This is a genomic window from Paenibacillus sp. AK121 (genome assembly GCF_019042715.1).
GTDB classification, from domain to species: domain Bacteria; phylum Bacillota; class Bacilli; order Paenibacillales; family Paenibacillaceae; genus Paenibacillus; species Paenibacillus polymyxa_C.
The window spans coordinates 1-57,671 of record NZ_JAHPJM010000007.1 but is presented as its reverse complement, the minus strand read 5'-3'; the positions used below and the strand labels follow the sequence as shown (position 1 = coordinate 57,671).

The 57,671-nt window shown below is 41.6% G+C and carries 51 protein-coding genes and 2 pseudogenes (1 of these 53 running past the window's edge); 9 read left to right on the top strand and 44 right to left on the bottom strand.

The genetic code is table 11. The features are described from left to right. Positions 1-592 carry the 5' portion of an SIS domain-containing protein gene (locus KSP24_RS14380; protein ID WP_064963848.1) on the bottom strand. 383 nt of this gene lie to the left of the window's left edge, so only the first 592 of its 975 coding nucleotides appear in the window; its start codon is at positions 590-592; its stop codon lies off the left edge, out of view. Between the two features lie 284 nt (positions 593-876). On the opposite strand from KSP24_RS14380, the gene KSP24_RS14375 reads away from it, so the two are divergent. Next, positions 877-1,587 carry a GntR family transcriptional regulator gene (locus tag KSP24_RS14375; protein ID WP_064963849.1) on the top strand — a complete coding sequence of 237 codons (711 nt, stop codon included), beginning with the start codon at positions 877-879 and terminating at the stop codon, positions 1,585-1,587. Positions 1,588-1,674: 87 nt separating this feature from the next. Here the strand turns inward: KSP24_RS14375 and KSP24_RS14370 are convergent, their stop codons facing one another. The 7 genes from KSP24_RS14370 to KSP24_RS14340 form a co-directional block, all read right to left on the bottom strand. Then, the gene (locus tag KSP24_RS14370) at positions 1,675-2,244 is read right to left on the bottom strand and encodes a manganese catalase family protein (RefSeq protein WP_013370315.1); all 570 of its coding nucleotides are present in this window, start codon (positions 2,242-2,244) and stop codon (positions 1,675-1,677) included. Positions 2,245-2,277: 33 nt separating this feature from the next. Beyond that, positions 2,278-2,745, bottom strand: a complete 468-nt coding sequence (locus KSP24_RS25485) for a spore coat protein CotJB (protein ID WP_014599603.1) — start codon at positions 2,743-2,745, stop codon at positions 2,278-2,280. Position 2,746: 1 nt separating this feature from the next. Further along, the gene (locus KSP24_RS14360; RefSeq protein ID WP_013370312.1) at positions 2,747-2,971 is read right to left on the bottom strand and encodes a spore coat associated protein CotJA; all 225 of its coding nucleotides are present in this window, start codon (positions 2,969-2,971) and stop codon (positions 2,747-2,749) included. A gap of 202 nt (positions 2,972-3,173) precedes the next feature. Beyond that, entirely contained in the window at positions 3,174-4,532 is a 1,359-nt protein-coding gene (locus tag KSP24_RS14355) for a hemolysin family protein (protein ID WP_216975522.1), read from the bottom strand. 107 nt (positions 4,533-4,639) lie between these two features. Next, complete coding sequence (yfkAB, locus tag KSP24_RS14350; RefSeq protein ID WP_013370310.1) at positions 4,640-5,770, bottom strand: radical SAM/CxCxxxxC motif protein YfkAB; 1,131 nt, start codon at positions 5,768-5,770, stop codon at positions 4,640-4,642. Positions 5,771-5,867: 97 nt separating this feature from the next. Then, complete coding sequence (locus KSP24_RS14345) at positions 5,868-7,028, bottom strand: HD-GYP domain-containing protein (protein ID WP_025676023.1); 1,161 nt, start codon at positions 7,026-7,028, stop codon at positions 5,868-5,870. Beyond that, positions 6,982-8,436: a bifunctional metallophosphatase/5'-nucleotidase gene (locus tag KSP24_RS14340; protein WP_025676022.1), complete on the bottom strand. Its 1,455-nt coding sequence runs from the start codon at positions 8,434-8,436 to the stop codon at positions 6,982-6,984. The genes KSP24_RS14345 and KSP24_RS14340 overlap by 47 nt, the downstream gene beginning before the upstream one ends. Positions 8,437-8,706: 270 nt before the next feature. On the opposite strand from KSP24_RS14340, the gene KSP24_RS14335 reads away from it, so the two are divergent. Then, positions 8,707-9,771: an HD-GYP domain-containing protein gene (locus KSP24_RS14335; RefSeq protein WP_013370307.1), complete on the top strand. Its 1,065-nt coding sequence runs from the start codon at positions 8,707-8,709 to the stop codon at positions 9,769-9,771. Between the two features lie 169 nt (positions 9,772-9,940). On the opposite strand, the gene KSP24_RS14330 is transcribed toward KSP24_RS14335, so the two are convergent. Further along, positions 9,941-10,795 (bottom strand): manganese catalase family protein, encoded by an 855-nt coding sequence (locus KSP24_RS14330; RefSeq protein WP_216975520.1) that lies wholly within the window; start codon positions 10,793-10,795, stop codon positions 9,941-9,943. A 225-nt stretch (positions 10,796-11,020) separates the two neighbouring features. Between KSP24_RS14330 and KSP24_RS14325 the strand changes: the two genes are divergently transcribed. After that, positions 11,021-11,860, top strand: coding sequence for a manganese catalase (locus tag KSP24_RS14325; protein ID WP_013370305.1), 840 nt, complete (start codon positions 11,021-11,023; stop codon positions 11,858-11,860). Positions 11,861-12,087: 227 nt separating this feature from the next. Here KSP24_RS14325 and KSP24_RS14320 read toward each other — a convergent pair whose 3' ends face one another. From KSP24_RS14320 to KSP24_RS14290, 7 genes are all read right to left on the bottom strand, one after another. Next, complete coding sequence (locus KSP24_RS14320) at positions 12,088-12,450, bottom strand: YmaF family protein (RefSeq protein WP_025676020.1); 363 nt, start codon at positions 12,448-12,450, stop codon at positions 12,088-12,090. A 280-nt stretch (positions 12,451-12,730) separates the two neighbouring features. After that, a complete protein-coding gene (gene sufB, locus KSP24_RS14315; protein WP_016819590.1) occupies positions 12,731-14,128 on the bottom strand; it encodes a Fe-S cluster assembly protein SufB in 1,398 nt (465 codons plus the stop codon). A 30-nt stretch (positions 14,129-14,158) separates the two neighbouring features. Continuing rightward, positions 14,159-14,581 carry a Fe-S cluster assembly sulfur transfer protein SufU gene (sufU, locus tag KSP24_RS14310; protein WP_013370293.1) on the bottom strand — a complete coding sequence of 141 codons (423 nt, stop codon included), beginning with the start codon at positions 14,579-14,581 and terminating at the stop codon, positions 14,159-14,161. Then, the gene (locus KSP24_RS14305) at positions 14,571-15,794 is read right to left on the bottom strand and encodes a cysteine desulfurase (RefSeq protein WP_013370292.1); all 1,224 of its coding nucleotides are present in this window, start codon (positions 15,792-15,794) and stop codon (positions 14,571-14,573) included. The genes sufU and KSP24_RS14305 overlap by 11 nt, the downstream gene beginning before the upstream one ends. Then, positions 15,791-17,095, bottom strand: a complete 1,305-nt coding sequence (gene sufD, locus KSP24_RS14300; protein WP_216975518.1) for a Fe-S cluster assembly protein SufD — start codon at positions 17,093-17,095, stop codon at positions 15,791-15,793. The genes KSP24_RS14305 and sufD overlap by 4 nt, the downstream gene beginning before the upstream one ends. Positions 17,096-17,118: 23 nt before the next feature. After that, complete coding sequence (gene sufC / locus KSP24_RS14295) at positions 17,119-17,901, bottom strand: Fe-S cluster assembly ATPase SufC (RefSeq protein WP_017425928.1); 783 nt, start codon at positions 17,899-17,901, stop codon at positions 17,119-17,121. A 386-nt stretch (positions 17,902-18,287) separates the two neighbouring features. After that, the gene (locus KSP24_RS14290) at positions 18,288-18,758 is read right to left on the bottom strand and encodes a Dps family protein (RefSeq protein ID WP_129550308.1); all 471 of its coding nucleotides are present in this window, start codon (positions 18,756-18,758) and stop codon (positions 18,288-18,290) included. 309 nt (positions 18,759-19,067) lie between these two features. Here KSP24_RS14290 and mtnK point away from each other — a divergent pair, with 309 nt between their 5' ends. Both mtnK and mtnA read left to right on the top strand, forming a co-directional pair. Next, positions 19,068-20,300, top strand: a complete 1,233-nt coding sequence (mtnK, locus tag KSP24_RS14285; RefSeq protein ID WP_216975516.1) for an S-methyl-5-thioribose kinase — start codon at positions 19,068-19,070, stop codon at positions 20,298-20,300. After that, a complete protein-coding gene (mtnA, locus tag KSP24_RS14280; protein WP_216975514.1) occupies positions 20,297-21,406 on the top strand; it encodes an S-methyl-5-thioribose-1-phosphate isomerase in 1,110 nt (369 codons plus the stop codon). The genes mtnK and mtnA overlap by 4 nt, the downstream gene beginning before the upstream one ends. A 147-nt stretch (positions 21,407-21,553) precedes the next feature. On the opposite strand, the gene KSP24_RS14275 is transcribed toward mtnA, so the two are convergent. Together KSP24_RS14275 and KSP24_RS14270 are read right to left on the bottom strand one after the other, a co-directional pair. Further along, positions 21,554-21,856, bottom strand: coding sequence for a YunC family protein (locus KSP24_RS14275; protein ID WP_123797037.1), 303 nt, complete (start codon positions 21,854-21,856; stop codon positions 21,554-21,556). A gap of 195 nt (positions 21,857-22,051) precedes the next feature. Next, positions 22,052-22,600, bottom strand: a pseudogene (locus KSP24_RS14270) (RNA 2'-phosphotransferase). A 756-nt stretch (positions 22,601-23,356) separates the two neighbouring features. Here KSP24_RS14270 and KSP24_RS14265 point away from each other — a divergent pair. Continuing rightward, positions 23,357-24,829, top strand: a complete 1,473-nt coding sequence (locus tag KSP24_RS14265) for an amidase family protein (protein WP_216975513.1) — start codon at positions 23,357-23,359, stop codon at positions 24,827-24,829. Between the two features lie 869 nt (positions 24,830-25,698). Here the strand turns inward: KSP24_RS14265 and KSP24_RS14260 are convergent. The 13 genes and pseudogenes from KSP24_RS14260 to KSP24_RS14200 all read right to left on the bottom strand — a co-directional run bounded on the left by KSP24_RS14260 (position 25,699) and on the right by KSP24_RS14200 (position 38,083). Further along, on the bottom strand, positions 25,699-26,013 hold the full coding sequence (locus tag KSP24_RS14260; RefSeq protein ID WP_216975511.1) for a hypothetical protein: 315 nt from the start codon (positions 26,011-26,013) through the stop codon (positions 25,699-25,701). 498 nt (positions 26,014-26,511) lie between these two features. Next, positions 26,512-26,631: pseudogene (locus KSP24_RS25655) on the bottom strand (YunC family protein); the annotation flags it as partial. Between the two features lie 330 nt (positions 26,632-26,961). Then, the gene (locus KSP24_RS14250) at positions 26,962-27,741 is read right to left on the bottom strand and encodes an RNA ligase family protein (protein ID WP_058829303.1); all 780 of its coding nucleotides are present in this window, start codon (positions 27,739-27,741) and stop codon (positions 26,962-26,964) included. A 50-nt stretch (positions 27,742-27,791) separates the two neighbouring features. After that, positions 27,792-28,325: a 3'-5' exonuclease gene (locus KSP24_RS14245; RefSeq protein ID WP_058829302.1), complete on the bottom strand. Its 534-nt coding sequence runs from the start codon at positions 28,323-28,325 to the stop codon at positions 27,792-27,794. 66 nt (positions 28,326-28,391) lie between these two features. After that, positions 28,392-28,703, bottom strand: a complete 312-nt coding sequence (locus KSP24_RS14240) for a hypothetical protein (protein WP_013370248.1) — start codon at positions 28,701-28,703, stop codon at positions 28,392-28,394. 82 nt (positions 28,704-28,785) lie between these two features. After that, positions 28,786-30,837 carry a YfaP family protein gene (locus tag KSP24_RS14235; RefSeq protein ID WP_216975507.1) on the bottom strand — a complete coding sequence of 684 codons (2,052 nt, stop codon included), beginning with the start codon at positions 30,835-30,837 and terminating at the stop codon, positions 28,786-28,788. Between the two features lie 1,953 nt (positions 30,838-32,790). Then, positions 32,791-33,072, bottom strand: a complete 282-nt coding sequence (locus KSP24_RS14230) for a hypothetical protein (protein WP_254207825.1) — start codon at positions 33,070-33,072, stop codon at positions 32,791-32,793. 26 nt (positions 33,073-33,098) lie between these two features. Then, entirely contained in the window at positions 33,099-34,358 is a 1,260-nt protein-coding gene (locus tag KSP24_RS14225) for a WXG100 family type VII secretion target (protein ID WP_216975504.1), read from the bottom strand. A gap of 379 nt (positions 34,359-34,737) precedes the next feature. Continuing rightward, on the bottom strand, positions 34,738-35,376 hold the full coding sequence (locus tag KSP24_RS14220) for a restriction endonuclease (protein WP_216975502.1): 639 nt from the start codon (positions 35,374-35,376) through the stop codon (positions 34,738-34,740). Between the two features lie 158 nt (positions 35,377-35,534). After that, entirely contained in the window at positions 35,535-36,080 is a 546-nt protein-coding gene (locus tag KSP24_RS14215; RefSeq protein ID WP_216975500.1) for a hypothetical protein, read from the bottom strand. A gap of 506 nt (positions 36,081-36,586) precedes the next feature. Beyond that, a complete protein-coding gene (locus tag KSP24_RS14210; RefSeq protein WP_216975499.1) occupies positions 36,587-36,916 on the bottom strand; it encodes a hypothetical protein in 330 nt (109 codons plus the stop codon). A gap of 302 nt (positions 36,917-37,218) precedes the next feature. Continuing rightward, on the bottom strand, positions 37,219-37,392 hold the full coding sequence (locus KSP24_RS14205; protein WP_254207819.1) for a DUF1871 family protein: 174 nt from the start codon (positions 37,390-37,392) through the stop codon (positions 37,219-37,221). A 217-nt stretch (positions 37,393-37,609) separates the two neighbouring features. Next, entirely contained in the window at positions 37,610-38,083 is a 474-nt protein-coding gene (locus KSP24_RS14200; protein ID WP_216975496.1) for a copper amine oxidase N-terminal domain-containing protein, read from the bottom strand. A gap of 217 nt (positions 38,084-38,300) precedes the next feature. Between KSP24_RS14200 and KSP24_RS14195 the strand changes: the two genes are divergently transcribed. After that, positions 38,301-40,577, top strand: a complete 2,277-nt coding sequence (locus KSP24_RS14195; RefSeq protein WP_216975494.1) for a preprotein translocase subunit SecA — start codon at positions 38,301-38,303, stop codon at positions 40,575-40,577. 289 nt (positions 40,578-40,866) lie between these two features. Here KSP24_RS14195 and KSP24_RS14190 read toward each other — a convergent pair whose 3' ends face one another. Next, entirely contained in the window at positions 40,867-41,028 is a 162-nt protein-coding gene (locus KSP24_RS14190; protein ID WP_167346980.1) for a hypothetical protein, read from the bottom strand. A gap of 344 nt (positions 41,029-41,372) precedes the next feature. Here KSP24_RS14190 and KSP24_RS14185 point away from each other — a divergent pair, with 344 nt between their 5' ends. Further along, positions 41,373-42,491: a hypothetical protein gene (locus KSP24_RS14185; protein ID WP_330706029.1), complete on the top strand. Its 1,119-nt coding sequence runs from the start codon at positions 41,373-41,375 to the stop codon at positions 42,489-42,491. 745 nt (positions 42,492-43,236) lie between these two features. Here the strand turns inward: KSP24_RS14185 and KSP24_RS14180 are convergent. The 10 genes from KSP24_RS14180 to KSP24_RS14135 all read right to left on the bottom strand — a co-directional run bounded on the left by KSP24_RS14180 (position 43,237) and on the right by KSP24_RS14135 (position 53,962). Further along, complete coding sequence (locus KSP24_RS14180) at positions 43,237-43,641, bottom strand: hypothetical protein (protein ID WP_216975490.1); 405 nt, start codon at positions 43,639-43,641, stop codon at positions 43,237-43,239. A gap of 162 nt (positions 43,642-43,803) precedes the next feature. Next, entirely contained in the window at positions 43,804-45,177 is a 1,374-nt protein-coding gene (locus KSP24_RS14175) for a helix-turn-helix domain-containing protein (RefSeq protein WP_216975489.1), read from the bottom strand. A 427-nt stretch (positions 45,178-45,604) separates the two neighbouring features. After that, the gene (locus KSP24_RS14170) at positions 45,605-46,936 is read right to left on the bottom strand and encodes a helix-turn-helix domain-containing protein (protein ID WP_216975675.1); all 1,332 of its coding nucleotides are present in this window, start codon (positions 46,934-46,936) and stop codon (positions 45,605-45,607) included. A gap of 223 nt (positions 46,937-47,159) precedes the next feature. Further along, entirely contained in the window at positions 47,160-47,615 is a 456-nt protein-coding gene (locus KSP24_RS14165; protein WP_216975487.1) for a GNAT family N-acetyltransferase, read from the bottom strand. Between the two features lie 95 nt (positions 47,616-47,710). Further along, positions 47,711-48,385, bottom strand: a complete 675-nt coding sequence (locus KSP24_RS14160) for a VOC family protein (RefSeq protein WP_216975486.1) — start codon at positions 48,383-48,385, stop codon at positions 47,711-47,713. Positions 48,386-48,473: 88 nt separating this feature from the next. After that, a complete protein-coding gene (locus KSP24_RS14155) occupies positions 48,474-48,998 on the bottom strand; it encodes a hypothetical protein (RefSeq protein ID WP_216975484.1) in 525 nt (174 codons plus the stop codon). A gap of 234 nt (positions 48,999-49,232) precedes the next feature. Continuing rightward, the gene (locus KSP24_RS14150; RefSeq protein ID WP_137078176.1) at positions 49,233-50,408 is read right to left on the bottom strand and encodes an MFS transporter; all 1,176 of its coding nucleotides are present in this window, start codon (positions 50,406-50,408) and stop codon (positions 49,233-49,235) included. A gap of 74 nt (positions 50,409-50,482) precedes the next feature. Further along, positions 50,483-50,794: an ArsR/SmtB family transcription factor gene (locus tag KSP24_RS14145; protein WP_014599587.1), complete on the bottom strand. Its 312-nt coding sequence runs from the start codon at positions 50,792-50,794 to the stop codon at positions 50,483-50,485. 127 nt (positions 50,795-50,921) lie between these two features. Further along, positions 50,922-52,970, bottom strand: a complete 2,049-nt coding sequence (locus KSP24_RS14140; protein WP_216975482.1) for an iron ABC transporter permease — start codon at positions 52,968-52,970, stop codon at positions 50,922-50,924. Further along, the gene (locus KSP24_RS14135) at positions 52,967-53,962 is read right to left on the bottom strand and encodes an ABC transporter substrate-binding protein (protein WP_216975479.1); all 996 of its coding nucleotides are present in this window, start codon (positions 53,960-53,962) and stop codon (positions 52,967-52,969) included. Before KSP24_RS14135 ends, KSP24_RS14140 begins: the two co-directional genes overlap by 4 nt. 171 nt (positions 53,963-54,133) lie before the next feature. On the opposite strand from KSP24_RS14135, the gene infC reads away from it, so the two are divergent. Further along, positions 54,134-54,649: a translation initiation factor IF-3 gene (infC, locus tag KSP24_RS14130; protein ID WP_216975477.1), complete on the top strand. Its 516-nt coding sequence runs from the start codon at positions 54,134-54,136 to the stop codon at positions 54,647-54,649. Between the two features lie 265 nt (positions 54,650-54,914). Here infC and KSP24_RS14125 read toward each other — a convergent pair whose 3' ends face one another. Together KSP24_RS14125 and KSP24_RS14120 are read right to left on the bottom strand one after the other, a co-directional pair. After that, positions 54,915-56,612: a DUF4179 domain-containing protein gene (locus KSP24_RS14125; RefSeq protein WP_216975475.1), complete on the bottom strand. Its 1,698-nt coding sequence runs from the start codon at positions 56,610-56,612 to the stop codon at positions 54,915-54,917. Beyond that, positions 56,569-57,150 (bottom strand): RNA polymerase sigma factor, encoded by a 582-nt coding sequence (locus tag KSP24_RS14120; protein WP_367949340.1) that lies wholly within the window; start codon positions 57,148-57,150, stop codon positions 56,569-56,571. The genes KSP24_RS14125 and KSP24_RS14120 overlap by 44 nt, the downstream gene beginning before the upstream one ends. Positions 57,151-57,671 lie beyond the last annotated feature (521 nt).

The following is a 57,671-nucleotide window of genomic DNA, read 5'->3' as shown; positions in this document are numbered from 1 at the left end:
CTCCGCTTGCCATGGTGTAGATTACGGAATCATCTTTATGATTTTTCGCAAAAGCCAGAGCACGCTTTTCCACGTGTTTGCATGCATTTTTAACAATTCGATCTATTTTTCCTACTCCGTCCAGGAATTTTTCATAATGCTCATATCCCTCAGTCTGATTTAATACCTCTACCGCCGTCATTAGTGCTTTCATGGTTTTCTCGCGGGCAATATCTTTGCCATCCCCAAATGTGTACTTCACCACATAGTCTGCTTGTTCTGTAATAGGAGAATCTTCAACCCATGTTAATGCAATAACTGGAACTCCTGCTGTTTTACCTAATTCTGCGGCCTTCACAGTCTCTGGTGTATTACCTTTATGTGATGCCACTACCAGTACTGAATTTTCTCCAAATGCTCTAGGTGTGTTATGCACAAACTCATTACTGGTATAAAGACCTACCTTAACTTCCTTTGCTTCTTTTTCAAGAAATGTTTTTGCAGGATAAAAAGCACCATAAGAACCACCGCAAGCTACATAATATACCTGCTTTATACCGCCAGCCTCTTGTTTATTTGCTACAATTTCTTCAATAATTTTTTTGATTTCCATTATCATTTCCTCCTTGTATGATACATTTTCTTGTTTTCCATTCCACACCGGTGTATGTATTGGAATATTATAAAGAAACAATAACACAAAACAATACATGAGGCAATAACACTTTGCTACTTTTTCTAGAGTACTGTTTCAATTCTCCCGATTTTTAAAGGAAAGACCCCTTATTGTAAGGGCTTACAAGCTATTCATAAATTGTATATACTGTTATAATATAAGCATGCCGATATAAAACAATATAATACATTTATAAAAACTTGATTTGGAGGTTGAACCGCATGATTGATCATTCAGAATCTTCACCGTTATATAGACAGCTGCAAGAAAGAATTTTAGATTCCATCCACAACGGTACTCTAAAACCAGGAGACAAACTCCCTACAGAATTAGAATTAAGTGAAACCAATAATGTGAGTCGTGTAACTGTCCGTGCGGCACTTGATTCACTTACCTCTGAAGGTTACTTGGTACGGATTCCGGGAAAAGGAACATTTATTACAAAAGATAAAATCAAAAAAAATGTCGTAGAGACCATTGGATTTAGCGATACTTGTAAATTACAAAATAAAGTGCCTGGTGCAAAAGTAATAAAATGCGTGATTGAAGATGCTACAGCATCAGATCAGGAACATTTAGGTTTAATGCCAGGGGATAAAGTAATCAATATAGAAAGAATCAGGTATGCTGACAATGTGCCGGTATCTGTAGAGTATTCACGTTTCCCTTCTTCTTTTTCTTTTTTGTTACAAGAGGATTTAAATAATATATCTCTTTATGATATTTTAAAAAATAAACACAAGATTACATTTGGAATATCAAGAAAATATATAGTTATGGAATTTGCCTCTTTTGATGTAGCCACCTATTTAAATATTGAGGAAGGCTATCCTCTGCTGTGTATTAAAAGTACTGTTTGTAATCCAGACGGCCAAAAAATCCATCGTTCCAAGCAGTTGATATTAGGGGATAGGTTCGAGTTGATTGTTTAAGATTATGAACAGATGCTTTTATGTAGATTTAATCCTAAAAAAGAAAGGCCACCTGCATTTGCAGATGGCCCTCCCTACTAAATTCCCTTAAAATACTTTCTTCCGGTCTCTTTCCCCTTTCAAAATTTCTACTGACTCACGGAAACGCAGCGAATGAATCACCTCACGTTCACGCAGAAACTTTAAACTATCCTGCAAATCCACATCATCTGTCAAATCAATCAGCCACTGGTATGTAGCTCGCGCCTTTTCCTCTGCCGCAATATCCTCATATAAATCCGCAATGGGATCGCCTTTGGCTTGAATATAGGTCGCGGTAAAAGGAACCCCCGCCGCATTTTCATAAAATAACGCACGATCATGTGCCGCATAATGTTCGCCCAGACCAGCCGCTTTTAATTGCTCCACACTCGCATCCTTCGTCAGCTTGTAAATCATCGTTGCAATCATCTCGAGGTGGGCAAATTCTTCCGTCCCGATGTCATTCAGTACACCAATCACTTTATCCGGAATGGTATACCGCTGATTCAGGTAACGCAAAGCTGCTGCGAGCTCTCCATCCGCTCCCCCGTACTGCTCCATAAGCAACTTGGCCATGTGAGGGTCGCATTTGCTGACACGTACAGGATATTGCAGCTTTTTCTCATATACCCACATTCATGTTCCTCCTTTATTAAAGGTTGTACCTGCTTATACCTGCCACGGCCAAGGCGCTTGACTCCACTCCCAAGGATACTTGGAATAAGCGCGACCAAAATTTTGCAAAGGCCCATATAGGAGCTGGTACTCGTTGGCAATCGCCGTTCTTTCCTGTGTTAGCTTGTTGAACTGTTCGATGGCCTGCAAATCATCCGGGTGTGTATCCAAATACAAATTCAGCTCTACCAAGACAAAATCCACCGCTTGGAGCTTCTCCAATAGCGCATAAAACTGGGCATCAACTGGCTTGGTTTGAGATGTATAGCCCTGAGCCGGGGGGATAGCTTGACTATAACCCTGGGCTTGGTTTTGGTACTGGTTCTGAGATGGATATGGACTCTGAGATGGATACGAATTTGAAAAAGGGTTTTGAGACTGATTCGGCGGTTGTTGACCACTCTCATACTGAACTTGCTGCTGAAATTGATTTGGGGACTGACCCTGATTTGGATTCTCCATATTATTCGCCTCCCCCCTGGTTTCTCCTAGGCTCATAAGGACTGAAAAGCAATGGCCATAGCGTTCCTTTCGTCAGCGCCTCTTCTGGACTGAATTGCGGCAGACCAGGGGGCTGAAATTGTATAAACAAGTTTGGCGGAAGCACATAAGTCTTGCATAGAATGGGCGGACACGGATCGAACGGGCCGACAAACGGGGCATACTGACCTTGCTGTGGAAATTTCACGGGCCGGGACCTCCTTTAATTGATCCATCTGCTTTACTATTCAACATATGCCGCATCGCCCAAGTCTCGAACAGAAAAATTTGTTCAAAGAAATAAAATTCAAAAAGAGCCTTTAAAACCACGATAATGTGGATTTAAAGGCTCTTTCTTCAGCACTCTATATAACTTACATATCTGAACTAATTATACCTATCTCTGTGGGTCAGGACTCCTCATCGCTGGAATGTTCATCTTCAATGACAGGCTCAACTTTGCGGTGAATTTTCACTCTCATGATACGAAGCCTTGTTGCTTCCTCCACTTCAAAGGTCAGATTATAAAACTCTATTTTCTTCCCTTTCACCGGACTGCCTTCTAATTCCTTGAACAGCCAGCCTCCGATGGAGTCCACCTCGTCGTCTTCAATGTTCACTCCAGTCAAATCATTCACATCCTCAATGAGCATACGACCGTCCACAGAGATGAAGTCTTCCTTCATTTCCACGCTTGGACGTTCATCTTCAAACTCATCATAGAGATCCCCGACGATTTCCTCCAGAATTTCCTCCGCTGTCAGCAGACCGGCGGTTCCGCCGTATTCATCCACCACGAGAGTCATTTGGGAGTGCTTTTTCTGCATAAGGCGCAGCACATGACTTACTTCCATAGACTCAGGCACATTCAGAATTGGACGCACCACTGAGGCCAGATCCAGTTGTTCGCCCTGCTCGGCTAACAGTAGATCTGTAATATGAACAAAACCGATAATCTGATCTTTATCCTCAACCGCTACCGGGTAACGGGAATGCTTGGTTTCACTGATAATCTTCAGATTTTCCTTAAACGACAAATTCGTGTACAAACAATCCATATCCGTACGCGGCAACATGATTTCACGAGCAAGCAAGTCGGAAAAATCAAAGATATTATCCATCAGTTTGATTTCATCCTTATCGATTACACCGCTTTTGGCGCTCTGATTCATCAATATACGGATCTCTTCCTCCGAATGTGCCGCTTCGGCTTCACTGGCCGGCTGAATGCCGAATGCCCGTAACAGCATGTTTGCGGCAGCATTCAACACCCAGATTACAGGGAGAAAAACCTTATAAAAAAGCAGCAAGGGCGCCGATAAAAACAACGCTACTCCTTCGGTCTTTTGAATCGCCAAAGACTTGGGAGCCAGTTCGCCCAATACAATATGCAAAAAAGTAATTACGCAAAATCCGACGACAACGGATACCGTTGTAATGAGTGTACCGTCAGTTACACCGAGTTTGTGCATGAGTGGCTCTATCAGGTAGCCGGATATTGCTGGCTCACCAATCCAGCCTAGCCCCAATGAAGCCAGCGTAATGCCCAATTGGGTGGCAGACAGATAAGCATCCAACTTTTGGTTCACCTTCAGCGCATAGCCTGCCAGGCGATGCCCCTCACTCTGGAGCTGCGTCAATCGGGATTGGCGCATTTTGACCAGCGAAAACTCTGCGGCCACAAAGACACCATTTAGAAAGACAAGCAGCAGTACCAAGAAGAGATTCACCCCTAGCAATCCCCAATGAAACTCGGTATGACCATCCAATACGAACTCCCCATTTCTTTAGTTAGCATTTTGCACCATTCGACTTGCAAGCTATTCAATTCAATATTTATGATTGGAAACATGGAATTGGAATCATGTAAAAATGCTTATAATTGCAATGCTTTTCTTGATTTAAAGTCTACACCCTTGTAATACATATCCGCTACGAGTAGATTCGGCCCGCAACAGGCAGCCGCATCGCAATGACAGTTCACGGTCTGATTCAGCGGATGCTCATTCAGCCATTCACCGAAAATATTGTCCAGACTGTTTTCCTGAATATTTCCGAAAGCTGGAATGTCTGCAAAATCCGTCACATATACGCTACCCGTGAACATATTCACATTTACACGGTTTCTTCCGTCTGGATCATTACGCACCGTAATATTCGGTTCTTGGCGCAAGCGACGAAGCAATTTACGGTCTTCCTCCCGCTCAGAACAAGCAAAGAACGGTAGTGTACCAAATAACATCCACATGTCCTGATTTCGCACATCCAGCAGCTTATCAATAGAGTTCCGCATATCGTCAAGGGACAGTACAGGCAAGGCAGAAGCAAAATTCGATGCGTACATCGGATGAACCTCATGTCGGCGGCATCCCATTTCGTTGATCAACTGATGAATGCCTTCTAGCTTCGTATGTGTCCGATAATTAATCATGGACTCAGCTGAAATGAACATCCCCATTTCGCTCAATCTGCGTGCATTCTCTATCATTTTTTCATACAGGCGCACAGCACCCGCGCGTGGAGTCGGACGTCCGGTATTTGCAAATCCCACTTCATAAAAATCGTCTGCATTTAAATAATTAAACGATATATGCATGACATCCAGATACGGTAGCATCTTCTCATATCTTCTGATATCCAATGTCAGGTTGGAGTTAATTTGCGAACGAATACCGCGCTCTTTAGCATACTTCAACAGCGGAACGATCACATCGTCCACTGTTTTATCAAGCAATGCAGGTTCTCCGCCTGTAATACTTATTGTCTCCAGATGCTCAACTTCATCCAGCCGCTTCAGCATCAAATCTAAAGGAAGGAAAGGGGCCTCCTTCATAACCAGCATATCGCCGACAGCGCAATGCTCACAGCGCATATTACATAAATGTGTTACGGTCATTTCCACACTTGTAAGCAAATGACGACCATGTGTACGCAGTGAGACAATCGGGTCCCACGGATCATACGTTGGCGATATTTGGGGTAGTGTGTTATTTTGTAGAACTGTCATTATGTTTTCACCTTATTTCTGTTATTAACCTCAAAAGACGTATAATTATCATATCATGATGTGTAAAGTGCCTGCATGCTTTCTTCCACATCCTCTGCTAATCTACGCGTACTCCTCCGAAAGGGCCGGTAGCAGCGCCTAATGTATTTGTAATCATAACCGAAAGGGATACGGATAAATCCACATCATAAGGCGCCTTCAGTTCCTGCCCATCCCGGTCTCTTACAATACGAATGACAGGCCTTTGCGGGATTTTGGGATGTATACGCACTACGACTCCCTCTTCCCCTGTGTTGAGCATTACAGAAAGCCCCAGAGGGTAAATAGCTACACAGTCACGAAAGGCTTCCAGCATCCGCTGCTCATACAGCGTTCCTGCCCCGGCGTATAGCACCTCCATTGCTTCATAAGGCAACAAAGCCTGCTTGTAGATTCGACTTGCCGTCATCGCGTCATACGAGTCCGCCAGACCGATCCATTTCGCATATTCGTGGATTTGGTCCTTTTTCCAACCGTGTGGGTATCCACTACCGTCAATACGCTCATGATGCTGTAATGCACAATGAGCTGACAACAAGGGAATCCCGGGTTCGTCTTTAAGTAGCTTATAGCCGATCACTGTATGTGTTTTCATATGCTCATATTCCTCGTCCGTCAATTTACCCGGCTTATAGAGCACTTGAGGTGAAATCTTCATTTTACCGATATCGTGCAGTAATGAACCTATCCCTAGCTCCATGAGCTGATTATTATCGTAGCCATTGGATATCCCCAGGACTAGTGAATACAAGCATACATTCAAAGAATGATGATACAAATCCTGATCCGCGGCCCCGATATCCATCAACATAATGATGGCATCCTGGCGGCCTCCAATATCGTCCAGAATCGATTCCATGACCTTATAAAATGACTTGCCAAAATATTTGTGCTTATGATCTACGGAGTAGGATGACAAACCCTGAAACTGCTTTTTGATTTCCTGTAGCGCCGCCGCCCTTGTCTGTTCATGGATCATCTCGGGTATGACGATATCTTCTGTCACAGCATCCTCAATGTATACATATCCAATTCCGACTTGGCCTAGACGTTCAATCAATCGCGAAGTAAGCTCAACACCTTCCGAGAGCAGCACCATTCCATTTTCATTGTATATTTTTTTGCCCAGCTTCATGCCGGCTCTCAATAATGTAACAGGTACCAGTCGCAGCTTAATCCTCTCCCGATTGTTTTGATACCTGAAGCCACCTAGCTGCAAAACATTCTTCCATCGCGCCCGGACGCTTCAACTCCATTTCAATCAAATCCCGTAAAAATTCTGGAAGCATAAATCGGAGATCTGTTCCGTTCGCAAGCACCTTATAGCCTGCTTTGAAAGTGAACATATCCAACGTGCCCACTGTGTATTCCTCATCTTCTTCCAAAGGTTGACCCGCTACACGAATGTCCGTCACTTTTTCATAAGGAGCACGGTCCGGATCATACTGAATGGTCAACCCTTCCACACACATCGTGCCCAGCACTTTGCCTCTGAAGCCAAAGCCCGACATGGGCTTGTCTGTAAATTCAGGCAGCAAAGATTGCTCCAGGGCCAACCGAATGTCTCTTCCCCGCAACTTCATAACACAGGGATTAATCGGCGATGGGCATAAGGAATGCAGTATTCCTTTGCTAATATCTCCTTGAGGCAATGGACCAAGCAGTTGACCTGCATTGACGAGGGCAATTTCGGTTCCTGTAAAATGGGACACCGATTGTGCCAGCAAATTCCCGAAAGGGGACTCCTCATTATAGGCGATCTCCAATTCCCGATCTGTTACTGCTACCGTGCTCTCCATGGCGCGTTCTGCTTGTCTGCGATGCAACACAATGGCCGATGCCACTTTTTCGTCTAGCAGCGTCTGATCCACAGGAACTACGCCGCCTGAGGTAACTCGAAACGGTTCAAGACTATGGTTACGGGTTAGTGTCACTTCACCGAGCAACGTTCCGAACTTCCCGGCCCCACATAGAACGGTGTTCCCGATCTGAAGCGGTTCCTCCAGCACATGGTGGGTGTGACCACCAAGGATAACGTCAATCTCAGGAAACTGGGACGCTAATTTCTCATCAGAGGGTAAACCCAGGTGAGACATCACGACCACCACATCCACCTGCTTTCTGAGTGACGCGATCTGCTTCCCCAGCACCTCAAACGGATCGAGCACATCCCAGCCCAACAATTGATAAAACTCTGTAAAAGGAGCCGTCACACCTAGTAAACCGATCTTGATTCCTGCTTTGTTTAGAATAACAGATTCCTTCATCCACAAAGGAATCCTCCCCGTAGCACGCTCTGTCAGATTGCCACATACAACTGGACAATGAATGCCCGCATATGCCTGTTCAATCATATCCGAGGTAAAAGTCAGTCCCTCATTATTACCGATCGTAATTGCATCGTATCCTGTCAGATTAATCACATCCACATTTGCCCCACCGAGCGTTCCTTCCGTTTCGGGGGCCATCCGATCCATGTGGTCTCCTATGTCCAGCACAAGAAGCGCATCCCCTGATGCAGCTTTTCGTTCATTAATCATCGCGGCTATCGAAGGCATACTGCCAAAATGACTATGGATATCATTGGTATGCAAAATGGTCAACGTTTGCCGAGTCGTCATCTCCATAACCGCCCTCCTCTATATTTTATATATCGACTTTGGAGCTTCTAATGTTTAAGCATACCATGTTATTTAGCAATATGGTACATATGAGGTGGACATAGATAGTGAAAATCATTGACATTGCCTTCTATATGTAACTCAGAGGAGACGGGTCCTTGGGACCTATTTTACAGCTTGGAATAATAGTAAATTAGTCGTTGTCATCCCATATAATTCTTGATATATTAAGTTTGTTTCGTATTTTCGACAAATTTACGACAAGGAGGTTAGCACATGAGAGTTCACGTTACCGATGCCAAGCCGGGAGATCGCCTCAAATCCGATACATACAATGGGCACGGTGTACCTGTCTTGATTCAGGGCACCGAGCTTCAGCATGACGATATTTCCAAGCTCATTATGCATGGTGTCGATTATATTGACATTGATGCTGGTTCTACGAGCATTCCGGTTGGCTTTGCCCCCGATGTTCCTGCTTCCCCCGAGTCCCTCAAACGCGCCGTTCCCCTCATGGAGCAAACGATCAGTGGCTTTGAAAGCATGTTCCTCGAAGCTTCCTCAACTGGAAAATTTGATGAACATCGAGTTGATGAGCTGTTCGCCCCTCTTGTTTCAGAGCTGGCTCGTCAAAAAGATGTCGTATCTCTACTGTTAATTATGGAACGGGGAGATCACTATACCTATAACCATTCTCTCCAAGTAGGTATACTGTCATATTACATTGCCACTTGGCTTGGATATACAGAGGAAGAGGCATATGCCGCGGGAAAAGCTGGATATTTACACGATATAGGCAAGTCTATGATACCAGATGAAATTTTAAATAAACCGGATAAACTAACACCTGAAGAATTTCATGAGATGAAGAAACATTCTCTGTATGGCTATGATATTATTCGCAATTCAACCAGCGATGATATTTCAGCAATTGTCGCCTTGCAGCATCACGAACGCGAAGACGGAAGTGGATACCCCCACGGACTGTTCAAGGAAGAGATTCATCCTTTTGCCAGCATAACAGCTGTTGCCGACGTATACAGCGCGATGATTTCCAACCGTGTGTATCAGACAAAACAGGAGTTGCTCACCGTATTACGTGAGCTGCACAGTATGAGTTTTGGACATCTGAATCCAGAAACTACCCAAGTGTTCATCAGACATATGCTTCCGAATTTTATTAATAAGCAGGTTCTATTGACTACAGGCCAGACAGGAACCATTATTCTGAACAATCCTGTGGATTACTTCAGACCCTTAGTAAGAATTAACGATAATGAATATATAGATTTGTCAAAGGAACGCCATGTATACATTGATGAAATTTATCTGGAATCCTGATCTGCCACTGCCACCCGGCGTTACTTTGTTTGTACGGAATGTTTTACCGAAGCACAGGCTACACGAATAAAAAGAGACTGTCCTTTAATCCGTAGGTTTTTCCTACAAAGGACAGCCTCTTTTTGTATTACAAACATTAGCCCAATTACTCTGTATTGCTTGTTTAATCCTAGGAGTTAAGATCTTGTAGGCCTGGGCTATGTTCATTAGGCAATTCAGGCATATACGGAAGAGGAAAGCCTTCTGGAGGGTCAATGACACTCAAATCTCTACCGTTTCTGCTTGGCGTTTGCCCATTGAATATTTCTCCAATACGGGTAGAATCCAATCGAAAATTAAACTGTGCATTGTGAAAGCCCATTTCAACATACTTCCGACATTCTGGATACTTGTTAATATCGTAGTTTGGAACCGGGAACAATTTGCCCCAATCTACTCCAAGTGTCTCTAACGCTTTGGCAAACGCATTTTGATGAGCATTATCTCGTACAATCAAAAAAGCTAATGTTTCCCGGAATGTTTTGTTCGAGCTCATTTCGTAAATTCGGGATTTTTGCAGAACCCCTGTAGATTCGAGTACGAGATTATCAAGCAAATCACTAATCAGATTGCCGTGGGAATAGACATAACTGCCTAACCAAGGGTTACCACTTGCATCAACGGGTAAGGAACTTTGAGCTCCCATAATAAAATGATGAGGATTGGCATGTTTTATCGCTTCATCCAAAGGAGCATGATCAATTCCAGCATCGCCGGCTTGGTCTTCGCCTGAGCCAGTCAGAAGTTGATTTATGGTATGTTGGACCAGTTCAACATGACTAAGCTCCTCTAGGAAAACTCCTCGTATCAAATCCCTATACTGCACAGCATTACCACGAAAATTATTACTTTGAAAGAAAAACTGCATCATCGTACGCATTTCTCCAAATCGACCACCCAATACCTCCTGAATCACTTTTGCAGCAGCTGGGTCGGGTTTATCGGGCACTATTAAGTTAATCAAATCTTCTTTATAAAAATACAATACCAAAACCCCCTCAGAGCTTTTATTTTGAAGTAAAACATATGCTACCCATTCTTATCATTTTTATACAAGACAAAGAAACAGAAAGGTTATTATTATGCAGGCTCCTATCAGTCTAGTATTAGGGATATTTGTTGTTAAGCAGCTCCTCGTTTTGTTGCGCATTGAATGGGTTAATATAGCTTGGATTCACTAAACTGCTTTTAACCTATAGGAGGACTAATTATGTTTAGACATCAAAAAGAGTTGCAGTTCGAAGTGAAAGTAGAGCGACCTGACCCTCTATTTGCCCGACAGGTACAAGAAGTTTTGGGAGGCCAATTTGGAGAAATGACCGTGATGATGCAATATTTGTTTCAAGGGTTCAACTGTCGCGGTGATGAAAAATATAAAGATATGTTAATGGATATTGGAACAGAAGAAATAGGGCATGTGGAGATGCTGTGTGCTTTAATTAGTCAATTACTTGATGGGGCTAAACCAGAAGATCAGGAGCAAGCTGCCAAAGACCCTGTTACAGCTGCCATTATGGGGGGAATTAACCCGCAGCATTTACTGGTGAGTGGTCTTGGCGGATTACCTACTAATTCAAATGGAGTTCCATGGAACGGTTCTTACATTGTTGCTAGTGGTAATCTTTTGGCAGATATGCGGTCCAACCTGCATGCAGAGAGTCAAGGTCGATTGCAGGTAGCAAGACTATATCATATGACCCAAGATGAAAGCGTTAGGGCTACATTACGGAAAATGCTAGCACGCGACCGCTATCATCAGTATCAATGGCTGGCGGCAATCCAAGAATTAGAAGAAAAAAATGGTGTTGTGGTACCGGCTTCCTTTCCTCCTGAAGCAGAGCAAGAATCTCAGCCTGAGGCATATGAGTTTTGGAACTTGTCTGAAGGCGAAGAATCTAGTGAAGGTCTGTGGGCAACAGGAAGTGCACCGGATGGAACCGGGAGCTATGTATACATCTCTAACCCCGTTGCCAAAGGCCAGATCTATAATGCCAAAATACCAGCAACCGAGTTACATCATGACTTAGACCATAAAACTTCAGATAAATAAACTTTTAACAGACGAGTCTTCCCAACATTAAAGATTGCTTATTGGTGACACTAACCATAAAATGAAACAAAAATATATACTTACAGTGCACATAAGACGGCTTATCATAAGGCACATCAAATCACAGCTGATCATAAACAAGAAGTATAGAATCAATGTAAGACCAAAAAGCTCTGCCGACCAATTATGGTTAGCAGAGCTTTTTGATTTAGTCAAACTACCGTTTTTTAAATAAGAGGTGCCTCAATCAATGTTGCGAAATTAAACTGGTGTACATGACCATCATTTAATGTAGTTTGGCCTGTAACAAAATGTACGTGTTTTCCATTTCCGACTGGAATAGCTGGTCCTGTTCTAATCCTTCTCAGATTATGAAAGTGGTTCACGAAATCAGTTTTTGTAAGATCAATTTCGTGGACATGACTTCTTCCAACTCGAATCGCTTGCCCAGTAACACCTGCAAAGCGGTGATTATGTCGGTCTGCACCTTCTTCAGCCAGTTTGGTACTACCTTCAAATTCATGTACATGCCTCTGTGTCTGTTTAGAAGAGATTGTCTTCTTCTTTACTACAGGTTTATTCTTCTGCATCTGTTGGTTGCCTCCTTATGTTTATGTCGCTCACAACATCCTATTAAGCAAACATACATAAGTGCTAGGCAACTATCTGCGGTCCTAAGCATAATTTTTTTTATGTAGTAGAAAGAAGGCTTATGGACTTAGGTATCACTGAAAAAATAAGAAGAAGGCGAACTTAAAAAGTTCGCCTTCTTCACTAAAAGGAAATCGGAGTCGGCACAAAATCGGCACGACTCCGATTTAACCGTTTTAAATATCTCAAAAACCTTGTCACACCAAGGGTTACTGCGTTTTAACCAATACTGCCTTCCATCTCGAACTTGATCAAACGGTTCATTTCTACCGCATATTCCATCGGTAGTTCTTTGGTGAACGGCTCGATAAAGCCCATAACGATCATTTGCGTTGCCTCAGCTTCGGTCAGACCGCGACTCATCAGATAGAACAACTGATCTTCCGATACTTTGGACACCGTTGCTTCGTGCTCAAGTGTGATATCGTCATTCATGATCTCATTATAAGGAATAGTATCTGAAGTTGACTGATTATCCAAAATCAACGTATCACACTTAATATTCGATTTTGCACCTTGGGCCTGACGACCAAAGGAAGCTAATCCGCGATACGTTACTTTACCACCGTGCTTACTGATCGATTTGGATACAATGGTGGATGTAGTATCTGGTGCCAAGTGGATCATTTTCGCACCTGCATCCTGATGCTGGCCTTTGCCTGCAACAGCGATGGACAAGACCATCCCTTTTGCTCCACGACCTTTCAATACAACGGCAGGATACTTCATTGTCAGTTTGGAACCGATGTTTCCATCGACCCATTCCATGGTTGCATTTTCTTCAGCAACCGCACGTTTGGTTACCAGGTTGTAAATGTTTGGTGCCCAGTTCTGAATCGTTGTGTAACGAACGCGTGCATTTTTCTTACAAATAATTTCCACCACAGCACTATGCAGCGAGTTCGTGCTGTAAATTGGAGCTGTACAGCCTTCTACATAATGCACAAAGCTGTCTTCGTCAGCAATAATGAGCGTACGCTCAAATTGCCCCATGTTTTCCGAGTTGATACGGAAGTAAGCCTGCAATGGAACTTCACATTTTACACCTTTAGGCACGTAGATAAAGCTACCGCCTGACCATACCGCACTGTTCAGGGCCGCAAACTTATTGTCCGCAGGAGGTACGACTGTGGCAAAATACTCTTTCAGAATCTCAGGATGCTCACGCAACGCCGTATCGGTATCCATGAAAATGACACCCTGCTCTTCCAGGTCCTTTTGCATGCTGTGGTAGACAACCTCGGATTCATACTGCGCGGATACACCAGCCAGAAACTTTTGCTCCGCTTCAGGGATCCCTAATTTATCAAAGGTTTCCTTAATTTCTGTAGGAACCTCTTCCCACGTTTTCCCTTGTTTCTCGGAAGGTCTTACATAGTACTGGATATCATCGAAATCCAGCTCATCCATGTCTCCGCCCCATTTTGGCATTGGCATTTTTTCAAATTGCTTCAATGCTTTCAGACGGAACTCCAACATCCAATCCGGTTCACCCTTAATTTTGGAGATTTCTTTTACAATTTCCGGAGTGAGACCCTTACCTGTTTGGAAAATGGACTTGTGCTCGTCACGAAAGCCATACTTATACTCTTCCATTTCCGGTGCTTTCTTGGCCATGTTTCTCAAACCTCCTCTGTTCTATTTAAATTATTTATCTTCATCTATTCCTTTACGCAGCGCGTTCCAAGCCAAGGTCGCACATTTAATGCGGGCCGGGAACTTATTAACGCCTGACAAAGCTTCCAATTCTTCATAATCATCAAATTCGACGGCTTCGCCCTTCATCAAAGAGGAGAAGCGACTCGCCATATCCAAGGCCTGATCAATCGTTTTTCCTTTGACCGCTTCTGTCATCATCGAAGCCGAGGACATACTAATCGAGCAACCTTCGCCAGTAAAACGAGCATCCTCAACTAAGCCGTCTTTCGTTTTGAGTTGAAGGGATATCCGGTCACCACAAGTAGGATTGTTCAAATCCACCGTAACAGCATCATCCTCAAAACGTCCGCGATTGCGCGGATTTTTATAATGATCCATAATCACGCGTCGGTACAAGTCGTCAAGTTGCATCGCCAAAATACTCCTTTGTTTGGATTAAGGCGCTGACCAGAGCGTCGATATCCTCTTCTGTGTTATAGAGGTAAAAGCTAGCACGTGCAGTTGCACTGGCTTTCAACCAGCGCATCAATGGCTGGCAACAATGATGGCCTGCACGTATGGCCACCCCTTTACTGTCCAGTACAGTAGCTACATCATGCGGATGCACATCATCCAAGTTGAATGTTACAAGCCCGACATGACGTTCAGCAGGTCCGTAGATCTTCAAACCATCCACTTCACGGAGACGTTTAAGTGCATAATTTGATAGACGGCTCTCATGCTGTGCAATGGCGTCCAGTCCAATGCTTTCCAGAAAATCAATGGCAGCTCCCAAGCCAACAGCCCCAGCGATAATCGGGGTGCCACCTTCGAATTTCCAAGGTAGCTCCTTCCATGTGGATTCATACAATCCCACATCGTCGATCATTTCACCGCCAAACTCAATGGGCTCCATGTTTTCCAGCAACGCCTTCTTGCCGTAGAGTGCACCAATTCCTGTAGGAGCACACATTTTGTGACCAGAGAAAGCATAAAAATCAGCATCAATGTCTTGCACGTCTACTTTCATATGTGGGGTGCTTTGTGCACCGTCGACAACGATGACTGCACCTTTGCGATGTGCAATAGCAGCAATTTCTTTGACCGGATTCACAACGCCAAGTACATTGGAGACATGCGCAATTGCTACAATTTTTGTGTTTTCTGTGACGGTTTTCTCCACGTCCGCAAGATCAACGCTACCGTCCTCTTGAAGCGGAATATATTTCAAAGTTGCACCAGTGGCTTTGGCAACCTGTTGCCACGGAATCAGGTTGCTATGATGTTCCATCTGAGTGATGACAATTTCATCACCCTCCTTACAGTTAGCTCTACCGTACGAAGAAGCCACCAGATTCAGCGCGGTTGTTGTTCCGCGTGTAAAAATGATTTCCTGACTGCGTTTGGCATTCAGAAAACGGGCTACCTTCTCCCTCGCACCTTCATAAGCATCCGTAGCACGGCTACCCAAGGTATGCACACCACGGTGTACATTCGAATTATCAAATTCATAGTAGTGCTTGATCGCCTCGATGACCGCTAGCGGCTTTTGCGAAGTGGCCGCATTATCCAAATAAACCAGCGGATGACCGTTAATCTCCTGATGTAAAATCGGGAATTGTTCACGGATCAATGCAGTGTTCATTGGCCTAACTTCCTTTCAACAAGGCTTTGCAGCTGATGTTGAAGTCCTTCAAGCGGAATTTCAGATACGACAGGTGCCAGGAAGCCGTAAATAATCAATCGTTCAGCTTCTGCACGGCTAATTCCGCGGGACATCAAGTAATACACTTGCTCACGGTTAACCTGACCAACCGAGGCTGCGTGTCCTGCTGTTACATCGTCTTCATCAATCAGCAGGATCGGGTTAGCGTCACCACGTGCTTGCGGGCTGAGCATCAGAACACGTTCTGTTTGCTGACCGTCTGCTTTGGTAGCACCCTTTTCTATTTTCGTAATTCCGTTAATGATAGAAGATGCTTCTTCACGCATAACGGCGCGCGTAATCATCTGACTAGCGGAATTTTTACCAAAATGCTGTGCTTGTGTCGTATAGTTCAACTTTTGCGAACCAGAACCTACAGCAATAACCTTGGCATCTGAGTTGGAGCCATTGCCTTTGAGCACGGACATGGTATTGCTCGCTGTATTGCCGTTGTTCATTTCGCCTACAATCCATTCGATAGCAGCGTCATTTCCGAGCGTGGCACGACGAATGGAAATATCCGTTACTTGCTCTCCAAACTGATGCACTGTGGCATAACGTACTTTAGCGCCTGCATTCGCAACCACTTCTACCGCACCGTTATGAAGAACAGGTGCCGCCAAATCCGCAGATACATAATTGTCTACGTACGTCACGGAACTATGGTTTTCAGCTATGAGCAGCACATGCGGCGCAAACGTTGCAGTCGCATCATCCGTGAGGAACACAGCTTGAAGCGGTACGTTCAGCTCTACATTTTTAGGCACATAAGCAAATACTCCACCGTTCCAGAGTGCTACATGTAGTGCAGATAATGAATTTTCTTCAGCTTTAATAACAGTATTCAGGTGAGCTTTGACCAAATCAGCATGCTCTTTAACCGCCGTTTGCAAATCCGTGAAAATGACGCCTTGCGCCGCCAGTTCCTCGCTCAGCTTCACGTATACCGCACCGGAGTTGCGCTGGATGATCAGACCGCCCTCCTGTTGTTCTTTGACCAGATCAGCAATGGTTGCAGGAACCTGACCTACAGATGCAATGACCTCGCTCAGTTTATGTTGACCGTAATCGTTTAAATTCCAACGCTCGATTTTTGTTTTTTCAAATACCGGAAGCTCCAGTTGGCCTGCAAGCTCAAGTGCTTTTTGTCTGTCTTCGGCTAGCCAAGTTGGCTCGCCATTACGTTCGGACAGAACACGCAGTTGCTCGGAATCTACCGGAAGGATTGTTTGTGTTGTCATCAGTTTTCCTCCTCGCTTCCGGCTTACGCCTCTTGTCCTACAGTTTCATCAACGATACCCAGCTCTTCCTTGATCCAGTCGTAACCGTCCGCTTCCAGACGCTCTGCAAGCTCAGGACCACCGGATTTAACGATACGTCCTTGCATCATCACGTGTACATAATCTGGTTTAATGTAGTTCAACAGACGTTGGTAGTGAGTAATCACAAGGAAGCCACGGTCTTCAGAACGCATAGCGTTTACACCGTTAGCTACGATTCTCAAAGCATCGATATCCAGACCGGAGTCAATTTCGTCCAGAACGACAATTTTCGGATCAAGCATCATCATTTGCAGAATTTCATTCCGCTTTTTCTCACCACCGGAGAAACCTTCGTTCAGGTAACGGTGAGCAAACTCAGGATTCATTTCAAGCTCTTTCATTTTGCCTTCCATTTGACGGATAAACTTAATCAGGGAAATCTCTTGTCCTTCTTCACGGCGCGCGTTGATTGCACTACGCAAAAAGTCGGAGTTTGTTACCCCTGCAATCTCACTTGGATACTGCATCGCCAGGAACAATCCTGCACGTGCACGCTCATCCACTTCCATATCCAGTACGTCTTCTCCATCCAAAGTTACTTTGCCATCTGTGACTTCATACTTAGGATGACCCATCAAAGCAGACGCAAGTGTACTTTTACCCGTTCCGTTAGGACCCATGATAGCGTGGATTTCTCCGCCCTTCATTTCGAGGTTAATACCCTTCAAAATTTCTTTACCTTCAATGGTCGCTTTGAGACCTTCAATCTTAAAGTTTGTAGCCATATTCGCAATACCCTCCAAAAAATGTAGTGTGGTGTCGAAATCAGAAAGTATATTTAAACAGGGGAGCCCCCTGATTTCAAGTAATATTTAAAAATTTATTTATAATCATTCTAAACTGATTCTCAATGATTCTCAAGTTATTTTATAATAAATATCTTTAAGGGTGCAACCAACAGACACACGTTATCCAACTTTCTTCATAAAATGTTCATCCTACCAAGCGCACAAATGACTAAATACATCCTGCGAATGATTATATAGTTATAGTGTAGTACAAAAAACCATGGGATACATCATCTCTTTTTTAGCCATAAAAACGCTACTGACAGCATGCGTCAGTAGCGTTTTACATGTAAAGGGTTATTTTAGAACGAAAGCTTGAGGAGTTAGCCCAAATAAGAGCGCAGCATCCACATATGTTTCTCCAGATCCGCTTTATAACCGATTAGCAAATCTGCAGTAGGCTGATCGGAATTACTTTCCGCCAGTTCGATACCTTCCTGAAACTCCTCACATATAGTCGCAAAATCCTCGATCAAAGTTTGTACCATCTTAGGAGCATCTTCATTGCCGGTTGCTTCCTGAATCGACGACAGCTCCAGGTATTCCTTTAATGTTGCGGAAGGAGAACCTTTCAAGGCGAGCAGACGCTCGGCAATCTCATCCATTTTCAATGTCACTTCATTGTATAATTCTTCGAATTTAACATGGAGTGTATAAAAACTGGAGCCTTTCACGTACCAGTGATAGTTATGAATTTTCACATATAACACATTGAGGTTAGCGACTTGACGGTTTAAAAGTTCCTCCACCGATTTGGTTTGCGTATTTTTCGAGTTACTTGTTGTTTTAGCCATCATAAATCCCTTCCTTTTTCATCAAATTGACTTTCAGAAGCGTTTACGTATCCATCACCGTCACTGCTGACGATAAGACGCCAGCTGGCATTTGAGTATCACCTGCCGGACGTCTGTTTCATATTTACCCTTTCTATACAGAGACGAAACAAAAAGAAGAGTTCTCTCTCTTCTAATCCATCATAAAAAAAATATACAAAAATTCAGTGATTTTCGTTATACTTTCTCTATCCTATCAAAATACTTGGTTTAATATTGTGATATTTTTTTCCACCATTTACATGTGCACAATTTACGGAGGTGACCTCATTGTCCAAATATCATCCCTTAACGACCGAAGAAGCAATCGAATTCGTGAAAAACATCCCCGGATTTTTCAGTCAGGAAGCCCAGCTGGAATGCCGAGAAATCGGTGATGGCAACTTAAATCTGGTTTTTCATATTACAGATTCCAAATCTAACAAGAGTATCATTGCCAAGCAGGCACTTCCCTATGTAAAAATTGTAGGTGAATCCTGGCCGTTGTCCCTGGATCGTGCCCGTATTGAACGTGAGGCACTTCAGCAGGAACACCAGCTTTGCCCCGAATTGGTTCCTGCGGTACTGGGCTATGACGATGAGCTTGCGCTAACCGTGATGGAGGATCTTAGCTCACACACAATCATGCGCAAGGGACTAATAGAAGGCAACAGATATCCCCTTTTTGCTAATCATATTGGGGAGTTTCTGGCACGCACGCTCTTTTTCACCTCAGATTTAGGCATGAATCAGCAGGATAAAAAAGAGCTGGTTAAACGCTTTATTAATCCTGAACTTTGTAAAATAACTGAGGATCTGATTTTGGATGAGCCCTACCGGTTTTCAGATAATAACAACTATGGTGTGTACATTGAAGACGAAGCAGAGGCACTCCGTACAGATCAGGTGCTTCACCTGGAAGTAGCTTTACTGCGAGAAAGGTTTATGACACGAACAGAAGCACTGCTACACGGCGACCTCCATACAGGCAGTATTTTTGTAACGGCTGAATCGACTAAAGTCATTGATCCTGAATTTGCCTTCTACGGACCCATGGGGTTTGATATCGGAGCAGTCATCGCCAATCTCCTGTTGAACTACGCAGCACAGCCCGGATGGACTTCTGGCGAGAAGGCCCTAAAGGAAAAACGTGACTGGCTCCTGGAGACTGCCATTCAAGTATGGGAGCAGTTTGAAAGCAGGTTCCGTACCCTGTGGGACAAGCACGTCACCGATCATTTGGCACGAACGCCCGGATATCAGGACTTGTATCTCCAGAAAGTGCTGCAAGATACGATTGGTTTTGCAGGGTGCAAAGTGATCCGCCGGATCATCAGCCTGTCGCATGTAGCGGATATCGATACCATTGCCGATCCTGATATCAAGGAAGCTGCGGAACGTCTCGCGTTAGCGATCGGAAAAGCCTTGGTTCTCTGCAATCGCAAGCTTCATTCGATTCGGGAGCTGGAAGATATTGTTCGGACAGCAACAGCGATCCAAACTAAAGGAGCATCACGAATATGAGTGAAAATAAAGAATGGACGCCCGCATCCTCCCGAGAAGCATCTGCGCCCGGACAGCCTCTATCTTCGCTGGTGTGGAAGGGTAACCACTTGTCCATGCTGGATCAGCGTCTACTGCCCGAAACGATAGTCATGCTGGATTTATTCACGACCGAGGAAGTATGGGAGGGCATCCATGCCATGAAGGTACGGGGAGCCCCCGCGATCGGGATGGCTGCAGCCTACGGTGTTGTGCTGGGCGCTATCTCCTATCGCGGCAACGACGCTGCTGGATGGCTGGAGCATGTACACGCGGTGTGCGGACATTTGGCTACCTCACGGCCGACTGCCGTAAATCTGTTCTGGGCTCTGGACCGCATGAAGAAGCGAGCCGGCGAACTTGTCACAGAGGCTGAGGTAAGTCAGATCGAAGACTGGAATGCAGGGCTGGAGCGTGAAGCTATAGCCATTCAGGCGGAGGATGAAGAAGTTTGTCGCCAAATCGGTATCAATGCATTACCTCTGTTCGAGGACGGGATGGGCGTACTCACTCATTGCAATGCAGGCGGCTTGGCAACAGCCAAATACGGAACAGCGCTCGCGCCTATGTATTTAGCTCAGGAGAACGGTATCCACCTGAAAGTATTTGCTGACGAAACTCGCCCCGTATTACAGGGTGCGCGTCTGACCGCCTTTGAGCTTCAGCAGGCAGGCATAGATGTAACCCTGCTCTGTGACAATATGGCAGGCATGGTGATGTCCAAAGGATGGGTGCAGGCTGTCATTGTCGGCACAGACAGAGTCGCGGCTAATGGGGATGTGGCCAACAAAATCGGCACCTATAGCCTGGCAGTGCTGGCGAAAGCGCATGGTATACCTTTTTACGTTGCTTCGCCGTTATCAACCATTGATTTGCAGACCGCAACAGGCGCAGATATTCCGATTGAGGAACGTTCTGCAGAAGAAGTTACCGAGAGCTTTGGTAAAAGAACTGCCCCTCAAGGCATCAAAGTTTACAACCCGGCTTTCGACGTTACACCTCATAAGTACATTACCGCCATCATTACCGAAAAAGGAATTGTTCAAGCTCCCTTTAGCGAGAACCTCACCGCTTTGTTTGCCGATTAATTGTTCTTGCAGGTTATATAGTTGGTATATAATTCAAATGGTTTCACTCGTTAAAATGAAAAATTTCACAGAAAAAACCGGAGCCGTAGCGCCCGGTTTTTTAACTTTTTCTTTTTTGCTTTTATCCAACAACTATTACTAGGCTTCTTACACCAGTTTCAATAATGCTTCATAGCCTGGCATCCCTGGCTTAATTCCAAGTTGCTCAGCTTCCGTCGTCACTGACTCCATTGGTGCTTCCAACAGTTCCTTTAGTGTTTTTACCCCTACAGCTCGTGCGGCCAGAATTTTCCGATCCGCCAGCCGTTCATTGAGCAATCCGACATCCAGCGCACCACACATGATGTAACCACGGGAGTTGGAGATCGTCAACAACGTTGTTTTAGGCAGTTTGACCTCTACCCCGGTAAATGTATGCTCACCCACTTGAATGGGTTCCATGTGTATCATGGCTATTACATGCACCTCCTCTTTGTTCATCCGGGATATTTTATGCGGCATTTGCGGGTAAGTGTGGACACCCGTGGATATATTCAAAATTTTAGGTGGATCACGTATGTACAGCAAAACAGGCAATATCCAAGAGACTAGACGAATCGTTCCATCTAGTCTCTTTGATCATCGTTAATATTCTAGCTCTGTGCTTTATCCAAACTTCTTTAAGTACTGTGGCGGTACAAAGTCGGCAAGCCAAACTCCATGGTTGGCTTTATAAAACTTCACTTGATTAGCCAATGCCTTTTGCGTGTCTACTTCGAGGATCACTAGTTCCCCGCGTCTTTTACCTGCTAAAATCGCAAACTCAAGAGCTTCAGACAGATGTACATACGTTCTGCCCATCGGCTTAATTCCTTCAGTGAAAATGTTATGGATTACCTTTGTGTTTGTACCATGATAGAGAATCGTTGGTGGAGTAGCTTCCTTATAATTTAATCTGCCTGCACTGTGCCCATAATTAGCTCTTATGTACCCATTAACCATTTCATATCTTTGTTTTGGACAATGGCTTACTACTTGTTCGATATCCGACTCACTGACCTCAGACCATCTATTCTCTGATCTTATTCCTTGAATCGGGTTTGAACGTCACAATAACCCTCATGGTCTAGCTCAAGACCAAACTGTTCTGGTGTATGCCTTAAGAATCTTACTCATAAATTTACTGAGGCTCTCTTCTTGTTTTGATGTTAACATTACATACTCCTTCTAAAATCGTCTCTTAATTCTAGGGTGGATAAAAATTTTCCTCTTTAATCAGATAGATTGCAATGAAAAAAGCTTACTCTCATTTTATTATCAATGGAGCAAGCTCGGTTCGTATTCCTGAAGCTACTTTATGATTCAAATGTCATCTTGTCAGGAAATATACCACCTTCTTTAACGAAGCAACGTGCCATCCTCTGTGCAGCCCTATCAAAATAAAATTTATTTGAATGGCTCGGATCTGGTAAAGGTTCAATTTCAGAGAATAACTTAGTCTCTTTGTTCAATTGAATTTTCCCCATAATGTGTTCATTAGGGCCATATCTATAAATAACTACATTCTCATCTTCATGTTCTTTTAAAAAGTAAAACAAATGCTCCCATTATAAAATCTCCTCTACTCTATTTTCCATGGACGACCCGACCTTACCGCAGCTTTATGAGCAGTCTCATAGTCTGTTTTAAATATACCCTCAAATCTGGATTCAAACAATTCATAGTTAAGCAAATCCATATCTTTTTCTGTTTGTAATCCTTTTTTGTAATCTGTCCCATACTTGAGCTATTTCGTAATCAGAGTTATCACATATACCGTAGGCACTTCCATAGACCGACTATAAGCAGAATATGATGCGATAACGGATATAGTAGAGAGTTCCAACATATGGTATTATAGAAGATAGTATACAAAGCATAGATTTCATGTGATTTCTAATAGAGAAGTTCATCATTGGAAGGAGCAACTAAATGGAACCTAATTTTAAACTTAAGAATCTAAATGGTGAGGAAGTAACCATTTTTGAATTGCAAGAAGCAATGGGAAAAGGGGAGGTTACTTCTAGGGAACTTGTTATGTACTACATGTATCGTATTGCAACACACGACCAGAGTGGTCAAAATATAAATTCTATAATGGAAATCAACCCAGATGCGATTTTTATTGCAGAAGCCCTAGACAAAGAAAGAAAAACAAGAGGAATTAGAGGGTATTTACATGGTATACCTGTTTTGTTGAAAGAAAATATTGAAACAAAGGACAAAATGCGGACGAGTGCGGGAGCGTTGGCACTGGAAAACAACATTAGCGAAACGGATGCCTTTCTTGTAAAAAAACTTAGAGAAGCTGGAGCCATTATCCTTGGAAAAACAAACATGACTGAATTGGCAAACGGCGTATCCTCAAAAATGTGGGCAGGTTACAGTTCTAAAGGCGGACAAGTATTAAATCCATACGGTGACTTTTTCGTGGGTGGGTCAAGTACTGGTTCTGCTGTAGCTGTGGCGTCAAATTTTACAAGTGTTGCAGTTGGAACGGAAACTTCAGCATCAATTTTAAGTCCAGCTATTCAAAACTCGATTGTTGGTATAAAGCCTACAGTTGGGCTTATAAGTCGTACAGGTATAATACCTTATTCCTATTCTCAAGATACCGCTGGAGCAATGGCAAGGACAGTATCAGATGCGTCAATCTTACTTAGTGTACTTACAGGTAAAGACGATAATGACCCTGCTACATGGAAAAATGATGATACGATTGACTATTCAACTTACTTAGACAAGAATGGCTTAGAAGGGGCGAAAATTGGGGTTTATAGAGATGTACCATTAGAGCAATTTCGTGACCCTGACGAATATGATAAAATATTATTTAATAATACTGTAGAGGAACTAAAAAAGGCGGGAGCAATCGTCATTGAAGACATTGAAATGCCAGCCTTCGATAGGAAATGGAATTGGAACAAGTTGAATAACGAATTTAAGCATGGTCTTGATAACTATCTCCGAAACCTTCCACAAAGTATGCCTGTACATACCTTTAGTGAATTGGTTGAGTGGAACGAAAAAAACTCCGAGAAGGCTTTGAAATATGGACAAGATTTACTGGAGAACCGTCAACATTTAGTGAATCCATTGAAGCATCCGAACTATATATTAGAGTCTTTAACTGATTTATATTATTCCCAAAATGAAGGCATAAATTATGCCATAGAGAAATACGGATTGGATGCAATTATGTTTCCATCATATGTGGGAGCAGAAATTTGTGCAAGGGCAGGGTATCCATCAGTAGCTGTTCCCGCTGGCTTCAAAGACAACGGCAGACCATTTGGAGTTACGTTTGCAGGAAAGGCATTTAGTGAACCTATGCTAATTCGTATAGCATTTGCATATGAACAACGAACAAAACATAGAAAAAAACCGTCACTCAGTTATAAGTAAAAGAGAAGTTCCATGCAAAGAAACCACTCCATTGTAAGGAGTGGCTTTGTCTTTATATAGAGGTATATTTTGTGGTCAAATTGTACTTTGTGTTTAAATACACTACGGTACGGTGAACCGTATCATATATTCAAATACTATGGCTACGCCATACTGCCCGTTAGCTTAATACCAGCAGCCAGTCTACAACTTTGTTTTCTTGGTCTAAAACTTTATTGTCACCGGACATCAAGTTGTAACGAAAACGTTACATTGAACAATTCTGTCCAGCGACGAATAAAAGAAGACAGCGCAATTTTGCGCTCTCATTCGTGAATGAGTTTTCCGCGTTTTCGCGGAGGAGGAATCGTGTCACTTAGTGACATCTACACAGTAACGACATTACAAAATGATATTTCCTTGGGGGGACACTTGATGACACCCATTTCGTTTGATATTCACATACACAGAAATGTAGGAAATCCCACCATTTAAACGTACTAAGCTTAACTTAGTAGTCTAATACTGATATTGTTTAAGTATTAGTAATGGCAACAATGCCCTAAGTTAAGTTTAGGACATCAATAAGGTTCCCAAAAATTTTCGTAGAAGCTTCCAAATATCAAGGTATCTATCAATCTACACAAAAAAAGTGCATATTGATATTGGATAAAAAATCCAGTCACCGTCAATATGGGGGCAACTGGATGGTAAAATTGGTGTTTTATCTAGTGTACTGAAAATAATATAGAATAATTTACTTTTATTTGAAGAAGCAAGAATCCAGCAAAATAAAGATTTTAGTGAGTAACAAGTTCAACAAATATGTACGATTAAAACCTCCTCAAATATATAAAAATACTCAAGGAGGTTTTATACAGTTTTAGATATTAATAAGTAACCCATCCTGCATAAGTGACTGTCCAAGTGTAACCTGTTTGTCCATCGACTGAACTCAGCGTTAATGTTCCACGATATGGATCTACGTTATAACTAGCGGTTGTTGGAATGTCTCCAAGGGTAGGGAACTGAGATTTTGGTAAAACTATTTGCCAAGTAATATATTTAGTAGCAGCAGGAACTACTGCACTTTCTGTTGATGCGTTGCTCGAATTTGATGTTACTGCTGTTGCAGCAAAAGATGTTGATCCAAGAGTGAAACACGCTACGACAGTCAACAGGCCAACTAAAAGTTTCTTTTTCATCTCTATCATCCTCTCATATTTGGGATACACATTTATCATAGTGAATATTTTTCCATAAGTAAACGAAAATTTGAATTAATTGTTAATGATGGTGAATATAATGTGACCAGCTCGTTAAATTTAAAATATATCATGTGTTAAATTGATACTTCGCATGACTTGGAATGAACATATATTGTCCTTTGTACGCTTTCACGCTTGCTTTAAGGTTGTTATTCGGGTTATGAATATGGAAGTCTCAAAGCCCCCGTAACTTTCACCTACGTTGGTTAACATACTCCTTTGAGCAGACCTCACAGGAGTATGATGCATAGTCACATGCTTGTCCCCCTCCAAGATGTCACAATTGCGGTCACAAAATTCATTCATTTATAAGAATTTAATAGAATAAATCAGTACAGATCAGTAAATTGAAAATTGCTATGGAAGCTTGTCCCGTTTGACTTTAAGTCTTAAACAGCGAAAAAGTTTACTATTCCAAATTCGGTACATCTTAGACGCACCACACATGATGTAACCACGGGAGTTAGAGATCGTCAACAGCGTTGTTTTAGGCAGTTTGACCTCGTATCCGATAAATGTATGCTCACCCACTTGAATGGGTTTCATGTGTATCATGGTTATTACATGCACCTCCTCTTGTTCATCCGGGATATTTTATGCGGCATTTACGGGTAAGTGTGGACATTTGTGGATACATCCAAAATATTAAGAAGCTTATTTATGTACAGTAAAACAGGCGATATCAAAAAGACTAGACGAATCATTCCATCTAGTCTTTTCCTTAATTTGTTTCTATCGTATTTTTTAAGAAGGTACGACCGCACTACAATTTGAACGATTGATATGCTCCTGGTTAATAAAGTCAATGGATTTAGATTTCAAATATCTTTCCTACTTAAATTACCAAAAAAAGACCGCCTAAGCGATCTTGGCCAAATTAATCTTTTATCTGGCTCTTAGGGTTCTTTCATAATCTTCAAATCTAACTTTTCGAATCATGCTTCTGTTTTCTGTTCGAACAATAATTCCTTCGGATTTACCGATTACATCAATACCTACCTTAGTAAATTCATACCTCTTCAAATACGTGTATACATCATCAATTGACTCAGGAAAAAGATCTGAACTTAAATGGTCTACGATAGGGCTAGCATCCAATTTAAAGCCATCAACCAATCTACGCTTCTCTGTCTCGTTGTAAAACGGCTGTCCTCCATTGTCTCTCCAAGATGCTATAGCAGATACATCCCTATCCATCAATCCATTAAACTGCTCCCATGTGAGGGAAAAAACATCGAATACTTGATAACCTTGTGTTTTATTCTGCGTATAGTTTTTAGATTTAGGAGTTTTTCCTCCATAAGATTCTTGATAGATAACAGTTAACGCAAGATCGTTTCGATTCTTAAAAATAGATCCTTTCAGCTTTTCTGCTAATGGCTTTAAAAATTCTGCAATATTACCGTAAGGGTTTGCTATTCTATCTCCTTTAGAAGTTAAAAGCTCCTCTCTGGAACCTATAAAATAATCCGCTTCTTCACCATCGTTGATGAATATCATTCTTGAGTTCTCACCATCTACTTTCTCATAACAATATAGCATCTCATCAGAAGGAAAGAATTTAGCTTGAGTAAGAGTATCTTTTAGCCGCCCTCTTTCGCCTATTTCATGATATGTAAGAATGCTAGGGTACTTCGTAATCGAATTAATTTTTTGTATATCCATGTTTGTCTCCTTTTATCCAACTAAAAAATCATTGTTATATGTGCGGTTAATTAAAGCTTCAAACGGTCAAATATCTTAACAAAAATCCTTGAGATATTCTTTGCATCATCAATTCCTCTATGATGAGTACCCTCCAATGGCAGATTAAGCATCTTTAAAGCTCTCTCCATACCAACTCCACGATCATTTCCAATCAGTTTTCCATGCTGATGTTTAATACTTATATGACTTCTAATCCATTCAGTTCTGATTTTATGTAACTCACAGTCCTTCTTCAGTTGACTCTTATCATAAAATCCCCAAGAACAAAGATAATAGGGTTCTTTACCAATCCATTCTTGAAACTTATAAATAGCTTGTGGAAAATATGTTGCCATATCAATATCTTGCTGCGAAATTGAAGTTAGACTCTTACAGAAGTCAGATAATTGTGGGTTCAATTTAGGTTTAATAAAAGTTTGAAATTCGCCTATAATCTCTAAATTTACATTTACTTTGACAGCACCAATTTCAATAATTTCATTCTGCCTTGTTCGATCATTCTCCCAGCAGGTAGCTTCTAAATCAAAGATTATGTAGTTCATTATTTATCCTTTCTCATGTCAAATCTTGTTTTACTCTCACCATAGTATAGCTAGGTTAGCCATCTTTCAAGCCAATGAGCCATTTGCAAGTATTTTATGCAAGACTTGATAAGCTCTGATTGTTATATTTACTTCGTCAGCGATAATGATGATGGAATCATAGAAATAAGAAGCGATAATTCGAATGGTAAATTCTATGTCGTTTTCATATAGGTATACCTGGTAAATCACTTTTTCTTTACTGTTGTGCTCATTAATCACTTGCGCATCCTTGAATTCCTCGCGAATAATATCAGGTATCAGAGTGACAGCCTTTTTCTTGAATTCAAAAAAAATTAATTTGTTCTTATGAAATTCTAGTGTCAACCCTTCTTTCATTACAAACGCCCTCCTCATGGACAGAAAAATTCATTTTGATTCTTCCTAAGCTTTTATATATTTCCAAGATAATTATTAAATACTAATCCCAACGATCAATCTTGATGAGTCGTGCGGAGTTGTCTGATGTTACTTTCACAATCAAATTCCACTCACTATCCTTAGAGTAACCCACACCACTAGCTGACGCTGCTTCAATTCCTTCGATTGGAGTGTTAGCGGTGTACGCTTCAAGCGTCTTTCTGATTTCACGAAGTTCTGGTTTCAGTGTTTCAACGAAGAATCCTCTGCCTTTACCCTCCGACAAATCTTTGCATCCATCCAACAAGAAGAAAATATGATGGCCTGTATGAGTAACTTTCTCTTCGCCCCACAAATTTGGAGAATTCGTAATTCCATTTACCTTGACAAAACTATTAACTGAAACATTCCATGCATCGTCAGAAGAATATGAATTTGAGTTAACGATTTCCGGATGCTGGCCCTTAATATGTTTAAATATAAATACGTCTTGTTGATAGCCATCACCGCCAGCAACACCATGATAGGAATATATTTTTCCATTGGCTTCAAGTTCTACCTTGAATGGTGTGCTTCCTTTTCCTCGTTCACAGTAATTATGAACATAGAATCTATATGTTCCATTTCTAGCTTCTCCTTCGCTCCATCTGATATTTTCTACTGGCGAGTACTCTCTATGACCTCCACCATTCATATCAATGTCTAGCCAACCATTACACCTGCTTAGCTTGTCTCCGTAGTAAATATGTTCACCGTTAGGGGTCACGCAATGCAAATCAAGATCCGTATATCCTTCCCAAATGAGTGAGCACCGGATTTCATTGTTCTCATATTGACCACCTGCACTCTCAATCCTACGTTTGATCTCTCCATCAATGCCTCCATGATAATACCAGCTAAATGCGTTATCCCATTGCAGAATGTTAGGTGCTGTATCATCAGAAGCCGTAACCAATGCCATAAATCTATTTGGATTGTCGATTTTCACTTCAATGCTTTCTGCTGATGGCATTACCGTTTTTCGGAATTTATCCCATGTCATAACCGCGCTTGGAAGGTCAACTCTGTTTGAAACAGTATTAGTTTTCTCTTTCGGCGTAATATTACCGAATATACCTCCAGCTTTAACAACACCCTTATTCACAAAAGAACCCTTACTCTTCCAAATGGTCTCAGGGACTTCTTCAATCGTTGCGTATCTTCGTTGTAGCGAATTAGCAATGCCAAGCTTCTGAACAATCTTCTCAGCTTGCTCAATGTTCCCTTGAGATGGAGCAACTTGCGCTCTCATATAATTGGAAGGACTCATTTTTTCAGCAAATCTGCGACTTATAGAGTCAAATGAAAGGCCATTAACAATATCGTCAAGCAAAGTTCCGATCATGCTGCTTTTCACATGACAGAATCCAGATGGAGCGGTTGCAACAGCCATCCAAGTAATGTTGTCACGAATTTGACTGTTCTGAATGTTTTGATGTTTTGCGTGAAGAACTTGAAGAAATTTAGCTACACCAAGAATTTTGTCAGACCTATACAAAGATTCTGATTCCAAGAGAGTCACAGCTTGTTCTACAGCCTCCGGCGGATATTCCGTAAGTCCAGCAGTCAAAATTCTGAAATCCTCTTTCTTCACTGCCAGTTCCTGTCCAGCAGTTTTCAGTCTAGATTGATAAACTTTTTCTGCTGGAAGCGTAACTGACATATGATCCCGTCCATTAGAGTGTGGCTGACCAAGATTCCTTTCGCTAGAAACAAACACCCCTGTAACTCTAGATTTAAGAACAATTTGCTTCATTGCATTGACAGAATTAATGAAAAACTCAGGAGTGTTGCTTTCATCCCACATAACAGAATAGATTTCACCATCTTCAGAAATAGAAACAAGCCCACCAAAACGATTCACGAAATTTCTACAACATTTACAAGTATAATGTTGTCTTGCTTCATGTGGTAAGCCCTCAAGAAATGCGTCAAATACTCCATCGGAATCAGTTGTGAAAAGCGGCTTGCTGCTAAAGGTTGTAAATCTTTCTTTGATTACCTCACTGAAATGTGGGTATTGATCATTGCTGTTGTCGTATTTGTCTTTGATATAATTGATATTGTTGTTCACTTTTTAACCTTCTCCTAATTGTATTATTATTTATGTAACATGATTGTAAAATCATCATTCTACTTCAAAAGTCTTCAGTATCTAGTTACCTGAAGCGATGAGTTTTTCAACCTTACGATCCTTTTAATCACTTACCTTATTCCTAGAATCGTCCCATGAGTCCAGACTCAGATAAGACTCTCCTTCAATGATATCTTTTACCTTACTATGCTGCTGTGACTTGAAAAGCTCTATCATTTCAATTAAATTATTACGATCCAACAACTTTACTCCACTAAAACTGGCTAACTGTTCACACAAGGATCCATAAATACCAAACCCGCTCCAAAATCTCTACTGTCTTGTATCTTATACGCATCACTATAGCCCAAGCACAGCTTCCACAAATAAAATTCAAAATCCTTGCCATCTTCCATACGGTTTATTTCCGTTAATACCGAGTTTGTAAGGTTTAATACCCTGCGTTATTTTATATCGCTTTTGAACTTTAGGCTTTTTAAGAAAATGTAACAGAGCCAAAGCAAGCAATATAGCAATGACACCAACAATCACAAATATAGATAACTCTGCTCCCCCTTGGCTATTCCAACTCTTTTCCACACTTGCTTATAATACAACACTCAGGGACAATTTCCCAATTATTTTTTAAATAACTATAGTAAATCGACAATAAATAACGCCTATTGCTAGATGCTTAGTTACATATCAAAGGGGTAAAATCACTCCTATCTGACTCCTATATACACAATCCTTCTAATTTCGCCTGCCTTTTTATTATATTTGCCTCACATAGACAACATGGCGAAGAGCCTAAATCATTTTATTAGGCTGATTTGTTGTACATTTTACTGAACGCCATTCATGTTTAGTAGATCACGAAGAAAAAGAATAAAATTCCTAATAATACGAAGTTTCTTTTCCTAATACTTTTGAACAAACTGTCATAAGCCTTGATGTGACGGGATTTCACATATTGTTAATGTTAGACGCTGTGTACATTCTTAGCGTGACCTAGAGTTTCAAGGATTTTATCCATAGTCCTTTTTATTGATTTAAAACGATATAATTGACATAATATCAATAAACATCCTTTCCAAAGATTTTTAAGCTCGCTATATTTATAGACTTTTCCTACATTACTTTGAATGGCTTCATAGTACAAGAATTCTACTTTTCCAAAATCATTATTGGAGGCTAACAGATGAGTAAATTTGAAAAAAATCTAATTAAGTATTTGTCTTACGGTTTTTTTGTAGGAATATACTATTCCTTTATTAAAGGGCCAACAACAACGAGTACTCCGATCAACGGTACGTTTGAATTTTATACGGTACCCACTTCTACTTTTATTTTCAGAACATTATCAACCTCGTTTCTACTAAGCCTTTTTGCTGGAGTGGTGTATACAATTACTTTTTTATGTATAAGAGGAAATAAGTAAATTTTACCTGAATAATTTCAAGACAAAAGGAGCCGTCCAAGCAACGGCTCCTTTACTTAAGTGACAGTTCGAAGCAAATATTACGTCATTGGTAGCGCCACTTTAGCTTGCTCCAACAAAGGGGATAGTTATCGGAAAATACGGAATATCAATCTTTACGGTAATGATATTTGTAAGCGCTTGGATGCTTAGTAGTTATACTAAAAATCATACTCAAAACGATAGGTAAAGCTCCCTTAGTTAGTACACAAGTTATTTTTAAGGACGAAACCAAGGCAAGGTATTTTTAAAGAGCAAGATAAAATTATTCAGTATAGCCACGCCCCCATTAAACGAGTAGATGAAGGGGCGTATAATTATTCTTTGAAGGATTATAACGGAAATACGTGGATACATTCAAAATATTAAAAAGCTTATTTATGTACAGCAAAACAGACGAAATCAAAAAGACTAGACGAATCATTCCATCTAGTCTCTTGATCATAAGTTAATGTTCTAGTTCTACGCTTTATTCAAACTTTTTTAAGTACTGTTACTTGTGTTCCCTTTTTTATATCTTCAATGTTTTCTGAATCCTTTACATTAATTCCAATTAGCGGATGGTTAGCAATGGAGAAAGAAATGCTTATATCCAATACGTCCAGTTCGCATTTCGTTCCATCTATCTTATCTACTTGTATTTTTGAACCTATCAAACCTTTCAAATTGGTATGATCCTGCTTATCTAAACCAAGATTTGTTCCAATTAAAATGATTCCTTTAGTGGGTGTTTTAATAATATCGTCTAACTTCATAATCTCCAAAAGAGAACCTCTCCATTCTAACGTTCATGTATGAACAGTATATCTTTAACTTCCCTAATTTTGATACCTTCGTTTTTTAATCTAGTAATTCCATCTCTTAATAGCATGATCCTTTCTAATTGGGTCAAATCAGGAGCAAACCGTGCAGCTCGGATACTTGCTTGAGCTTCGTCAAGTGCAAAGTTCCTAGTTATAACGTTAAATTCATCATCCATAACCCGGAAGGATTTTCCTGCTAGTCCTGCTTCATAATGTCCGACAACTTCATGCGCTATTGTTCCATGACCAGTAATCCGGCTATTAGCTGCTAATTTACCTGTCGCATTAGAAGGTAATACATCATTATTTATATTGAGAATCGTATCAAATAATAATCCAGTAGGAGATGTGTCATTAGGCCCCGCTACACGGATATTTTCTTGTGGCATCCCTAATTTTTTTGCATACTGAGTTAAACCTTCAATTTGTGCTACAGTTAAAGGCACTTCATTACGCAGGCCATTAGTATCAATAATTTTTCTTGCATTGTCCGCCTCTTCTATTATTCGGGTAGTTCCATCTTTTAATGGAGTATATTTTATAGACCCTGATAACCCAATTTTAGGCTTAATAACTGAGCTAACTCCTCCAAACAATCCTGCTGTACCGATCATATTAGCCCAGTGTTCCTTTGACCACGCATTGGTAGGATTAAATGCTCCCTGAATCATACCCGTTATTCCAAATGTACCGAAATTGAGCATGTCATTCCATGAATTGTTTTGTTTAGCTGCCCGTTCCATGTACCCTTGATACATTCCTTTTGGAATACCATACGACATATAATCTAAGAAGCTCCAAACCGAATCAAACTTTTTCTCATAGCGTACTGAATTAGCATCTACAAAATCCTGACCTAGTTCAGTTAAGCTATCTACCGATTTCTGGAATGCATTTCGTGTATCTGGAGCAGGAATAGCACATGAATTCGGTGGAGGCGGTAAACAACTTGTGTCAATATTACCTGCTTCCATTAGGTCCGCTAATCTGAATTTATCTGCATGATGACGTAACTCCCTCGCAATAGAATCCATCAGGGTAACAAAGTCGTTCATATTCTTCTGAGAGGTCTGGAAGGAATAGTAAAAGTGCTCTTTAGTCAGTCCTTCCCACAATTGTCCCATAGATGAAATTTGTTTTAATAAATTGCTATTCATTTGAGCTGCAGTTTGCTGTGCTAACTCAAACTGCTTGGAGACAGTCATAAGTTGCTCAGGTGTCACTTTAATAGTTGTCATAGTTTACCTCTAGTCATGAGTTCGTTATGACATAGTAACACTATTCCGATTTATGGAAAATAAACTTAATTCCTAATTGTTATATGAAGGATTAACCTTTCTACCTATGTCTAAAGACTTAAATTCATCGTTTTTTAATCTTCATCTTCATTCTTTAATCTTTAACAAAGGAATAATGTGAGAAGCGTTTTTGTAACTTTTGCCTTCTGCAATTTGTTTGACTCTATATGCACATCCCTTCTTGTTTAGCCCTCCGTCTACAAATGGATCTCTTCCAAAAGTAGTTTTTCTTCGACCATTAGACAGTCTTTTACATGAAAAAAGTGAAAACCGGACTGGTAAGGGGTATCCCTAACCGTTCCGGTCCCGTTTTCCTTCGTCACAACACAGTTTGTTTCTCGTATTTTTCAGTCTTACGATCCTTTTTAATCACTTTACTGTTATTCCTATAATCATCCCATGAATCCCGACTGAAGTAAGGCTCTGCTTCGATGATATCTTTTACTTTGCTATGCTGTTGTTCTTGGAATAGCTCGATCATTCGAATTAAATCATTACGATCCAGCAGCTTCACTCCATTATAACTGGCTAACTGTTCACACGAAGTTGTGTATTTACTTGAAGTAATCACAATAGATTTCTTAGCTCTGTAAAATCGCATACAGCTATACACTTCTTGAACCGCACCCAACCCTACAGGATTGGTGACTGCATACCGTTTGGCCTGAAGGACATTACGGTACCCCTCACGATCTGTAAATACCAAATCTGCTCCAAAATCTCTACTGTCTTGTGTCTTATACACATCACTATAGCCCAAGTAATTGAACAGCTTGCACAAATAAATTTCAAAATCCTTGCCATCTTCCATACGATCAATCTCACTTATGCCGATTTTGTAAGGATCAATATCCTGCGTTACTTTATATCGCTCTTGGACTTTAGGCTTTTTAAGAAAACGTAACAGCGCCAAAGCAAGTAATACAGCAATGACACCAACAACTATAAATATGTACAACCCTGCTCCTCCTTAGCTATTCAACTCTTTTCCACACTTGCTTATAATACAACAAACAGGTACAACTTCCCATGAAATTTATAAATATAGTGAATTAGAAACAAAAAAAGAGTCTAAATTAAAAAGGCAACAGGTAATACCTGCTGCCTTACTCCCTATTATTCAGCTTCCGTTAATGTTTTTAAAGCTTCAGTAAATGAATTGCCGATCGACATAATTTCTCCATTAACTTGCTTGCTAAATTGAGATTCCGTAAGTTTGTCATTTCCTGCCGTGTGATTCTTAATGAATTTTATAAGCTCTGCTTTCTGCTTTGCAATATCCTTTAAAACTTGGTCACTTTCTCGCTTGTAATTTTTAATACTTTTAATTAGTTCCACTTTTGCCACGCTGAGCTCCTTCTTTAATTTATCGCAATCAGCCTTGGCTTGAGCTATTACCGCTTTACTAGACTTATTTTTCACTTCATTTTTATAACGTGCAGAGGCTTGGTTTAATCTCTGAGTTAGCTCACGAACTTCTGTCCCCAGAACAGCATTAAGCTTTTTTTGTGCAGCTTTAATTTCTTTTACACGATCTTTATAATTCTCAAAGTATAATTTTTCGATTTCACTTGTTGACATAGCTTTTGTAGATGTTGCTGCCAATACTTGTGATGGAATTAAAACAACAAACATTAATATTAATAAAATAGCTTTCTTCATATATATCCCCTTATCTGCTAGTATTACAATTATCATAAGGGAAATAAAGGTAAGAGTAAATATAATTAAAAAGCATTAGAAGAAAAACTGAATTATTTCTATTCTTTCAATTAAAAAGGGAGATTGTTATGAAGAAATATGGAATAGCAATCTTTATAGCAACTCTATTTGCGAGCATTTGAATACTTAGTAGTTACATTAAAAGTCATACTCAAAGCGAAGTATTCAACTATCTTATAAAAGATCAAGGATACAAACCATCTGAAATTTATTCAGTTGAAACTCAAATAGCTAAAGCTCCCTTAATTAGTACACAAGTTATATTTAAGGACGAAATCGATGCAAGGTATTTTTATAAAAAGGAGCAAGGTAAAATTATTCAGTATAACCAAGCCCCTATTAAGGGGGTAGATGATGATGCTTATATTTATAAACATCATGAAAACAAATAAAAACGAAAGATCATCCTCAATTCAGTGAAAAAACTCAATTGAGGATGGCCTAAGCTATTCATTTTTCCAGATAATAGACCCATCTGAAGATGTAATCATGCTAGGGGGGGCGTCATGGAGAGAAATTTCAATAAAGGAGCTTTTTCCTTTTTGTAACCATTTATATATACTTCCTTCATCGTTAATCGGCTTAGATACTATCTTTTTAACATCAACAACCGCAGCATCATATTCAAGGAACTCATTATCATCTTCATCTAAACCATTGTTTGTTTCATAGATGGTGTCCCTAGTGCCAATAATCTTTAATCCATTCCCCCAATGAATAGTTAATTCATCTTTTGGTACAGAAATAATAGCTTTAATTAAAGAATCATATCCCATATACTCCTCCTTGGTTTAAGGCTCTTCTCGTCTTCAAATTCAATGGAGTGTTTCGCTATAAATAAACCATTGTCCCAATTCCTTATTATAACCTATCCAGACACAACCATCTTATCATGGATGATATTGTTGTTTGCTGTATTCAAAAACTCGTGTCCTTTATTTGATTGACCAATTATGCAAAAATAAGCCTACTCCCATTTTATTGTTAAAGGAGCAAGCTCATAAATAAATTATTTTGTAATATTAATTATCTTCTCGGCAATTAACTGACAATCTTCAATGCTTTTGTCGAATTCCTTTTAAAAAGATTGAGCGAATACAGAATGGATCTGCTTTGCTAATTCTCCAAAAGAGTTTGTTTCCATGCTTTTTTCATGAATTTTACGTATTTCTGAATAATATTCATCTTCTAATAGAGGATATATTTCGACTGGGTTCCATTCATTAATCATTTGTACAATATCATCGTTCATTTCAATAGACTCCTATTCCACAAATAATGATTTAGATAGTGCTTTATATTCATCATCATACTTACTCTTAGGAATAACTGTAACAAGTGTCCCCTCGTTAGCAACTACAGCAGCACCTTCTTTTGAAAAAAACAAATGCTTGACGATGAAAATATATTTAATCAATTAAATGAGGAAAAACTGCCGCATAAATAGGATAGTCTAGTTTCAAGAATTATTAATTAGAGGTTGTAATGTTCACATTTAATGTTTCACCTATTTTTTTGGTATCAACTTTAGCTCCCAACACTTCAGAAACAATTCTTAAAGGAACTTGAACACGAGTTGTAGGAATCTGCGGCGCAGCTAACATGGTTTTCTTTTCATCGTTGACATGCACAATCTTACTACCGATCGCCAATTTAATTACAGTTCCATTCTTTGATTCAATAGTGACTTGTTGTAAAGTTTTGTCCCAGTCTCTTACTCTCCCTCCTAGATTTTCAGAAACGAAGCGAAGAGGAACAAAAGCTGTATTTGTAGCATTTTCAATATAAGGAGGTGAATCTGAATTAGTTCCAAAATTAATAGGAACACCGTTTACCTGTACATTAATTGTGTAACTATAAGGATGTTTTGTTGCACTGGCTTGTACGCTTAATACAAGTGAAAAAATAAGAAATACGGAAACCGTAAAGAATCTTTTCATCATACATTCATCTCTCCCTTTGTTAAAATTAACAATTTACTGAAAATATATCTTTCTGACCTCCAAGATGTACTTTTCCTGTGAATCATACATCGTTGCCTAATAATAAGAATAAAGCAAGGAAGTTTTTTATTCCAAACTTTGCTATTGTTACAGAGTTTGATTATACTTTAGCCACTATTAGAATTGCGTGTTTCTACCGAGGAGGGATCAAATTCCAATGAATTTAGCCGTCAAGTTGATGCAAAAATTCAAAGACCGCGATACCCAGAATAAGCTGAAAGGCTATCGGGACAAAGCGGAGCTCATTAGGAAACGGAATTTGGAAGCATGGGACGATCAGCGGCTGAAAGCGGAATCTCTCCGGCTGAAAAAGGAAGCAAAATTGGGTACGCCTTTGGATGAGCTGCTTGTCGATGCTTATGCGTTAGTCTGCGAGGCAGCGAAGAGAAAGCTCGGATTACAGCCTTATGATGTCCAGATCATGGCTGCCATCGCTCTGCACGATAGGTTTGTGATCGAGCAGCATACCGGCGAAGGAAAAACGCTCTCTGCTGTTATGCCTGCTTATCTAAATGCGCTGACCGGCGAAGGCGTTCATGTGCTCACTTTTAACAATTATTTGGCAAATCGGGATGCGGAGTGGATGGGTCCAATCTATCGTTTCCTCGGATTAACGGTAAAATCGGTTCAAGTGGGCATGAGCTTGTCCGAGAAACGAGAAGCATACGCCGCAGATATAACCTATGTTACGGCCAAAGAAGCGGGATTCGATTACTTGCGCGACACGATTACACTAAGCGATGCCGATACCGTGCATCGTCCTTTTCACTATGTCATCGTCGACGAAGCGGATTCACTGCTTCTCGACGAAGCTCGGGTGCCCCTAGTCATCGCTGGCGAGCCGGATTCTTCCGGCAACGACGTAATTCGTTTCGCAGATGTGACTAGGCAGCTTGAGCAAGATAAGTATTACGACTTCGACGAGTTCAAGCGGAACGTTTATTTGAATGAGGCGGGCGCTGCGAAAGCGGAGTCGCTGCTGGGATGCGGTAATTTGTACGAAAGCCATAATAGTCATTTGTTGTCGTCGTTAAATTGCGCGTTGTATGCGGAAACGTTATTGAAAAAAGACGTCGATTACATCGTCCGGGACGGTAAAATCGAGCTGATCGACGAATATACCGGCCGCGTGGCGGAGAACAGGCATTTGCCAGAAGGACTGCAAGCCGCGCTTGCAGCCAAAGAAGGGCTGCACTCGAAAGTCGGCGGGAAAATTCTCGGAACGATCACCCTTCAACACTTCATTAGCCTGTATCCAAAAATTTGCGGAATGACGGCTACCGCGTACGCTTCCGCAATGGAATTCAAAGAGATTTATGCACTACAGGTCGTGCAAATTCCACCGAACCGGCCAAACATACGGATCGACCAACCGCATCGAATTTATACCCATAAGGAAGCCAAGCTTAAGGCGCTTGTCCAAGAAATCTCGTCCGTCCATGCGATGGGACGGCCGATTCTCATTGGTACGTCAAGCGTGGAGGAGTCGGACATGCTGGCAAAGGCGCTAGCGGTTGCCGGCGTACCCTGCCATGTTCTGAATGCGAAAAACGACGTAGAAGAAGCCGAGGTCATTGCAAGAGCGGGAGAAATCGGCGCCGTGACGGTGTCTACGAATATGGCGGGACGCGGCGTCGACATTCGGCTCGGCGGTGGTAACCCTACGCAAGCAGAAGTTGTCGCCAAGCTGGGAGGGTTATACGTGATTGGTACACATGTGCACGAAAGTGTGCGGATCGACGACCAACTGCGCGGGCGTTCTGGACGCCAAGGCGACCCTGGAGCTTCCGTATTTTTCGTAAGCTTGGAGGACGAATTGTTACTTCGGTTCGGCATCGATAAAGCGATTCGCGCCCACAGGCAGGATGAGACTCTCGAAGACCCGGTGCTACGCAGCAAAATCGCGCATATTCAGCACGTTATTATGGGCCAGAACTTCGATATCCACCAGGAACTAAACCGTTATTCAAATATGGTGGAGGAACAGCGACGTATTCTATACGAGGAGCGGCTCGTAATTTTGAAAGGAGCGACGCCGATGAGCCCTTCGGAGCAGCGGGTACGGCTTTATTATATTGACAAGTTCTGGGCTGACCATCTGGCATACATTTCTTACCTTCGCGAAGGCATCCACTTGGAGAGCCTTGCTAACCGCAATCCGATCGACGAATTTCATGAGCAAATCATCCAAGCATACGAGCAAATTCGAGCTAAAATAAATAGCAAGTCAGCGAATATGCTTGTAAGGCTCGGAGGTTCGAATGATCCGGCGAAGTGGGAAGAGTTCGGTCTGAAGAGCCCTACTTCCACTCGGACTTATATAATCAACGATCAATACATCCAGAATATGCGCAGCTCATGGACCGCAATGACTGTATTTGCTTTTGGGATTCGCAAGATTTTGAGGCCGATATTCAAACTGTCAAAATTTTGATGCAGCGTAGCTTTTTCGAGAATGATCGGGACGAATAAGAGCAAACGCTCGATTCATCCTGCGCTGAAAAAGTTGAAGCGAAGCATTGACTCCGTGTTGACTTTGGACGTCCGCTTGGATTTCTCAATTTTATAATCGGTATAAACATATCAATTACGGCCGCCAAAGCTATGGCGGCTTTTTTGCACTCATTTTGAGGGGGGATTTATATGCCAATGGCAACAAGCATAGCCGCTATAAAGCAGGCATTCTCATTGAATGTAACCTCCATCGGATGTTGGGCTAATAGTCAAGCCTGATCTTGAGATTGATCCGTTATTCTACTCTTTTTCTCAGCAATAAGTAAACCTAGCAGTACATATCCTCTGTATACTAATCCAATTAAAAGCACTCCACCAGCAATAGAAAGGAGAATAACTAAAATATTAAGTATAAATAGAAATAACTCCAAAAAGACACCTCCAAAGTAAATTAGTCTTTTTTATCTTATAGTAAAAGTCGTGTCGAAGTATCATAAAGCTTGTCATAAAACAAAATAAGAAAGCAGTTGAATGAAAGAACTAAGTTATTTAAAAAGGCTAATGGTCAGAATAAAAGACTTATATCTGCGCAACTTTTTTTCGTTTTTCTGGTATATATGATAAAAAAATGAAATCAGGTGTTTATTGAATGAGGCGAATTTTTGTTTCTCTACTTGTAGCTTCCTGCCTTCTTATTTCTGGCCTGCTTCCAACGGCTCTGAGTTATGCGGAGAATTCAACTTCCACTCTTCCCGTTGTAGTAGAGGATGCGGCTGTGTTCTATCTGGTTCCGCACCAACTGACTGCCGAAATAAACAAATCTTCTTTATCGCTGGATTCCGTCTCCATAAAAACCGCTCCCCTGCTGAAGAAAAATAATCATTTATATTTCCCGTTCAAATGGCTGGAAACAGTTCACTTGGCAACCATCAAGTGGGATGCAAAGACAGGCAGCACGTGGGCGGAGTTTGACATTGAGAACTCGGTACCTTTTTCCTCATTTCGGTTGATGCCTAACCAATCAAAGATTTTCAGGTACGAAGACGGAACAATGACAGCGCTGGATGAGCCAATCCCTAAAACCTTTATGAAAAACGATCAATTGTATATTCCAGCGTCACTTCTGCCTAAACTGGGAATAAATTATACATGGAGTAATGGAGTCATGCACTGGGTCTGGAACGACAAAGTAGTTAAAGCGCTTCACCCAACTTATACAACGGATAAGGAAAAAATCACTTTTAGTGCATTAGTACAAAAAGAGTTCGGGCATGCTTATCTTATGGTAAATACAGGGCACGGTGGCATGACAAGTTCCATTGGAGGTAGCATTAGCACGTTTAAGGGAAAAGAAAAAAGCATTGGAAAGCCGATTATAATAAATGGGCAAACATTTCGGCGGATTGAATATTCAGTTGAGCTTCGTCCTGGTCCAAATCCATTAGAAATTCACACCAATGATAAAGGATCTGTTAAGATAATGGTCCATCGCAAAGTATTAAACCCGTCCTCCGTTCCTATTAGATACAACCATCCCGAGAACGAGCAGGATATCCGCTTTACCAAACCTACACAGGGATACCTCCGTGTACAGGCTGGAGATCCAATAGCAATTGCTGGAGTCGTGACAGCTACGTATCTGGAAAGCAATGAAGTTTCTTTTGGAGTGGCAGCATTTCAAAACGGTGATTTTGTTGAAGTTGAAAAAAAGACCGTTATTCCCCTCAAACAGGATAAACCCTTTAGCGGTTCTGTCGTTATTCAAAAACCTGGTACTTATTTGGTCAATATTCTAAGCCCAGATGTATTCGTGGGAGGTAGTTCACCGTACGGCTCTGTCAAATGGGCTGAGATAGCAGTCGAAGTATTACCTAAAACCAAGAAAAAACCATAATTCTTCTCTTCCAATTTAACACCAGCTAAATATGGACCAGTCTATTAAAGGGAACAGCAGCGGACACAAGACTTGACAAATAAAATCTTGTGTCCGCTCCTGTTGTCATTGACCTAACGTTTCTCGTTAGCTTAACAAGGATTTCTTTTAATTACCAGGCTTTCCCTATACTAATTTGAATGGTTTCATAGTACAAAAATTATCCTTTTCCATAAACATTATTGGAGGCTAATAGATGAGTAAATTCGAGAAAAATCTAATTAAGTATTTGTCTTATGGTTTTTTTGTAGGAATATATTATTCCTTTATCAAAGGGCCAACTATGAGTTCTTCAGTCAACGGTATATTTAAGTTTTATACAGTACCCACTTCTACTTTTATTTTCAGAACTTTATCCATCTCGTTTCTACTAAGCCTCATTGCTGGAGTGGTCTATACTATCATTTTTTTATGTATAAAAGGAAATAAGTAGATCCCCCAGAATAATCCTAAAGCAAAAGGAGCCGACCAATCGCAATAGCTTCTTTTCTTTATTGACGGTTCAAAGCAAATATTGCGTCACAGGTAGAGCTACTTTTAAGCTTGCTCCTACTCAAGTTATATTAGCCTATCGAGGCACAGCCATTTTATCATGGATGATATTGTTGTTTGCTGTATTCAGAAACTCGTACCCTTTATTTGATTGACTAACTATTTTAAAAAAGCCTGTCCTCATTTTATGTCAAAGGCGCAAGCTTATAAAATATTAATCATACTCAATGAACACATTGCCGTTTCTATTGATGGCTTTCTGTAACAATATAATTATATCGTTCTTAAGATCAGGAAGTACAGGTAATATATTAGTCAAACTTTTCGCTTCTTCCTCGGTCAAATATTTAATATCAAATGAATCAAACAATTGTAGGGTCTCTCTAATATTTTCCACTTTCCATGGACTTTCCTCATACCAGCCTTCGTGAGCATAATATTCACTTAGTATATTACTTTGTGCAGATTCTAGTTGAACCAAACAATCCATTAATGTATCAAAGTATCCATTCCATATCTTCAATACATAGCTTTTATCTGAATTTGTATAAATCAATCTTATTTCTGATTCTCCTTCAAATCCAGCATAGTAGGTATCATTTATTTTATCTATCTTCATCCTCTTACTCCTTCTAATGGCTGTGATTTTGAACTTGAGAGCATTTTATTCTCAGACTGCCACGTGGTGACCCGTTGGTCCGTAATTCGAGCCATTCTCTCAATGCTCAATAGGAGGTGCCTTCACTGGCTACTAACATAAAACTGGAATGGTGGGATCAGCTTACTCTTCATCTTCGTTAACCGCTTTAATCAGATCTCCGTAGACTTCCTTCGTGTGAGCAGATGCATGTTCTTTAAAATGTGTAAACAACCTCATACATCTAATTGCTTGTATTTTATTATTAGCTTCAGCAGACTTTTCCAAACAGCTAAACAAAAATGTGAAGCCTTCTGAAAACCTCCCCTTGCGAAAAAGATAGATCGCCAATTCCCTTGCGAAATGAGTGTATCGCTCCGTTGTGAATCGTTGAGTATACAATCCTTCAACTTTTTTCTGCTCCAGAAAGGAGATGATTTCTTCTTCGAATTGCTTTAAAATATTATCTACATCAAAATGGTATCGGTTAGCTGCCTCAATCATAATATCAAGTGCGGGAAGAATCTCATCTTTTCTTGAAGAAATATAAGCTACATAATCAGAAAGAACGCTCTTATCACCAGAAAGAAGCTTATTAACATACGTGTTTACTACTGCCCAGTCTTCGTACTTTTTTCTCCATTTCAAAGCTTCTTCATCTGTATCAGTAACCCAACTTAAATCAGCGTATTTTTTAATGTGTTGAAGTCCCTTTTCATAGTCTTTCCTCTCACCACATGCTTGTGAACGAAGTAAATGCGAGAATGCCCAATACGCAAACAAAGGAAAATTAGGTTTCTTCGAATTATCTTTGTGTACATGATGCCGCTGTTGTTGCAGTTTGTATTGAATTTTTGCCTTGTCTCCCATAGCTTTAGCGAATAGTTCTACTTTATCCCATTTTCGTAACGAACGATATGTATTCGCCAAGTCTTTTAATGCCTCTAACTGATCTACCTCATCTAACCGTTCAATGTAAGGCTCAAATTGAATGGCTGCATCATAGTCTTTCTCTTGATCGTCTCCAATACGAATCGTAAACAATCGATACTGGCAAACGGCTAATCGTTCTGAATACTGATACTTTTCCCCTTCTGCCACATTTTCATAAAGGAACGCCGCTGCTTCAGTATAACCTTTTTTATAAGAATCCTCGGCTACTTCAAAAAGTGAAGGAAGATAAACAGGATTATCTAGCAACATACCTACAACTCTTCGCAAGCAATCAAGTCGTCCTAGCTCCACGCAGCGGTACAAAAAAGGACTGATTCTTCGCCAGTTGAGCGGTTCTTCTTCAATACATTCATCAATATAACGTTCATAAAAATAATCTGGTGGTAAATTCATTCCCATAGTGATGCGATCTAGCTGGTGAACTGAAATTGATCGGTTGCCCGTCACAATGCCACTAACTGTTCCTACATTCAAATCAATCATGTGACCAAACTCGGTCATGGTTAAGCTTTTCCGTATCAGATAGGTTTGTACTTCTGCTCTAATCGTAGGTGTGATCTCCATAGATAAACCACCCTTTCAACATAAACTCGACATATAATACATAATTAAACTATGTAATGAGAAACAGTTAGTAAAAATTACTTTATCCCATCATTGTCTTTTGGAACAAAGTCATATACCCTTCGTTGTTTACAACAGCACACATTACATTTTTGCACTTTTTACATATATTCCTCAAAAGAGGATTTCCTCATTTTGCTTATATACAGCAAAACACGCAATAAAAAGGCTAGACGGATCATTCCATCTAACCACTTAATAATAGTATATTTTTAGGTTATACTGTATCCTATACTGGAGACCTTTTTATTCTCACAATCCTCCGTGTTGTCCAGTGGGCTCATAAATAGACCCCTTATCTTGATACTGAAGAGGGAGAACTACTACTACTAGTATAAAACTAGTAACTAAAAAAGATAGAATTACTTCACGTTTCATTATTATCCACCTCATTAATTAAATTTCTGTATGCTATCTTCGTCTCAGATGCTGCACACTCCTGATAGGACTCATACATCTTTACACACTTAATTATATACGACTTATTTTTGATTAATGTAGATTTTTCCAAACAATTTAACAAAAAAGTAAATCCATCTGCAAAATTATTTTTGTTAAAGTAGTAAACCGCTAATTCATTTGCAAAATGAACATAACGTTCTATAACTAATTGTTGATTGTACGTACCTACACACTCAGGTTTATCCAGCAAAGCTAAAATTTCCGTTTGAAATTGATTTAGAATATGATCAACATTTAGATGATATCGATTAGCAGCTTCAAGTATGTTATCTAATCCGGAAAGCAACTCTTCTTTCCTTGAAGAAAAAAATGTTACATAATCAGCCAAAACAGCAATTTCACCAGCATGAAGTTTATTTACATAAGTATTAGCTTTAGACCATTCTTTATATCTCATTTTCCACTTCAAAGTAGTTTCATCAGTTTCTTTCACCCAACTTAAGTCACCATATGTGTACGTATGCTGAAGTGCCTTCTCATAATCTTTATGGGCCTCACAAACTTCTGCACGAAGTAAATGAGAAAAAGCCCAATAAGCAAACAGAGGAAAGCTTGGTTTCTTTGCATTTTCTTTTTTGGAAGGATGCCGTTGTTGCTCCATGTTATATTGAATTTTGGCCTTGTCGCCCAGAGCTTTAGCGAATAATTCTACTTTGTCCCATTTTCGTAATGAACGGTATGTATTCGCCAGATCTTTTAAGGCATCTAACTGTTCTATCTCATCTAGTCGATCAACGTATATTTCAAATTGAACGGCTGCTTCATAGTTTTTCTCTTGATTATCTCCTTGCCTTGTATGGAACAAACGGTACTGACACATAGCCAGACGTTCTGAATATTGCTTTTTCTCACTTAGAGCCACATTCTCATATAGAATAGTTGCCGCTTCGTAAAGCCCTTCTCTAAAAAGTTCTTCGGCAAGCTCAAATAAAGATTCTGAATAGCCTAGTTTATCCATCAATAAATTAACCACATCATGAATGCAGTCCAATTTATTGAGTCTCGCACAATTATGTATGAAAGGACTCATTCGACGCCAATTCGGATTAGCCTCCGCTAAATACTCAGACACATAGCGTTCATAGTAGTAACCAACGGGGTAGCCCATTGCTTGTGTAATTCGATCTAACTGATCCACTGAAAGTGTGCGGTTCCCATTAATAATACTGCTCATGGTGCCCGGATTCATTTCGGCTGCTCTAGCTAAATCACTTAGGATTAAATCATGATCTCTCATATGTTTTGCTATCTCTGTGAGTATCGTGGTTGTTGTGTTGTACAAAGTAACCACCCCTTATCAGGAACTTATTAGGATATCAACTCATTAAAAAAGGACTATTGCAATCCAATGATTGTATAGCCTTTCCGCAATTTATTGTACCATCTTTTGGCACAATATCATATACCTTTCAGAACCTTACTTAAGATACCTTTGAAGGGTTTGCAAAGAAAATTAAGCTCTATAAATCCTGAGACATTCGAATCATATCTCTACACTGTATGCCATTCTCATAAATTTCTTCTAGATAGTTATGTCTGACAAAGAAATCTCGATCTACACCCACAATTCTGAAACCACATTTTTGGTAGAGAGCTAACTGTCCAATGCTAGAGTTTCCTGTACCAATTTCTAACGTTTTATAGCCTTGTGACCGGGCTGTTTCAATGGCATGAGTTACTAATTGTCTCCCAATCCCTTTACCATGCATGACTTCCGCTACTGCAATATTCACCACCTCAATTGTTTCGGGTCTTGTAGGTAAAAGAACATAGACTCCCACAATTTGATGCTCAATTTCTGCTACATAACACTGCCCTCTTTTCAAATATTCCTCAACAAGTTGGCGCGAAGGATCAGCTAGTAGCAAGAGCTCTAACGGACAATTTTCATTTGGTTTAAGCAATCTAATATTCATCTATTCTCTCCTGTATGTATTGTTATCCCCGAATTTTCCCACTTCTTGATTTATTCAGAAATCCGGGAGTGGTGGCGATGAGATAAAGCCTTAACTTAGATTGATCTCAATTCATACAACCCCTTTTGAAGCGAAAGACGGGCAGAACATGTACCTTCAAACAAGACACTGATGCCGAACACGGCCGGAAGCCTATCATCAGGAAACCAGGGGCGTTGCTTGTCTGTGACAATAAAGGAACCTTCCACATCCCCTAGCGGTGCGAATTTCTGTCCAGCCCCTCCCCATGAATTAAATTGGAACGTTTCGGTGATTATTTTGGATACCTCTGGAACATCATCAACTGGAAGACCAATCTCGCTTATACGAAGTAGGGAGTGGGGACCGAAAGCTTCAGTAACTGCATTATCGAGTGTATGGTGAGCAATGAATTCAATGAGGTTATGATCCGGATCATAGAAGTAAAACGCCGTGGCATTCCAGTTTTCGAAAAAAAACTCGTCTTCTTGGGATCTTGCAATCAATGTAATCCCCCGGTCGATGGCCCACTGTTTTGCTTCTATGAATTTATTTGTTGGGATCGTAAAGGCAATATGATAAAATTCATTTTCCATGTGGGAGGATTCCTGAAAAGCAAGCACCGATTCCCCTACTTGAAACGACAACCGCGAAGGGCCCTCCTCTACAACCTGCAAATCCAGGAGAGAGCCGTAAAAAGCTTTCATCGCTTCGAAGCTGCGTGTGTCCAAGAGCACTGCTTTTAATTTCATACGATCGTCCTCCCTCATAGATAAAAGATAACCTGTACATATCCAAATTAGCATATCGATTTAGGGCTGTATTGGATCATTATATTGGTTATTGACTATCTTTTAATTCGCTCAAAAGTTTGGCATTTACATCCAACGCCTTAAAACGAAGTAATATAGCCTGTTCATCCAGAACTTTACTTTTTGCCATTTCGAGAAAAAGCTTGGGTTGATCCCGAAATGCCCTTGCACTCCCAATCGAGTATGCTTTCTTGAGATATTCATGAGCTAATACAGGCTTGCTCTGCAGAAGAAGCGTTTCCGCCATTTGAATATAAGGCCCTGCATGTATAATCCGATACCCCGCACTTTCCAAATCTAAAATTTCCTCATTTAAAAGCTCTACTGATCGCTGCATATGGCTGTTATAATTGAGAATTTGAACATACTGATGCAAAGTTACACTTGTAATGCCCCATGTATGCTTAGGTTCGGGGATGAGGTCCCAAGCCTTCTGTGCCTTTTCCTCGGCCAAGTTGCTATCTAACGGGAGTGTAAGAGCTGCTTCCTCTCCAAGAGCCCAAACCGTTTCTTCCAATTGAGCTTCCAGATCATCATACATTCGAATATCCATCAGATTCCTCCCCATAGATAATATAAATTCTAACACTTAGAGATGTCTACTCCTTCATTACGATTAACGAAAGCGCTTAATCAAGGATATCACTCCCCAGATGAGCAACGCCAAGATCCCACTGACGATTACAAAGGTCATTAAGATCGAAGTCCATACGAAATGCAATCAACATCACCCCATGCATCATTTTATGGTCATCTTGTAAAGTATCTTCTAATGTCTCTCCATATTTTAACGCACGTTCACTTCCGCTGCATTCGAATTGAACAATTTTATTTTTATAATCATAGATAAGAATGCCAGCAGCGCAAACATCATTCCGCTCCAGATGAGCTGGTGTATTCCCAGATGAGAGATAAACCATCCGCCTATAGCAGATCCTATCGTAATACCCAGATTAGAAAATGAGACAAACAGGCTGTTACCGAACTCCGGAGCTTCATTCGCTTCAGTGGTTAACCATGTTTGGCTAATAATAAGCCCTCCAGAATGCACGGTTCCCCAAATGAGCACAACTACAATCATCGCTAGGAAAGATGTACCCAGAGCATAAGTGAATACGTAAACGACCATATATAGCAACGGGAACATGATGACGGTCTTGATCAGATTTTTATGTAATAACCCTCCAAATAAAAAGTTCCCAAAAATCATAACGATTCCAAAGACCATCAGCATCATGCTGATCCATGATCCGTTCATAAGAGTTATTTCTCCAAGATATTCAGCAAAGTAGCTATACACTGAAAACATAGCCGCAAAGATAAAAATAACAGACACAATATTGAACCATAATTGAGGCTTGCGTAATATACCAAGCTGTTTGCCATAAGACATCTTTTGCTGGACAGGTAGAGAAGGAAGCCATATGAGAATTCCTACAAATGCAATCATGCTTACGACAGCTCCAAACCAGAAAGCAGCTTCTAACGCTATCTTCTCAGCAAGATAAGAAGTCAAGGGCACACCAAAAGCAAATCCTACTGTAATCCCGGCGAAAACCTTGGTGACGGCTTTACTGCTCTTTTCAGGGGGGACAAGATGAGATGCGGTCACGAGGGCAACTGAAAAAAAGACAGGGTGAAATATAGCAGGGAGAACACGAAAAATGAGCATGACCTCAAAATGAGTAGTATAGGCATAGACAATATTTGAAATAACAAAACTGAATACAGCTATTAATAGAATAACTTTACGATTCATGCCAGAAACGAGTAAGGTCAAAAACGGACCTGAGATAGCAACAACTAAAGAAAATATACTGACGAGCCAACCAGCCTGGGAAGCTGATACATTGAATTTTTGAGTGACTTGGGGAAGAACACCTATAATCCCCATTTCCGTTGTAATAATGCCGAACACGCCCAAAGCTAGAATGATAATAAGTAACGGGTTAACCTTTTTCATATTAAGTATAAGCCTCCAATTAATTATATATATAGATTCGTAGATATGTTATGTGAAAAAAAACTCCTTTCTGTTTATAGTTCTTTTTGGATGTACTCGGCAAATTCCTGTATTGTTTTTTCATTCCGACGATAGTACGTCCACTTTCCTACTCGCTCAGACTCTAACAAACCGGATTTTTGCATCGTTAATAAATAACTTGAAATTACAGACTGTGCCAATCCCGATTTGGCCTGAATATCTCCCACGCATACACCAATTTGGAAATTAAGCCCTTGCTTTAAATAAGCCTGTTCATCAAAATAATCTTCCGGTTTTTTTAACCACTGCATAATTAGACGACGAGTCTCGTTGGACAAAGCTTTATAAATCAATGACGGTTCCATACATCACATTATATCTACTTTATTAGATTTGTAAATATTTAATTCAGATGATTACATAATAAAATATAATAAAGGCTGCTTCCTCACGGAGAATCCGCTTGGAAACAGCCTGTTCGTGTCATCTCAACTACACAGATTTACTCTTATTCGAGCGGTACATCAAGTACAGAAAATACGGTGCACCGATCAATGCAATCAGCAATCCAGAAGGAATTTCGGTCGGTGCAAGCACGGTCCGTCCAATCGTATCCGCCAGCACCAGCATGACCGCTCCCAAGATGCTCGACAGAACAATGGAACGGCGTACATGGTGCCCGATCAACGTACGCACAATATGCGGAGCAATCAGCCCGATGAAGCCAATTGTACCCACACAGGCTACTGCTCCACCTGCCAGCAGCACACCCACTACCATCGCCAACAGCCGGGTGCGGCGCACCGGAAGTCCCAGACCCATGGCACTGCTATCGTCAAATACCAAAAGATCGAAACGACGAGCCAGACACCACGCTACTGGCAACAACACGAGCAGAAAGGCCAGAATGGTCGCCACCTGCCCCCAGTTTCGAGCGTAGGTACTACCAGTCAGCCAGATATAGCCTGTGCTACCCCAAAGTGAACCTTGGATGATCAACACCTGAATACCGGCTGACCCGATGGCAGATACGGCAATACCAAGCAGGATGACCACAGACGGATTGAGTTGCTTGTTCCACGATAAAAAGAAGATTACCGCTGCCGACACCGTCGCTCCGGCAATTGCTGCGATGGGCAACATATAAATAGGCAGCCCAGGCCACACGATAATCACTGCAAGCGCGCCGAAACCAGCCCCCGAAGAAACCCCGATGATTGAGGCATCCGCCAAAGGATTACGAACCGCTAGTTGGATCAAGACGCCGCTGACCGCAAGCGCGATACCAGCCCCGGCTGCCACCAATGTGCGTGGTATTCTAAATTGTAGCAAAGCCGAATTCGCGTTCTCCCCGCCAAACAGGCCAGACAGCAGATCCCCCACCGGAATGCGCATGCCTCCAAACATTAGACTGAATACCGTTAATATCACGGCACAGCAAGCAAATATTGTAACCAGTCTGCCAAACGGTAATTTCCGAGAGCGCACACCTATGTTCATTGAAGACTGTCCACCGATACCGGAAGGCAGCTTCATCTTCCACAAAATCAGCCAAATCAACCAAGGTGCCCCGATCAAGGCCATGACCGCTCCGGTTGGCAAATCCATACTTGATTTGTGAACCATTTTCGCCAGCACGTCTGCGCCTATCAACAGCAGTGCCCCCCATAGGAAGGAACCGGGCAGTACCCAACGATGCATTTTCAGCCCGCTTAAGCGAACCAAATGCGGAGCCACCAAACCTACAAATCCAATGGGACCAATGACGCTGACTGTAATGGTCGATAGCAGAACCGCCAGCACAATTCCCACCGCCCGGGTTAAGCTAACCTTTTGTCCAAGGGATGTGGATGTGGACTCATCCAGATCCAGCACATCAAACTGCCTTGACAGCATAACAGCAATAACCGAGAGTCCTACTACCCAAGGCCAAGCGTAAGTCGTCCCACTCCAATCATTTTGCACCAGTGAGCCCGAACCCCAGAGAAACAGCCCCTGTGTTTCAAATGAATAAAAGATATGCAACGCTCCGGTAAATGAACCAAGAACCATGGATACGATCAGGCCGGCAAGCGCCAACCGAATCGGTGTTCCTGCTCTTCCTCCGCCCATAAAATAAGCCAGCACCGCTGCCAACAGCCCGCCAGCGGCGGCAAATAGAAATGGCGCCTGGTGCAGCAAGCCAGGAAACATCACTGCACCAAGTACGACCACAAAGTAGGCACCAGCGTTTATCCCTAGGGTATCAGAAGCCGCCAGTGGATTTTTGGTGATGGCCTGAAGCAAAGCACCGGCAATAGCCAGCGCGCCGCCAGCCAGGATTCCAATAACCGTACGCGGCATCCGAAGATCCCACACCATGTTATGCTCAAGCGTATCCTGACGCTGGGTCAACGCCTCGATGACTGTATGCAGCGGGATCGAAGCTTCCCCATAACACAAGCTTACAAAAAAAAGCACGATGAGGACGAGCAAACCGCCCCCAAAGATGCTTCCTATACGCCAAGTCTTCGATAAACCCGTTGTGTCCGTTCGGGTCATTTCGTCAGAGCTCCGACTACTTGATCAACCAGTACTTTGGATGAGATTGGGCCACCGAATGTCCATGTTGTGCCGTCTAGCGGGTAGGTCCGTTTCTCTTTAACAAAGTTCAGTCCGTTCCATACCGTGTTGTTCTTCATCGCGGCGCCAAATATATCGTCCGTCTTTTGCGTAATGTAGATAAAATTACTGTCCTGTACAGCTGGAAGAGCTTCGATTCCAACGGTACTAAATCCGTACTTCTCAGTCTGGTCCGACTTCCAGTCATTCACCATACCGATTTTCGCAAGTGTTCCCACTACAACCGAATTTTCTTTAAACATTCGCAGACTGGCAGCATTTTGAGATGTAAAGGCTTGTGTCAGTGCATAGTGAAAGTCTGCTTTGCCCGCTTTTTCCAATGTAGCCTTTGCCTCTACATAGTGCTGGTCAAGTTCGCTTAAGACTTTATCAGCCTGTTCCGTTTTACCGGTAGCCACAGCAACTTGCTTGAAAATTTCAACCATACGATCGTAATCATAGCCGTTCCCCTTGTAAGGATCGAACTCTATCGTTGGTGCAATTCCCTTAAGCTGTGCATAGATCGCTGCATTGTTATCGGCGTTAGAGATAATAAGATCTGGCTTGAGCGCCGCAATCGCTTCGAGATTGGGTTCGCCCCGTGTGCCGATATCCGTTACGGTATCAGCCAGCTTCGCCTCTGGTGTCACCCACAGCTTGTAATTGGCATTGTCCGCATTCCCGACCGGCTGTACGCTAAGTGCAATCAGATCTTCGGTAAACGTCCATTCGAGTACGACGACACGTTCCGCTGGCTTGTCCAGCTTGACTTCGCCATGGTCGTCCTTAACCGTAACCGGACCAGCTGCTGTAGATGTCTGCTCAGACCCTGTAGCCCCTTCCGTCTTCGAGCTATTCCCAGCCGAACCGCAGCCTGCCAATACAATCGCTAAAACTACAAATAACAATAGTCCATTCAACATCTTTTTCATTTCTCTCAATCACCCCTGTATGTATATGCATCGGAAAATGATAATCATTATCAGTAAAAGAGTATAGGGGTTAGTGATTTTTGTCAATAAGGATATATTGAAGTTCAATTGAATCGCACATAGGTTCCGTATATGATAGTTTTATCATTGTTTAAGGGAGGCTACATTGAAGTGGCAGTATTAATCAACGAGCAAATTAAAGCTGACGAGGTGGTGCTCACCGGACTCTCAGGGGAGAAGCTCGGCGTTGTTTCCAAGTCAGAAGCCTTGGCTATGGCCCGATCCAAGGGAGTGGACCTGGTCTGCACCTCACTGATGAGTAGTCCGCCACCGTGCAGCTTGGTTGCAAAGGGCAAAGGAAAAGCGCTTGTGCAAAAAAAAGCCGCAGCAAGCAAAACAAATAACGGCCAAGCCGCAGGAAACAGCGGCAAAGAAAAGGTCAAGGAGCTTCGCTTCACCGCTCACATTGAGGATCATGATTACGACACGAAGCTGCGTCAGGCGGACAAACAACTCCGTTCTGGTAAACCGGTACAGTTGGTCGTTAAGGCCTCAGGCGCAAAAGAAGCACCTGTCGCCAAAGCGGTGCTGGAGCGTCTACTGGGTGATCTGAAGGAAGTCGGCGTAAAGGAAACTGGAATCCAGACGGGCGGCAAGGGCTCACAGGTAAAATTAAACCCTCGCTGAATGGCGAATCGTTAGATTGGACAAGTCTCTTCGTCCGTAGAAAACAGAGGGCACATTCGGCCCTCTGTTATAAATCCCTTGTTTGAATTTTTCTTTTTATCTTCGGCACAAGTCAGGTGAAGCAGAGCGAGCAGATTCAATGTGGTTATCTGATTTACTATGATCAAGTGCTCCACCTCATTCCTGTTCTTGTCGCAGCTACTTTGCTCCAAGGGAGATACCAAAAAGGTTTTTCATTCATCAACCTCGATACATAACCGCTTGCTTATTTCAGGATGACGCCGTTCGTTCCCGTTTGCGGTATGACAAACGACCAATCGGCATCCTTGTACAAATGGTTAACAATCTTTCGTTTTAGCGTGAGCTGTTTCGGCATTTGATTTAGACCATCGACGAAATATCCGGCATCCTCCTGCGGCTTGATCACACCTGCACGGTCTGTGGTATAGCCTCCGCCAAAAAACATTGAATACTCCCTGCCATTCTCGTCAACTGCAACCCAGATATCTTTCGTGAAGTTTGGACTGCTGAACGTACCACTAACCGGAATGGTCGCATACATTTTGCCCGAATTGGAACTGTCGGGACGAAGTTTAAGCCCCTTGAACAGATAAGCATCACCCGAATCTTCAAATTTAACGGGATGCACAGCTGAGGTTTGAGCCGGGTCGAGCACGACCGACATTTCGCTTTTCTCTCGAATTATATAGCCGTCCAATACGAATCGAATTTGCTGCTTATCATAAGCGAAGTCATTAAATTGATAGAACCAGTGCGTCTTGCCACTCCAACGGTCCAATTTAGATCGGCGTTCGAATTCAGGTTCTCTGTTATCCCCAAGCCATTTCCCCTGTGCATCTTCCAGATGATACTTAAGCTCGTGGAATCCGCTTTTTCCGTTCAGCGCTCGGCCTGCCGCTTCCGGAGTCAACTCTGTCGTATATTCCAATGATCCGCCGCTTGGTGTCCGAGTAGCTCCCTGCATGTGAATTTGTAAGCCGCTTGGCGTCTCATACGTTTTATCAATTGGAGTCAGCAACGTTTGCTCTTTGGCTTTAGTCAGATCTGCCTCAAGATTCAGTCTCCAATCTCCTTTTACCGTTTTAATAGGAGCTTCCACATTGAGTTTATCCGCATACAGCCTAAGTTCACGGATATGCGCACTAAGCTGAAGCTTGTCAGTCAGTACTGGCCTCGTAAAGTCGAACTCAATCCTGCTAGTTGTCTCGTTGCTCCCTGTGCTTACTTCAAAAGGAACAGCGCCAATATCACCTCTCTGGTTATCAAAGATACTGAAATCGACATCTTGAAGACCAAAATCCCCGGCTATAGCATTTCCTTTGGCGTCGAAAACGTCGATCCCGATAATCATTCTAGTCGAATCGGCGATAAGTTCGTTGACTTTCAGGGTGTAACCCTGATCTTTAGCGCTGGCGCCCGAAATCTGTACCAGCCCTGTTTCACGTGCCTTCTTCATACCGCTATCCACATAACTATCTTTCGCAAACAGCGATCTCACCGTATCTGCGAGAGTTGGCTGCGTATACAGTAGTGTGCTAACCGCAAATACAGAGACGACGACCACCACACTCCATACTTTAAGCTGTGAAGAGCATCTGGTAAGGCGGTAATGTTTCACCTGAGCAACTATGGACGTGTCATCGTACGCTGCTGCGTTCTGTTGCCGCTTCCCGTGTCCAGTCGATCCCGTCATAATCTGTGCCTCCGTTTCCGCGGGTTGCCCGCTCGCAGAGTATCTGGATAGATCCTGATCGCTCGCGTCGGCTCTGTCAGCTGGTTCGATCTCCACTCCTTCCAGTTCCAGCATCACCTGGTCGGTAAACTCATCAGGAAGCCTTTCGTGAAACAACGAATTTTCCCAATTCCTATCTTCTATCATCGATTTACTGTCTACTGCTTCAAGATTGGCTTTTTTCGTTGTTGTACGACCCCAGAATCTCATAACGTTGCCCCTTCCTGGCTTCTACGGTTTTCCGTAGGCTGATTTTAGCACGGTGGACGGCGTTGTTAACCTGCCGAACCGACATGCCAGTAATACTAGCGATCTCCTTGTGACTCAGTTGGTTAGTGTAGCGCAGAATCAACACAAGTCGATAATGTTCGGGTAGCGTCTCCAACAAGCGATCCAATTCGAAACGTAGTTCCTTTTGCAGCAACTTTGATTCCGGTGTTTCACGTTCATATGTATCTTCCTGTACCGGAGACTTCGGTTCTTTTCGGCGTCCACGGTCCTTCTGCAAATTGACGGCAATTGTATACATCCAACCGGCAAAACTTTGCGACGGGTTATGTGCTGCCAGTTTACGATAGGCTTTAATTAGTGTCTCTTGGGTCAGATCCTGAGCATCCGCTTCAGAAGTCCCCATCTTGCGAAACAAACCGTAAAGCTTATTCTGATAGCGCCGGACAATGTCTGCGTACGCCTGTTTATTGCCTTTTAATACAACTTCAATAATGGAATGATCGTCTGTCAGCTCCACGCGTTCCCCTCCTCTTACGGTCCGGCTTTTATTTGTTTCATTTCTAAGACTCCTAATCTGCATCTTTTCTCTCACTTGATCCATATAAAAAAGACCTTGAGGTTTTGTTGCCCTCAAGGTCATGAACACTTGGCTCATTTCTCTATGCCTAGTTCAGCTGTGAGAGGATCACCGCTTTACTCATAAAATACATGCCTTAAACTTATCGCCAATTCTTACAGCGCTCAAGCAACAATCTTCAGCCGTAGATTCACCCTATGACCGCTCTATCAATAGCCTAAGTAAGATGGACAGAGCAATATGCTTGCTAAAATAGACCCGTTTGAGTACAATTCCCATAAGAAAATCCCTTGGGAGGAATTGGAATGTATTGAAAAAATGTCCCTCGTTAAGCCCGTTCTCCTCATCCATGTGTTAGTTTCAACTCACCCCAATAAATCGGAGGGAGAATCACTAATGAACATGAATGGACCTATTCACGTTTCTCGAATTGAGAGATTTCAGACTTGCCACGAAATAGC

Excerpts from the sequence above, each read along its gene's own strand:
- KSP24_RS14375 (WP_064963849.1), top strand. The coding sequence starts at position 877 with ATGATTGATCATTCAGAATCTTCACCGTTATATAGACAGCTGCAAGAA.
- KSP24_RS14370 (WP_013370315.1), bottom strand. The coding sequence starts at position 2,244 with ATGTGGGTATATGAGAAAAAGCTGCAATATCCTGTACGTGTCAGCAAA.
- KSP24_RS25485 (WP_014599603.1), bottom strand. The coding sequence starts at position 2,745 with ATGGAGAATCCAAATCAGGGTCAGTCCCCAAATCAATTTCAGCAGCAA.
- yfkAB (WP_013370310.1), bottom strand. The coding sequence starts at position 5,770 with ATGACAGTTCTACAAAATAACACACTACCCCAAATATCGCCAACGTAT.
- KSP24_RS14340 (WP_025676022.1), bottom strand. The coding sequence starts at position 8,436 with ATGGAGATGACGACTCGGCAAACGTTGACCATTTTGCATACCAATGAT.
- KSP24_RS14335 (WP_013370307.1), top strand. The coding sequence starts at position 8,707 with ATGAGAGTTCACGTTACCGATGCCAAGCCGGGAGATCGCCTCAAATCC.
- KSP24_RS14325 (WP_013370305.1), top strand. The coding sequence starts at position 11,021 with ATGTTTAGACATCAAAAAGAGTTGCAGTTCGAAGTGAAAGTAGAGCGA.
- KSP24_RS14320 (WP_025676020.1), bottom strand. The coding sequence starts at position 12,450 with ATGCAGAAGAATAAACCTGTAGTAAAGAAGAAGACAATCTCTTCTAAA.
- sufB (WP_016819590.1), bottom strand. The coding sequence starts at position 14,128 with ATGGCCAAGAAAGCACCGGAAATGGAAGAGTATAAGTATGGCTTTCGT.
- sufU (WP_013370293.1), bottom strand. The coding sequence starts at position 14,581 with ATGCAACTTGACGACTTGTACCGACGCGTGATTATGGATCATTATAAA.
- KSP24_RS14305 (WP_013370292.1), bottom strand. The coding sequence starts at position 15,794 with ATGAACACTGCATTGATCCGTGAACAATTCCCGATTTTACATCAGGAG.
- sufD (WP_216975518.1), bottom strand. The coding sequence starts at position 17,095 with ATGACAACACAAACAATCCTTCCGGTAGATTCCGAGCAACTGCGTGTT.
- sufC (WP_017425928.1), bottom strand. The coding sequence starts at position 17,901 with ATGGCTACAAACTTTAAGATTGAAGGTCTCAAAGCGACCATTGAAGGT.
- KSP24_RS14290 (WP_129550308.1), bottom strand. The coding sequence starts at position 18,758 with ATGGCTAAAACAACAAGTAACTCGAAAAATACGCAAACCAAATCGGTG.
- mtnA (WP_216975514.1), top strand. The coding sequence starts at position 20,297 with ATGAGTGAAAATAAAGAATGGACGCCCGCATCCTCCCGAGAAGCATCT.
- KSP24_RS14275 (WP_123797037.1), bottom strand. The coding sequence starts at position 21,856 with ATGATACACATGGAACCCATTCAAGTGGGTGAGCATACATTTACCGGG.
- KSP24_RS14265 (WP_216975513.1), top strand. The coding sequence starts at position 23,357 with ATGGAACCTAATTTTAAACTTAAGAATCTAAATGGTGAGGAAGTAACC.
- KSP24_RS14260 (WP_216975511.1), bottom strand. The coding sequence starts at position 26,013 with ATGAAAAAGAAACTTTTAGTTGGCCTGTTGACTGTCGTAGCGTGTTTC.
- KSP24_RS14250 (WP_058829303.1), bottom strand. The coding sequence starts at position 27,741 with ATGGATATACAAAAAATTAATTCGATTACGAAGTACCCTAGCATTCTT.
- KSP24_RS14245 (WP_058829302.1), bottom strand. The coding sequence starts at position 28,325 with ATGAACTACATAATCTTTGATTTAGAAGCTACCTGCTGGGAGAATGAT.
- KSP24_RS14240 (WP_013370248.1), bottom strand. The coding sequence starts at position 28,703 with ATGAAAGAAGGGTTGACACTAGAATTTCATAAGAACAAATTAATTTTT.
- KSP24_RS14230 (WP_254207825.1), bottom strand. The coding sequence starts at position 33,072 with ATGAAGTTAGACGATATTATTAAAACACCCACTAAAGGAATCATTTTA.
- KSP24_RS14225 (WP_216975504.1), bottom strand. The coding sequence starts at position 34,358 with ATGACAACTATTAAAGTGACACCTGAGCAACTTATGACTGTCTCCAAG.
- KSP24_RS14215 (WP_216975500.1), bottom strand. The coding sequence starts at position 36,080 with ATGAAGAAAGCTATTTTATTAATATTAATGTTTGTTGTTTTAATTCCA.
- KSP24_RS14210 (WP_216975499.1), bottom strand. The coding sequence starts at position 36,916 with ATGGGATATGATTCTTTAATTAAAGCTATTATTTCTGTACCAAAAGAT.
- KSP24_RS14205 (WP_254207819.1), bottom strand. The coding sequence starts at position 37,392 with ATGAACGATGATATTGTACAAATGATTAATGAATGGAACCCAGTCGAA.
- KSP24_RS14200 (WP_216975496.1), bottom strand. The coding sequence starts at position 38,083 with ATGATGAAAAGATTCTTTACGGTTTCCGTATTTCTTATTTTTTCACTT.
- KSP24_RS14195 (WP_216975494.1), top strand. The coding sequence starts at position 38,301 with ATGAATTTAGCCGTCAAGTTGATGCAAAAATTCAAAGACCGCGATACC.
- KSP24_RS14180 (WP_216975490.1), bottom strand. The coding sequence starts at position 43,641 with ATGAAGATAGATAAAATAAATGATACCTACTATGCTGGATTTGAAGGA.
- KSP24_RS14175 (WP_216975489.1), bottom strand. The coding sequence starts at position 45,177 with ATGGAGATCACACCTACGATTAGAGCAGAAGTACAAACCTATCTGATA.
- KSP24_RS14170 (WP_216975675.1), bottom strand. The coding sequence starts at position 46,936 with ATGAGAGATCATGATTTAATCCTAAGTGATTTAGCTAGAGCAGCCGAA.
- KSP24_RS14165 (WP_216975487.1), bottom strand. The coding sequence starts at position 47,615 with ATGAATATTAGATTGCTTAAACCAAATGAAAATTGTCCGTTAGAGCTC.
- KSP24_RS14160 (WP_216975486.1), bottom strand. The coding sequence starts at position 48,385 with ATGAAATTAAAAGCAGTGCTCTTGGACACACGCAGCTTCGAAGCGATG.
- KSP24_RS14155 (WP_216975484.1), bottom strand. The coding sequence starts at position 48,998 with ATGGATATTCGAATGTATGATGATCTGGAAGCTCAATTGGAAGAAACG.
- KSP24_RS14150 (WP_137078176.1), bottom strand. The coding sequence starts at position 50,408 with ATGAAAAAGGTTAACCCGTTACTTATTATCATTCTAGCTTTGGGCGTG.
- KSP24_RS14145 (WP_014599587.1), bottom strand. The coding sequence starts at position 50,794 with ATGGAACCGTCATTGATTTATAAAGCTTTGTCCAACGAGACTCGTCGT.
- KSP24_RS14140 (WP_216975482.1), bottom strand. The coding sequence starts at position 52,970 with ATGACCCGAACGGACACAACGGGTTTATCGAAGACTTGGCGTATAGGA.
- KSP24_RS14135 (WP_216975479.1), bottom strand. The coding sequence starts at position 53,962 with ATGAAAAAGATGTTGAATGGACTATTGTTATTTGTAGTTTTAGCGATT.
- KSP24_RS14125 (WP_216975475.1), bottom strand. The coding sequence starts at position 56,612 with ATGAGATTCTGGGGTCGTACAACAACGAAAAAAGCCAATCTTGAAGCA.